General features: G+C 43.2%; 59 protein-coding genes and 2 riboswitches (1 of these 61 only partly in view). Of the genes, 17 read left to right on the forward strand and 42 right to left on the reverse strand.

Going from position 1 to position 56907, the window contains the following annotated elements; all coding sequences use genetic code 11:
* Positions 1 to 211: 211 nt before the first annotated feature.
* Positions 212 to 1114 carry a DMT family transporter gene (locus DP120_RS14525; RefSeq protein WP_112224395.1) on the reverse strand — a complete coding sequence of 301 codons (903 nt, stop codon included), beginning with the start codon at positions 1112 to 1114 and terminating at the stop codon, positions 212 to 214.
* 106 nt (positions 1115 to 1220) lie between these two features.
* Here DP120_RS14525 and DP120_RS14530 point away from each other — a divergent pair, with 106 nt between their 5' ends.
* Positions 1221 to 1958: an MgtC/SapB family protein gene (locus DP120_RS14530; protein ID WP_112224396.1), complete on the forward strand. Its 738-nt coding sequence runs from the start codon at positions 1221 to 1223 to the stop codon at positions 1956 to 1958.
* A gap of 39 nt (positions 1959 to 1997) precedes the next feature.
* Here DP120_RS14530 and DP120_RS14535 read toward each other — a convergent pair whose 3' ends face one another.
* From DP120_RS14535 to pruA, 4 genes are all read right to left on the reverse strand, one after another.
* Positions 1998 to 3161, reverse strand: a complete 1164-nt coding sequence (locus tag DP120_RS14535) for an iron-containing alcohol dehydrogenase (protein ID WP_112224397.1) — start codon at positions 3159 to 3161, stop codon at positions 1998 to 2000.
* A gap of 113 nt (positions 3162 to 3274) precedes the next feature.
* Positions 3275 to 4519 carry a Glu/Leu/Phe/Val family dehydrogenase gene (locus DP120_RS14540; RefSeq protein WP_112224398.1) on the reverse strand — a complete coding sequence of 415 codons (1245 nt, stop codon included), beginning with the start codon at positions 4517 to 4519 and terminating at the stop codon, positions 3275 to 3277.
* An 82-nt stretch (positions 4520 to 4601) separates the two neighbouring features.
* Positions 4602 to 5795, reverse strand: coding sequence for an ornithine--oxo-acid transaminase (locus DP120_RS14545; RefSeq protein ID WP_112224399.1), 1194 nt, complete (start codon positions 5793 to 5795; stop codon positions 4602 to 4604).
* 79 nt (positions 5796 to 5874) lie between these two features.
* Positions 5875 to 7419 carry an L-glutamate gamma-semialdehyde dehydrogenase gene (gene pruA / locus DP120_RS14550; protein WP_112224400.1) on the reverse strand — a complete coding sequence of 515 codons (1545 nt, stop codon included), beginning with the start codon at positions 7417 to 7419 and terminating at the stop codon, positions 5875 to 5877.
* 141 nt (positions 7420 to 7560) lie between these two features.
* On the opposite strand from pruA, the gene DP120_RS14555 reads away from it, so the two are divergent.
* Positions 7561 to 8877 (forward strand): AAA-type ATPase lid domain-containing protein, encoded by a 1317-nt coding sequence (locus DP120_RS14555; RefSeq protein WP_112224401.1) that lies wholly within the window; start codon positions 7561 to 7563, stop codon positions 8875 to 8877.
* A gap of 154 nt (positions 8878 to 9031) precedes the next feature.
* Here the strand turns inward: DP120_RS14555 and yugI are convergent, their stop codons facing one another.
* Entirely contained in the window at positions 9032 to 9406 is a 375-nt protein-coding gene (yugI, locus tag DP120_RS14560) for a S1 domain-containing post-transcriptional regulator GSP13 (RefSeq protein WP_112224402.1), read from the reverse strand.
* Positions 9407 to 9494: 88 nt separating this feature from the next.
* Complete coding sequence (locus tag DP120_RS14565) at positions 9495 to 12119, reverse strand: sigma-70 RNA polymerase sigma factor region 4 domain-containing protein (RefSeq protein ID WP_112224403.1); 2625 nt, start codon at positions 12117 to 12119, stop codon at positions 9495 to 9497.
* A gap of 151 nt (positions 12120 to 12270) precedes the next feature.
* On the opposite strand from DP120_RS14565, the gene DP120_RS14570 reads away from it, so the two are divergent.
* Together DP120_RS14570 and DP120_RS14575 are read left to right on the forward strand one after the other, a co-directional pair.
* Positions 12271 to 13605, forward strand: coding sequence for a sodium-dependent transporter (locus DP120_RS14570; protein ID WP_112224404.1), 1335 nt, complete (start codon positions 12271 to 12273; stop codon positions 13603 to 13605).
* A 100-nt stretch (positions 13606 to 13705) separates the two neighbouring features.
* Entirely contained in the window at positions 13706 to 13924 is a 219-nt protein-coding gene (locus tag DP120_RS14575; RefSeq protein WP_084242470.1) for a helix-turn-helix domain-containing protein, read from the forward strand.
* A gap of 43 nt (positions 13925 to 13967) precedes the next feature.
* On the opposite strand, the gene DP120_RS14580 is transcribed toward DP120_RS14575, so the two are convergent.
* A complete protein-coding gene (locus DP120_RS14580; RefSeq protein ID WP_112224405.1) occupies positions 13968 to 14228 on the reverse strand; it encodes a DUF1871 family protein in 261 nt (86 codons plus the stop codon).
* A gap of 75 nt (positions 14229 to 14303) precedes the next feature.
* Between DP120_RS14580 and DP120_RS14585 the strand changes: the two genes are divergently transcribed.
* Positions 14304 to 15473, forward strand: coding sequence for a MalY/PatB family protein (locus tag DP120_RS14585; protein ID WP_112224406.1), 1170 nt, complete (start codon positions 14304 to 14306; stop codon positions 15471 to 15473).
* Positions 15474 to 15527: 54 nt separating this feature from the next.
* Here DP120_RS14585 and DP120_RS14590 read toward each other — a convergent pair whose 3' ends face one another.
* A complete protein-coding gene (locus DP120_RS14590; RefSeq protein WP_112224407.1) occupies positions 15528 to 16241 on the reverse strand; it encodes a peptidylprolyl isomerase in 714 nt (237 codons plus the stop codon).
* 130 nt (positions 16242 to 16371) lie between these two features.
* On the opposite strand from DP120_RS14590, the gene DP120_RS14595 reads away from it, so the two are divergent.
* The 8 genes from DP120_RS14595 (at position 16372) to mnhG (ending at position 23631) form a co-directional block, all read left to right on the forward strand.
* Complete coding sequence (locus tag DP120_RS14595; RefSeq protein ID WP_112224408.1) at positions 16372 to 17604, forward strand: MFS transporter; 1233 nt, start codon at positions 16372 to 16374, stop codon at positions 17602 to 17604.
* Between the two features lie 258 nt (positions 17605 to 17862).
* Complete coding sequence (locus DP120_RS14600; protein WP_112224409.1) at positions 17863 to 20274, forward strand: Na+/H+ antiporter subunit A; 2412 nt, start codon at positions 17863 to 17865, stop codon at positions 20272 to 20274.
* On the forward strand, positions 20261 to 20683 hold the full coding sequence (locus DP120_RS14605) for a Na(+)/H(+) antiporter subunit B (RefSeq protein WP_112224410.1): 423 nt from the start codon (positions 20261 to 20263) through the stop codon (positions 20681 to 20683). The genes DP120_RS14600 and DP120_RS14605 overlap by 14 nt, the downstream gene beginning before the upstream one ends.
* Entirely contained in the window at positions 20683 to 21030 is a 348-nt protein-coding gene (locus DP120_RS14610) for a Na(+)/H(+) antiporter subunit C (protein ID WP_112224411.1), read from the forward strand. The genes DP120_RS14605 and DP120_RS14610 overlap by 1 nt, the downstream gene beginning before the upstream one ends.
* Positions 21023 to 22504: a Na+/H+ antiporter subunit D gene (locus tag DP120_RS14615; protein WP_112224412.1), complete on the forward strand. Its 1482-nt coding sequence runs from the start codon at positions 21023 to 21025 to the stop codon at positions 22502 to 22504. The genes DP120_RS14610 and DP120_RS14615 overlap by 8 nt, the downstream gene beginning before the upstream one ends.
* A gap of 5 nt (positions 22505 to 22509) precedes the next feature.
* On the forward strand, positions 22510 to 22989 hold the full coding sequence (locus DP120_RS14620) for a Na+/H+ antiporter subunit E (RefSeq protein WP_112224413.1): 480 nt from the start codon (positions 22510 to 22512) through the stop codon (positions 22987 to 22989).
* On the forward strand, positions 22986 to 23267 hold the full coding sequence (locus DP120_RS14625) for a Na(+)/H(+) antiporter subunit F1 (protein WP_112224414.1): 282 nt from the start codon (positions 22986 to 22988) through the stop codon (positions 23265 to 23267). Before DP120_RS14620 ends, DP120_RS14625 begins: the two co-directional genes overlap by 4 nt.
* On the forward strand, positions 23251 to 23631 hold the full coding sequence (gene mnhG, locus DP120_RS14630; protein ID WP_112224415.1) for a monovalent cation/H(+) antiporter subunit G: 381 nt from the start codon (positions 23251 to 23253) through the stop codon (positions 23629 to 23631). Before DP120_RS14625 ends, mnhG begins: the two co-directional genes overlap by 17 nt.
* Before the next feature lie 41 nt (positions 23632 to 23672).
* Here the strand turns inward: mnhG and DP120_RS14635 are convergent, their stop codons facing one another.
* Complete coding sequence (locus tag DP120_RS14635) at positions 23673 to 25166, reverse strand: leucyl aminopeptidase (protein ID WP_112224416.1); 1494 nt, start codon at positions 25164 to 25166, stop codon at positions 23673 to 23675.
* 149 nt (positions 25167 to 25315) lie between these two features.
* Here DP120_RS14635 and DP120_RS14640 point away from each other — a divergent pair, with 149 nt between their 5' ends.
* Positions 25316 to 25792: a divergent PAP2 family protein gene (locus DP120_RS14640; protein ID WP_112224417.1), complete on the forward strand. Its 477-nt coding sequence runs from the start codon at positions 25316 to 25318 to the stop codon at positions 25790 to 25792.
* 38 nt (positions 25793 to 25830) lie between these two features.
* On the opposite strand, the gene DP120_RS14645 is transcribed toward DP120_RS14640, so the two are convergent.
* The 5 genes from DP120_RS14645 to DP120_RS14660 form a co-directional block, all read right to left on the reverse strand.
* Positions 25831 to 26160, reverse strand: coding sequence for a YuiB family protein (locus tag DP120_RS14645; protein ID WP_112224418.1), 330 nt, complete (start codon positions 26158 to 26160; stop codon positions 25831 to 25833).
* 171 nt (positions 26161 to 26331) lie between these two features.
* Positions 26332 to 26457 (reverse strand): YuiA family protein, encoded by a 126-nt coding sequence (locus tag DP120_RS18520; protein ID WP_158593273.1) that lies wholly within the window; start codon positions 26455 to 26457, stop codon positions 26332 to 26334.
* A 213-nt stretch (positions 26458 to 26670) separates the two neighbouring features.
* Positions 26671 to 27885, reverse strand: coding sequence for an NAD(P)/FAD-dependent oxidoreductase (locus DP120_RS14650; RefSeq protein ID WP_112224419.1), 1215 nt, complete (start codon positions 27883 to 27885; stop codon positions 26671 to 26673).
* A gap of 233 nt (positions 27886 to 28118) precedes the next feature.
* Positions 28119 to 28481: a HesB/IscA family protein gene (locus tag DP120_RS14655; RefSeq protein WP_112224420.1), complete on the reverse strand. Its 363-nt coding sequence runs from the start codon at positions 28479 to 28481 to the stop codon at positions 28119 to 28121.
* A gap of 119 nt (positions 28482 to 28600) precedes the next feature.
* The gene (locus DP120_RS14660) at positions 28601 to 28837 is read right to left on the reverse strand and encodes a NifU family protein (protein ID WP_112224421.1); all 237 of its coding nucleotides are present in this window, start codon (positions 28835 to 28837) and stop codon (positions 28601 to 28603) included.
* A gap of 83 nt (positions 28838 to 28920) precedes the next feature.
* Between DP120_RS14660 and DP120_RS14665 the strand changes: the two genes are divergently transcribed.
* Positions 28921 to 29244, forward strand: coding sequence for a YuzD family protein (locus DP120_RS14665; protein ID WP_112224422.1), 324 nt, complete (start codon positions 28921 to 28923; stop codon positions 29242 to 29244).
* Positions 29245 to 29285: 41 nt separating this feature from the next.
* On the opposite strand, the gene DP120_RS14670 is transcribed toward DP120_RS14665, so the two are convergent.
* The 6 genes from DP120_RS14670 to DP120_RS14695 form a co-directional block, all read right to left on the reverse strand.
* Positions 29286 to 30200, reverse strand: a complete 915-nt coding sequence (locus DP120_RS14670) for a hypothetical protein (protein ID WP_112224423.1) — start codon at positions 30198 to 30200, stop codon at positions 29286 to 29288.
* 66 nt (positions 30201 to 30266) lie between these two features.
* Positions 30267 to 30977, reverse strand: coding sequence for a hypothetical protein (locus DP120_RS14675; protein ID WP_112224424.1), 711 nt, complete (start codon positions 30975 to 30977; stop codon positions 30267 to 30269).
* 154 nt (positions 30978 to 31131) lie between these two features.
* A complete protein-coding gene (locus DP120_RS14680; protein ID WP_165843813.1) occupies positions 31132 to 32817 on the reverse strand; it encodes a polysaccharide deacetylase family protein in 1686 nt (561 codons plus the stop codon).
* A 16-nt stretch (positions 32818 to 32833) separates the two neighbouring features.
* Positions 32834 to 33817, reverse strand: coding sequence for a hypothetical protein (locus DP120_RS14685; protein WP_112224426.1), 984 nt, complete (start codon positions 33815 to 33817; stop codon positions 32834 to 32836).
* Complete coding sequence (locus tag DP120_RS14690; protein ID WP_112224427.1) at positions 33814 to 35046, reverse strand: glycosyltransferase family 2 protein; 1233 nt, start codon at positions 35044 to 35046, stop codon at positions 33814 to 33816. The genes DP120_RS14685 and DP120_RS14690 overlap by 4 nt, the downstream gene beginning before the upstream one ends.
* On the reverse strand, positions 35043 to 35804 hold the full coding sequence (locus tag DP120_RS14695; RefSeq protein ID WP_112224428.1) for a hypothetical protein: 762 nt from the start codon (positions 35802 to 35804) through the stop codon (positions 35043 to 35045). Before DP120_RS14695 ends, DP120_RS14690 begins: the two co-directional genes overlap by 4 nt.
* 206 nt (positions 35805 to 36010) lie before the next feature.
* On the opposite strand from DP120_RS14695, the gene DP120_RS18285 reads away from it, so the two are divergent.
* Positions 36011 to 36229, forward strand: coding sequence for a hypothetical protein (locus tag DP120_RS18285; protein ID WP_133257404.1), 219 nt, complete (start codon positions 36011 to 36013; stop codon positions 36227 to 36229).
* A gap of 152 nt (positions 36230 to 36381) precedes the next feature.
* On the opposite strand, the gene DP120_RS14700 is transcribed toward DP120_RS18285, so the two are convergent.
* Positions 36382 to 37449, reverse strand: a complete 1068-nt coding sequence (locus DP120_RS14700; protein WP_112224429.1) for an NAD(P)/FAD-dependent oxidoreductase — start codon at positions 37447 to 37449, stop codon at positions 36382 to 36384.
* 150 nt (positions 37450 to 37599) lie between these two features.
* Here DP120_RS14700 and DP120_RS14705 point away from each other — a divergent pair, with 150 nt between their 5' ends.
* Positions 37600 to 37836: a YuzB family protein gene (locus DP120_RS14705; protein WP_112224430.1), complete on the forward strand. Its 237-nt coding sequence runs from the start codon at positions 37600 to 37602 to the stop codon at positions 37834 to 37836.
* 21 nt (positions 37837 to 37857) lie between these two features.
* On the opposite strand, the gene DP120_RS14710 is transcribed toward DP120_RS14705, so the two are convergent.
* The 20 genes from DP120_RS14710 to DP120_RS14800 all read right to left on the reverse strand — a co-directional run.
* Complete coding sequence (locus DP120_RS14710) at positions 37858 to 38622, reverse strand: TIGR01457 family HAD-type hydrolase (protein ID WP_112224431.1); 765 nt, start codon at positions 38620 to 38622, stop codon at positions 37858 to 37860.
* Complete coding sequence (locus tag DP120_RS14715; RefSeq protein WP_112224432.1) at positions 38609 to 39067, reverse strand: DUF86 domain-containing protein; 459 nt, start codon at positions 39065 to 39067, stop codon at positions 38609 to 38611. Before DP120_RS14715 ends, DP120_RS14710 begins: the two co-directional genes overlap by 14 nt.
* 84 nt (positions 39068 to 39151) lie before the next feature.
* The gene (locus tag DP120_RS14720) at positions 39152 to 39514 is read right to left on the reverse strand and encodes a YutD family protein (protein ID WP_112224559.1); all 363 of its coding nucleotides are present in this window, start codon (positions 39512 to 39514) and stop codon (positions 39152 to 39154) included.
* A gap of 209 nt (positions 39515 to 39723) precedes the next feature.
* Positions 39724 to 39846, reverse strand: coding sequence for a MetS family NSS transporter small subunit (locus tag DP120_RS14725; protein ID WP_112224433.1), 123 nt, complete (start codon positions 39844 to 39846; stop codon positions 39724 to 39726).
* A gap of 13 nt (positions 39847 to 39859) precedes the next feature.
* Positions 39860 to 41380 carry a sodium-dependent transporter gene (locus DP120_RS14730; RefSeq protein WP_112224434.1) on the reverse strand — a complete coding sequence of 507 codons (1521 nt, stop codon included), beginning with the start codon at positions 41378 to 41380 and terminating at the stop codon, positions 39860 to 39862.
* Between the two features lie 195 nt (positions 41381 to 41575).
* Positions 41576 to 43153, reverse strand: a complete 1578-nt coding sequence (locus tag DP120_RS14735) for a Na+/H+ antiporter NhaC family protein (RefSeq protein WP_112224435.1) — start codon at positions 43151 to 43153, stop codon at positions 41576 to 41578.
* A 109-nt stretch (positions 43154 to 43262) separates the two neighbouring features.
* A riboswitch (Lysine riboswitch) is annotated at positions 43263 to 43444 on the reverse strand.
* 71 nt (positions 43445 to 43515) lie between these two features.
* Entirely contained in the window at positions 43516 to 44859 is a 1344-nt protein-coding gene (locus DP120_RS14740) for a bifunctional metallophosphatase/5'-nucleotidase (RefSeq protein ID WP_112224436.1), read from the reverse strand.
* Positions 44860 to 44886: 27 nt separating this feature from the next.
* Positions 44887 to 45747: a DUF72 domain-containing protein gene (locus tag DP120_RS14745; protein ID WP_112224437.1), complete on the reverse strand. Its 861-nt coding sequence runs from the start codon at positions 45745 to 45747 to the stop codon at positions 44887 to 44889.
* 133 nt (positions 45748 to 45880) lie between these two features.
* Positions 45881 to 47278 carry a Fe-S cluster assembly protein SufB gene (gene sufB, locus DP120_RS14750; RefSeq protein WP_112224438.1) on the reverse strand — a complete coding sequence of 466 codons (1398 nt, stop codon included), beginning with the start codon at positions 47276 to 47278 and terminating at the stop codon, positions 45881 to 45883.
* Between the two features lie 21 nt (positions 47279 to 47299).
* Positions 47300 to 47740 carry a Fe-S cluster assembly sulfur transfer protein SufU gene (gene sufU / locus DP120_RS14755; RefSeq protein WP_112224439.1) on the reverse strand — a complete coding sequence of 147 codons (441 nt, stop codon included), beginning with the start codon at positions 47738 to 47740 and terminating at the stop codon, positions 47300 to 47302.
* Positions 47730 to 48959, reverse strand: coding sequence for a cysteine desulfurase (locus tag DP120_RS14760; protein WP_112224440.1), 1230 nt, complete (start codon positions 48957 to 48959; stop codon positions 47730 to 47732). The genes sufU and DP120_RS14760 overlap by 11 nt, the downstream gene beginning before the upstream one ends.
* The gene (gene sufD, locus DP120_RS14765) at positions 48959 to 50263 is read right to left on the reverse strand and encodes a Fe-S cluster assembly protein SufD (protein ID WP_112224441.1); all 1305 of its coding nucleotides are present in this window, start codon (positions 50261 to 50263) and stop codon (positions 48959 to 48961) included. The genes DP120_RS14760 and sufD overlap by 1 nt, the downstream gene beginning before the upstream one ends.
* A gap of 18 nt (positions 50264 to 50281) precedes the next feature.
* Positions 50282 to 51064 carry a Fe-S cluster assembly ATPase SufC gene (gene sufC, locus DP120_RS14770; protein ID WP_338066474.1) on the reverse strand — a complete coding sequence of 261 codons (783 nt, stop codon included), beginning with the start codon at positions 51062 to 51064 and terminating at the stop codon, positions 50282 to 50284.
* Between the two features lie 354 nt (positions 51065 to 51418).
* Positions 51419 to 51577 (reverse strand): YuzK family famiily protein, encoded by a 159-nt coding sequence (locus tag DP120_RS18850; RefSeq protein WP_165843814.1) that lies wholly within the window; start codon positions 51575 to 51577, stop codon positions 51419 to 51421.
* Between the two features lie 205 nt (positions 51578 to 51782).
* Complete coding sequence (locus DP120_RS14775; RefSeq protein WP_112224443.1) at positions 51783 to 52307, reverse strand: hypothetical protein; 525 nt, start codon at positions 52305 to 52307, stop codon at positions 51783 to 51785.
* 103 nt (positions 52308 to 52410) lie between these two features.
* Entirely contained in the window at positions 52411 to 53577 is a 1167-nt protein-coding gene (locus DP120_RS14780) for a dicarboxylate/amino acid:cation symporter (RefSeq protein WP_112224444.1), read from the reverse strand.
* A 374-nt stretch (positions 53578 to 53951) separates the two neighbouring features.
* A complete protein-coding gene (locus DP120_RS14785; protein WP_112224445.1) occupies positions 53952 to 54797 on the reverse strand; it encodes a MetQ/NlpA family ABC transporter substrate-binding protein in 846 nt (281 codons plus the stop codon).
* Between the two features lie 57 nt (positions 54798 to 54854).
* Positions 54855 to 55523 carry a methionine ABC transporter permease gene (locus tag DP120_RS14790; protein WP_112224446.1) on the reverse strand — a complete coding sequence of 223 codons (669 nt, stop codon included), beginning with the start codon at positions 55521 to 55523 and terminating at the stop codon, positions 54855 to 54857.
* Positions 55516 to 56541, reverse strand: coding sequence for a methionine ABC transporter ATP-binding protein (locus tag DP120_RS14795; protein ID WP_112224447.1), 1026 nt, complete (start codon positions 56539 to 56541; stop codon positions 55516 to 55518). Before DP120_RS14795 ends, DP120_RS14790 begins: the two co-directional genes overlap by 8 nt.
* An 87-nt stretch (positions 56542 to 56628) precedes the next feature.
* Positions 56629 to 56733, reverse strand: a riboswitch (SAM riboswitch).
* A 49-nt stretch (positions 56734 to 56782) separates the two neighbouring features.
* Positions 56783 to 56907, reverse strand: partial view of a thioredoxin family protein gene (locus tag DP120_RS14800; RefSeq protein WP_112224448.1) — the end only. Its footprint extends 187 nt past the window's final position; the window shows 125 of its 312 coding nt (coding positions 188-312); the start codon falls outside the window, past its right edge; the stop codon is at positions 56783 to 56785.

A 56907-nucleotide genomic window follows, 5' to 3' on the forward strand; every position in this document is an offset into this window, starting at 1 on the left:
ATCGCAAAAGCCGTTCTCGCGCCGAGGCGCTCGTGACGTCTTTCGTTGACGTTTTGCTGTTCAGTTTTCAAGGTTCAAATTTATAACGCCGCGCTCATTGGCGACTTTATTAATATATCCTATTTCAACTTCGAAGTCAATACTATTTTAAAATATTTTTTCGAGGTGTTTTTAAGGACATGTATTAATATAAACCCCTGACGGAAAAAAATCAAGGGAAAACCTTAAAAAAGATTTTTTTAATTTTTACATAGTCAACTATGAAAAAGAGAATGCCTGTGATCACAATTGTACCCCCGATGATCTGACTGGCGCTCAACAGCTCTCCGAGTATAAAATACGCTAATATTGCTGCGCCAACCGGCTCAAAAAGTATAGCTATTGAAATGACATTAGTACTTACCCACTTTAACGCCCAATTAAATAATGTGTGCCCAAACAAGTTAGGTATCAAAGCTAAAAGAACAAACCACAACCATTCCTGAGCTGGGTACGGTCCAAAAGATTCGCCTTTAATAATTATATAGAAGAATAATGTTATTGTACTAACGCCATAGACAACAAATGTATATGTCATTAATGATAGCCGTTTGCGGACATCCTGGCCGAATAATAAATAAGCTGTTATCAGCGCACATGCTATCAATGCCAAAATATCGCCAAATAAAGCCTGCCCGCTTATCTGGAAATCTCCGTAAGCAATAAGTACACTGCCTCCTATTGCTATGAGTGCCGAAACAATTGTTTTGATCGACAGGCTTTCTTTAAAGAAAAAGTATGTTCCGGCAAACGCAAATAGCGGCTGTAAAGTCACCAAGACTGTAGAACTCGCCACAGAAGTGTAGTTCAACGACTCAAACCATAAAATAAAATGGAAAGCCAGGAAGATTCCCGCTATTGTCGTGAAGCCCCAATCTCTTTTGCTTAGTTTCTTTAATTCGTGGGTATATTTTAAAAAGAATACCGGACTCATTATAACAATGGAAAATAGCATCCTGTAGAAAGCTGTAACACCAGAGTCTGCCGTTGTCATTTTCACGAAGATAGCGGACATCGCAACTGAAATAACTCCAATTATAATTGGTATATATGGATGGATTGCAGGTTTTTCCATGGTTGCACCTCGAATTTTTATCTATGTATAATTAAATCATTACTGATTAGTTTGCCATTTCATAGTAATAGAAGCAATCACGAAATAAAAAATCGGGGGTTTTTATATGGAATTTTTCAGTGCTTTACAGATTTCTTCGTTAGAAACTTTTCTTAAACTCCTGATTGCAGCCGCACTCAGTTTGGTTATCGGGTTGGAAAGAGAGTTAAAAAGAAAACCAGTAGGCTTGAAAACCAGTGTGGTAATTTCAACATTCAGCTGCCTGCTGACAATCATCTCGATTGAGTCTGCGTATATTGCCCAAGGCAGCGAATATGAAAATGTAAATATAACGATGGATCCTTTGCGTTTGGCAGCACAAATTGTTTCTGGTATCGGTTTCCTTGGTGCTGGCGTGATTCTTAAGAGAGGCAATGATTCGATTTCCGGTTTGACTACTGCTGCAATGATTTGGGGAGCCGGCGGCATCGGCATAGCTGTAGCTGCCGGGTTCTATCTGGAAGCCGCTCTTGCTGTCCTTATAGTTTTATTGTCAATTGAGTTATTGCCTCCTTTGATGACGAAGCTTGGTCCTTCCCGTCTTCGGATGGCTGAGGCAACGGTTAGAATTTTCATATTGGAAAGGCAGTATATTAAACCGGTCATTGAAGAACTGAAAAAATCCGGGATTACCATCGAAGGCATTTCAATCACCCATCCTAATAATGAAGCAAGTACAGGATCAGGTTATCATGAACTTTTTATCCGTGTATCATATCTTCAGGATAAAGATACTTTGGATTTATATCAGGATCTCTATTCAATTAATAACGTGGAACAAGTGGATATTGAAATTACAAATTAAAAAAACTGCTTGAGCTGGTTAGCTCAAGCAGTTTTAATTTTATACAGACGCCTGAAGAATTTCACGTACGTCTTTGTCATTCAGTTTATTGAAGTTACCAAATTCTCCGTACACCAACGTTTTTTCGATAATGGATTCGAAACTAGAGTCATCAATCTTGTAATCTTCAAGTTTCGATGGAGCTCCCAACGATGTCCAGAATGCAGACAGGCGATCGATGCCTTCAAGGGCAGTTTCTTCGTCCGACTTCCCTTCAGCATCTACCCCAAATACTCGAACTGCTAATTGCGCAAATCTTGCCGGGTCTACTTTGACATTATGGCGCATCCAATGCGGGAAAAGGATTGCCAATCCGCCGGCGTGTGGAATATCGTAAACAGCTGAAACTGCATGTTCGATGTTATGTGTTGCCCAGTCGCCGTTGTAACCCATCTGTAGGAAATTATTCAATCCCATTGTTCCTGCAAAGAGAATGGTTTCTCTGTGTTCATAGCTCTGCAGATCTTCCATCAACTTAGGAGCCGTTTCAATAACTGCTCGCAATACACCTTCGATCATTTGATCTTGTACTGGCGTATTTTTTGCATTATGGAAATATTGCTCGAACATATGGGACATCATATCAACGATTCCATAAATTGTTTGGTCTTCTGGAACCGTCATAGTATATGTAGGGTCCAAAATTGAGAATTTAGGGAATGATAAAGGACTCCCCCAACCATACTTTTCTTGTGTTTCTTCATTAGTAATAACCGAACCTGCATTCATTTCTGAACCTGTCGCAGCAAGCGTCAGAACCGTTCCAAACGGTAAAGCTTCTTTTGGTTGAGCTTTACGGGATACAAAATCCCAAGCATCGCCATCATATTTAGCACCTGAAGCAATGAGTTTTGTACAGTCGATAACGGAACCGCCACCAACAGCCAATAGGACATCGATATCTTCGTTTTTGCAAATTTCGATCCCCTTTTTCGCTGTAGATAAGCGAGGGTTAGGCTCCACCCCGGATAGTTCAAATACTTCCATATTAGCAGATGTTAAAGTTTCCATAACTTCATCATACAGGCCGTTCTTCTTAATGCTTCCCCCGCCGTAAACAACTAGTACTTTTTTACCATATTTTGGCAATTCTGTTTTGACAGCCTCTAACTGGCCTTTACCGAAAATAAGTTTTACTGGATTGTAAAATGTGAATTTATTCAATATTATTCAGCCTCCTCTTCCTCATTTATTATGTAGCTTATTTTTTTCAATTGCAAAAGATTGGATTAGAAAAACCGCCTGGATATAATATCCAGGCGGCTCTTTCATGAAGTTTATACCCACCCGCGGAAACGTGCAGCTTCCGCTGTTCTGCGGGCTCCCACCATATAAGCGGCGAGGCGCATATCAATATTTCGTGTAGTAGCAACATTGTAGATGTTTTCGAAAGCATCAACTAATTTCTTGTTTAGTCTTTCGTCCACTTCTTCCTGTGTCCAGTAATAACCTTGGTTGTTCTGTACCCATTCAAAGTAGGATACAGTAACGCCTCCGGAACTTGCCAGAACGTCAGGAACCAGCAGTACTCCACGGTCAGTCAGCATTTTTGTAGCTTCTGCTGTTGTTGGGCCGTTCGCTGCTTCCACTACGATTGAAGCTTTTATGTCATTGGCATTCTCTGCTGTGATCTGGTTGGAAATTGCAGCAGGCACAAGAATGTCACAATCAAGCTCAAACAACTCTTTGTTGGAAATTGTATTGTCAAACAAGTTTGTCACCGTACCGAAGCTATCCCGGCGATCAAGAAGATAATCGATATCCAAGCCGTTCGGATCATGCAACGCGCCGTACGCGTCAGAAATACCGACTACTTTAGCTCCAGCATCGTGAAGGAATTTCGCGAGGAAACTTCCTGCGTTGCCGAATCCTTGAATAACCACACGGGCTCCTTGCATATCAAGGCCCCGTTTTTTGGCTGCTTCATTGATAACAATTGTAACACCCTGGGCAGTCGCTTTATCGCGTCCCTGTGAACCTCCAAGTACAATCGGCTTACCTGTAATGAAACCAGGAGAGTTAAATTCATCAATTTTGCTGTACTCATCGAACATCCAGGCCATAATTTGTGAATTCGTAAAGACGTCCGGTGCAGGAATATCTTTGTTCGGTCCAACTATCTGACTGATGGCACGGACATAGCCGCGGCTCAACTTTTCAATTTCATGCATAGACATTTCACGGGGGTCGCAGATGATTCCGCCTTTACCGCCGCCGTAAGGAAGATCGACGATACCACATTTCAACGTCATCCACATGGACAGGGCCATAACTTCCTCACGGTTGACATCCGGGTGGAAACGCACGCCTCCCTTAGTAGGTCCTACCGCGTCGTTATGCTGTGCACGAAATCCAGTAAAGACCTTCGTTTTTCCATCATCCATACGAACAGGAATACGGACTTCCAGGATTCGCATAGGTTCTTTCAGCAGTTCGTACATCGATTCTTCGTATCCGAGCTTTTCCAATGCAGTTCTGATTACGTTCTGCGTTGACGTCAACAAGTTCAAGTTTTCAGCCATTTTATTAGTTCGCCTCTTTGTATTTTAGTAATTACTCCGCATACAGTGTAACACAGTTCAATAATGCTTTGCTATACAGATATTATTTAGCGAATACTTTCCGGATTCGCTCCAAAGCCCAGTCCAAATCTTCTTTACTGATGATTAACGGTGGAGCGAAACGGATCACTGTATCGTGGGTTTCCTTACACAGTAAACCGAGTTCCTTCAATTCTTCACAATACGGGCGCGCAGCTTCATTTAACTCCATTCCGATAAACAAACCGCGTCCACGCACTTCTTTAATAGAAGGATGTGAAATTTCTTTTAACTGGTCCATAAAGTATTCACCGAGTTCCTGCGAACGTTCAGCCAGCTTTTCGTCCTGGAGAACTTCGATTGAAGCGATGGATACTGCACATGCCAGCGGATTTCCGCCGAATGTTGAACCGTGTGATCCCGGGTTGAAAACGCCAAGGATTTCATCATCAGCAACTACACAGGAAATCGGGAATACGCCGCCTCCTAATGCTTTACCGAGAATATACATATCCGGGTTAACGTCTTCCCATTCGCAAGCGAACATTTTACCGGTACGGCCAAGCCCTGCCTGGATTTCATCTGCAATGAAGAGGACATTGTTTTCGCGGCAAAGTTCTCTGGCAGCTTTCAGGAATCCTGGCGGTGGAATGATGATTCCAGCTTCGCCTTGAATTGGTTCAATCAGAAATGCAGCTGTATTTGGCGTAATTGCATTTTTTAAAGCGTCCAAATCACCGAAAGGAACAATATTGATGCCAGGAAGCATTGGTCCAAAGCCTTTACGGTATTCAGGGTCCGATGACAATGAAACAGCAGTCATTGTGCGGCCATGGAAGTTTCCTTCACAAGCGATGATTTCCGCTTTATTTTCTTCTACACCTTTTACGTTATATGCCCAGCGGCGAGCTGCTTTCACAGCCGTTTCCACTGCTTCTGCACCAGTATTCATCGGCAAAGCCATTTCTTTACCGGAAACTTTGCAGATCATTTCATACCAAGGTGCCAGCATATCGTTATGGAAAGCACGGGAAGTCAAAGTCACACGGTCAGCCTGGTCTTTCAGAGCCTGGATGATTTTCGGGTGTCTGTGCCCCTGGTTGACTGCGGAATATGCAGACAGCATATCCATGAATTTATTGCCTTCCGGGTCTTTTACCCATACACCTTCTGCTTCCGCAATAACGATTGGCAGCGGATGATAGTTTGGTGCACCGTATTGTTCAGTTTGCTTAATAATTTCCTGTGTTTTTGTCATTAATAATTCCTCCTTTTGAAAAAGGCAGACTCACTGTCTGCCTTCCCATTCAATATTTTCTTACCCTAATTCACATTGATTAGAACATTTCAGAAGTAATTTTTGCTTGCATATGAAGAGGAAGATAATCAGGTCCGCCCGCTTTTGAATCCGTACCGGACATGTTGAATCCGCCGAATGATTGATAGCCGACGATTGCGCCTGTGCATCCACGGTTGAAGTATAGGTTACCAACATGGAATTCTTCACGTGCATATTCAAGGTGTTCGCGGTTGTTTGTTACAACTCCGCCAGTCAATCCATATTCCGTGTTATTGGCGATGTCGATGGCTTCCTTGAAATCTTTTGCTTTCATCAAGCCGACAACCGGCCCGAAGATTTCTTCCTGCATGATGCGCGCTTTCGGATCAAGGTCAGCGAAAACTGTCGGGTTTACGAAGAAGCCTTTTGAATCGTCTCCATCTCCACCTGCAACCAGGCGTCCTTCGCCTTTGCCGATTTCGATATAATCCATGATTTTTTTATAAGAGTTGCTGTCAATGACAGGGCCCATATAATTGTTTTGCTCAACCGGATCACCGATCGTCAATTCTTTTGTCAATTCGATAACACGTTCAAGCACTTCATCGTAAGCGTCTTCGACGATTACCGCACGGGATCCTGCAGAACATTTCTGTCCGCTGAAACCGAAGGCCGATTTTACAATCGACTGTGCTGCAAGCTCAAGATCTGCATCTTTATCGATGACCATCGTGTTTTTACCGCCCATTTCAGCAATCAGGCGTTTCATCCAGATTTGGCCTTCGTTCACTTTGGAAGAACGTTCGGCAATACGAAGCCCGACTTCTTTAGAACCTGTGAATGAAATAAAGCGTGTGTTCGGGTGGTCTACAAGATAGTCGCCTACTTCAGAACCTGGTCCTGGAATGTAGTTTACGACACCAGCAGGCATGCCCGCTTCTTCAAGAACTTCGATGAATTTATATGCTACCACCGGAGTTGTTGAAGCCGGTTTCAACAGAACTGTATTTCCTGCAACCATTGCTGCAACTGTCGTACCTGCCATAATGGCAAATGCAAAGTTCCAAGGTGAAATGACAACGCCTACTCCGAGAGGAATATAAGAATAGCGGTTATCTTCGCCTGGACGGCTTTCGACATGCATGCCGTCTTTAAGGCGCAGCATTTGGCGGCCGTAATATTCAAGGAAATCAATTGCTTCTGCAGTATCTGCATCCGCTTCATTCCATGGCTTTCCTGCTTCTTTCGTTAAAAGAGCGGAGAATTCATGCTTGCGGCGGCGAATGATTGCTGCTGCTTTAAACAATACATCCGCGCGTACTTCAGGTTTTACTTTTTTCCAAGTTTTAAAGGCTTCATCAGCACTTTGCATCGCTTTTTCAGCCAAGTCTTTGTTTGATTTTGATACACGGCCAACAATTTCTTCTTTATTTGCCGGATTGAATGAAACAATTTTATCATCAGTCGTTACTCGTTCTCCACCGATGATCAATGGATAGTCCTGGCCAAGGTAAGCCTCGACAGTTTTCAAGCCTTCCAAATAATCGTTACGGTTTTTGTCGATCGAGAAATCTGTGAATGGTTCGTGTTTGTAGGGAATCATTGATAAATCCTCCTTGAATATGGTTTAAGCGCAAAAAAAATTTGCACTTATAAAGCGTTTCCACTTATAATAATGCAAAAGATCTCTGCATAATTCAAGTATTTTCGTTTGAAATATTAAAAAAATTTTGAGGTGGCTGACATGAAGCAAGTAAAAGTGGATCTTAACCCATTTTATAAATTCGCTTCAGAGCATGTGGGAGTAGGTGTCCATGCTGTTGATCCGAAAGGGAAAACGATTTTATACAATAAAAAGATGAAAGATATCGAAGGATTTGATTTCGAAGAATTGGCGGACCGGTCGCTGTTGGAAATGTTCCGTTTTGATCAGGCAGAAAGCACATTGCTGAAAGTTCTGCAAAGCGGGTCTCCGGTTTTAAATTCGAAACAGACTTATTGGAACCGCAAGGGCCAGGAAATCACAACGATCAATGATACTTATCCTGTTTTTGAAAATGGGCAAATGATTGGAGCCATCGAATTGGCGCGGGATGTTACAACATTAGAAAAGGTCGTTTATCAGCCTTTGAAGAAATACGAAGAACCGATTACCTTCAATAGCATCACAGCAGTTTCGGCAAGCATGAAAAAAGTGATTGCAACTGCAGAAAAAGCGGCGTTGGCCAAACTTCCCGTATTGCTGGTTGGTGAATCTGGCACAGGCAAAGAATTGATTGCCGAAGCGATCCACCGGGCACATTATGACGGTTCTGAGGAAATGTCGGTTCTTTTTTCACACGGCACCACAGTTGAGTCGATTGCTCAATTGTCTGAGGAAATGAAGAAAAAGACAGGCGGCACCGTATATTGCGAGAGAATTGATATGCTGACGATTCCGATGCAGCTGAAGCTTCTTGAAATGGTCAAAGAACATTCGGGGAGCGATACTTATTTCATCGCGAGTGTCGGGGAAGATCCTGTCGAATTGATTTCGGGGAAAAAATTATTGAAAGAACTTTATTATTTCTTTTCGGCAATGGCGATTCCAATTCAACCGCTTCGGAGAAGAAAAGAAGACATCATGCCGTTTGTATCGGATTATTTCTCCCGGCACCGGATGAAGTTCGGTTCCATGGTCCGTCAGGTTGATGGTCAGGTTGAAAAGTTGCTGCTGTCCTATGACTGGCCGGGCAATCTGAAAGAACTGGAATTACTGCTGGATGAAATCACTTCCATGCTGACGACTGAAGAAACGGTCGGTGTGGAATTGCTCCCCTACCATTTCAAGTTGAAAACGGAAAAGAAGGGAACTCTCCAACCCGAGGATTTCATTGTGCAATCCCATAAAGAACTGCTTCCACTGGAGGAATATTTGTTCGAAGCTGAAATCTATTACCTGCAAAAAGCGATGGATCTGCATAACGGCAATGTCACGAAAGCAGCGGCGGCTCTGGGTATGAGCCGTCAGAATCTGCAATACCGCTTACGGAAAATAAAAAAAAATGAAGGGCAGACCTGAGTCTGCCCTTCATTTTTGTTTTGCTTACTGTCCAGACTCCGGCGGTCCAGCTCTTCGGGTCATAAGCCGACCTAGCTATGCGGCTGAAAAGATGCCGCTTCGCTACTCCGTCTTATGCCTTTCAGAGCTTAACGGGCGCCGTCGCTTTTCTTACTTACTGTCCAGAACGCTTGATCCACTCTTGCATTTTGTCTTTCAACGAGTTGAATCCTTCAGAATCATTTTCGTTTACATGTGACTGAAGTGACTGTTTAGGTTTTTCTGTGCGCTGAGCTGCTGGTGGCTGCTCCTGCAATGCACGGATTGAAAGGCTGATTTTTTTCGATTTTTCATCAACTTCCAAAACTTTAACATCAACTTCCTGTCCCACTGACAAATACTCACTTACTTCTTTCACGTAACCATGAGTGATTTCTGAGATGTGGACCAAACCTTGAGTCTGTTCGTCAAGTGCTACGAAAGCTCCGTATGGCTGGATTCCTGTTACTTTACCTGATACTGTGTCACCTGTTTGATATGTTTTTGTCATGTTCTACCCGCTCCTAGTCTTATCTATATTATCCTATACACCTATTGGCATCTGTATATTATAGCACAGATAGATGAGCTTCGTAAAATTAATAGCCAAACATGTCACCAATCATCCAGGAATCCCCCACTTTTTCCATGTGCATGTAGCGGCTGTCTTCCATTGTTTCAGACTTCATCCTGATATCCACGCCACCGCGTATCCCGGAAAAACCTATATTAAAGGTATCCGCAATAAAGGAAATCCCCGTCATTTTCGAATAAGCAGTCAGATGGCCATTCAGCCACCTTTCCTTGAATTCTTCATCACTGATGGAGTCATCCATTTCGTGCACCATCAAACGCATCGTTTCAATGTCTTCTTTCTCAAGCGCCAAAAGGAATACGCCTGCTATTTCTGCTGGTGTAGCCAACTGAATCGCATCCAAACTTACACTTTCCGTTATGTCCTTATAGTATTTCTGGACACTTGTGTCAAAGGGTTCGAAATTTTCATCCTTGGTATAATGCTCATCTATTTGATGCTGCATCAGCCAGATTTGGTCTCTTTCACTGACGAGTGTAAAGTTATTTGTTGTTATGCGATAATCGTCGCTGGCTTCGATATTTTGGCCAAATGCCATAAGATAAACTTTTCTTCCCTGGCGGTGCAGGTTTTCACTGTAAATTTCAATGTTCCGCATGGTTTCTGCAATTTCCGGACGCTTTCTCCATTCTTTAGTGTATTGCTCAAGTGAAGGTTTGAGTTCATCTTCAGCTGTCAGATGCCACATTGTTTCGACGTCCTCAATTTTATTGGCGTAATGATACATTTTGATGATTTCCATCGGTTCAACTCCAGACAAGAGTTGAAGATCGTAAGTCGCTGCAAATTTCTCGTACAGGGGTTGGATATCGCTGTAATCGTAATCCTCCACTTCAAAATTGACAGTTTCTATCTTCAAGTCCCCATTAGGCAATTTTTCGGCCAGCTCACCGTTTTTTTCGAGATCAATTGCATAAAGTATATCCGGGTATGCCATCTGCTCATAATGTGCGGATTCCTTCCATCCGCTTTCTTCAAACTCCTCCAGAATCGGCAGCATCATGAAAGTGACCGGATTGCTGTTGTGCTGGAGTAAACTTTCCCATGCCAATTGAAATTCCTCTTTGACTATTCCCTTTTTATCAAATATTTCGGTATGTTCGTCACCTTTAAGCAAGGTATGGAATGCATGAATCAATTGAGGCTCGACTATTCCTTGCAACACTGGATCTGCCATTGGATCGCTTAAGAATGACGACATTGTAATGATGGATTGCGGTAAGTGTTCAATCGGCCACAGCATGCCCGTTTCATCAAAGACCGGCGTGGCCCAAAGAACATCCAGGTATTGCATGCTCATCATATCCGAATTGAATGGATGAATCTCATAAAATTTAGTGATGTCTCTCATTATCCGGAAACGTTCTTCATTGGGATGAACCGAATATTGAAAAGTATACTCCCTCAAGGAAGAGGTCAGATTTTCAATTTCCTCAGGATAATCTTCACGGCTATGCATGAGTTTTTCAGGTGACAACTGTCCGTTCACTTCTGCCTTTGTAAGTTCATCTTTATATTTTTTCAGCAAACCATCGGCTATCGCCATCAACTGCTCTGTTTTTTCTGTATAAATGACCAGGAATTTGCTGGTTTCTGAAGATAAAAGCCTATAATCGTCTACCGAATCAAGCATCCCTTTCGGTGTATGGATATTCAGCATCAGGACATCTACCTGCTCCTGCATCCGCTTTGGATCGTCCTGCAGCTGTTTGACGTTCTGGCGGCTGAAGGTACGCTCTTTTAAGGCATCAGCTTTTTTGACATATTCCAGCTGTTCGAATGTTTCCTCAGATAATCCGAGGCTGTCCGGAGCAGCTGCGCGAATTTCTTCATATTCCGCTTCCCATTTTTTGACCATCGCCTTGGTGACGGTCGTCGGATTCTCTTCTTCTGCCGCTGTCTGCTGCGTTTCTGCAGGCTGATCGTTGAACAGGAATGATGCGCCGATTACTGCTGACAGGAACAGACTTGCGCCTGCCAGTGTAGCTAAAGTTTTCTTATTTACAGGTGCTTTTCCTTCTTTTCTCACCTCGGCAGCCGGTTCTTCTGAGGGGGACACCTCTTCAGGCACAATATCGTTCTCTTCGGTAAATTCGACCCTGTTGTAGGACTTCGCTAATAAATCCAGGCGCTTCTGAACATCGCCCTTCCCTTCAACAACGAGGTTTTTCTCCAGATCCCTGATTGCAGCTTCAAGTGCAGAATCAACAGAGGCTTCGAAATTGCCCATGATGGCAGAAACATCTTCCTGATTCTTGCCGTGAAACTGAAACAGAATTAGAGCCAGTTTTTCTGTCTGTGGGAGTTTTTGGATTGCTTGATGTGTTTCTTCGTCTTCTTCAAATTTAAATGAAGCCTCATCGTTTTTATTGATGGAATCAGTTTTCCCGTTCTTCAATAACCGGACGGCCGATTCGATTATTTTATTCTCCGTGTTGTGGCCTTCGATTGTTTCCAGGTTGCTGCCGATATCCTTAATTACTTCAAGCTGAAATCCACGTATTTCCTCTTTTGGTATGCCCGCCTGGTAGGCGAACCTGGCAATCAATGGCGTAAAGTTCCTGCTCCAGGCAATCAGCGACTGATTGTCACCCTCTTTTGCTTTATTCAATAAATCATCAGTTTGCATTCAAAGAACCCCTTTTAAAATCGAAATATTCAATCTCTTCCTTTATATGTTTATTATACGATACGAAATCAGTGAAGTTTCAAATTTATCTATTTTTTTGCAGGTTGCTCGTGTAGAATGAAAAAATCTAATTGAAATAGGAGTGAAGATAATGGAGAAACGTGAGCAATGGGCATCAAAACTCGGATTCATCCTGGCAGCTGCCGGCAGTGCCATCGGACTGGGTGCAATCTGGAAATTCCCTTATGAAACAGGTGCCAACGGAGGCAGTGTTTTTATATTATTATTCATCATCAGTACCATATTCATCGGACTGCCGATTTTGCTCGCAGAATTTGTCATCGGACGCCGGGGACAGGCTGATGCCGTCACCGGACTTAAGAAACAGGCTCCGGGTAAACCTTGGTTTCTGATCGGCTGGTCAGGATTCATCTTCGCATTCCTGATATTGTCTTTCTATAGTGTAGTCGGTGGATGGATCCTATCGTATCTGGTAAGGGCAATATTATTCCAGCTATCCGATTACAGTGACAGCGGATTCGGCGAGCTATTCACAAATATCATCGCAAACCCTCTGGAAGTACTGATTGCGCAAGCAGCATTCATGTTCTTGACGATTTTCATCGTACAGGGAGGCATCAAATCAGGAATTGAACGCGCCAGCAAGATCATGATGCCGGCGTTGCTGATTTTCTTCGTCATCCTGATGATCAGGTCGTTGACGCTGGATGGCGCAATGGAAGGCGTACGCTTCATGTTCGTGCCGGACTGGTCTTTCTTCAACTTTGAAACAGCATTGACTGCTCTTGGGCAGGCGTTCTTTTCACTCAGTGTCGGCGTGGCTGGGATGATCACTTATGCATCTTATTTGCCGAAGACAGAAAATCTTGGCCGCTCTGCAGTCAGTGTTGTAACTTTGAATATCGTTATCTCGATTATGGCGGGACTCATCATATTCCCTGCCGTATTCGCATTGGATTACTTGCCGGATCAAGGTCCCGGGCTCGTCTTCATCATTTTACCGGCCATTTTTAATGAGTTATTCATGGGGCAATTTTTGATCATCTTATTCTTCATCCTGCTTCTTTTCGCAACATTGACTTCATCCATTTCAATGCTTGAAATCACTGTCTCGATTGCAGTTAAAGATAAATATGATAAACGCGGTAAAATTTCATGGCTTGCGGGACTCGCGATATTCATTGTCGGAATTCCAAGCGCATTATCATACGGTGTTTTTTCAGATCCTATATTCTTCGGCTATACATTCTTCGATTTCATGGATATTTTGACGAGCCGAATCGGATTGCCGCTTGGCGCTTTATTTATATCCTTGTTCGCCGGCTATGTGCTGACCAAGAAAGATGCGCATGCGGAAATGCATGAACAGCACCTGTTGGTTGATGTTTGGCGCGTGCTGTTGAGATACATCGCCCCGATTGCAATCATTGTAGTATTTATACGGGGAATCATCGATATCTTCTGAAAATTGTTCATAAAATGACATAATTTCGCAAAACGAAACGGTTGCTTTATGTTATGCTTTATTTAGAAGAAAGTACCATTTTAAAAAGGAGTGTATGAATATGCGTAAAGATTTACACGCCCAGCTTAAGTTCCTGCGGGAAGAGCGCAATTTGTCCCTCGACGATCTTGCTTTAAAAACAAGAGTCGGAGTGGCAAGACTTCACTCATATGAAACAGGAGAGGAAATCCCTTCTGTTCAGACCATCATGAAGCTTTCAAATGCGCTTGAAGTTCCCGCTTCCAATCTGCTTGACGGAATGGAACCAGTAGAACAATAAACAAAAAAGAGTTTCCGGTTAAGACTGACCGGAAACTCTTTTTTTATATTATACTTTTTGCTTCAAATTTCAACGCCAGCAGTTTATAGGAGACAGCCACACATTTCTCCAGCGGGATCCATACCCCGTAAGCTATTTGATAGATGCTTTGGATATTTTTCGCCAGGCTGCTGGGGTCGTTAAGCAGCTGCAATTGAGCAAGAACCCCTGTTATTTGCTCGCTGTACTTGTCGCCGCCGATAGAGAAAGGATCCCATTCCTCCATTACTTTACCAGCCCGCAGATTCATTTCATTGATTCCCATAAGTTTTCCACCTAACATTCTGTTGTGCTAAAAGCTATAATATCATAGAAACCTTATAGAAAAGAGGAGATTGTGTTGAGTTTATTCGAAGAAGTGCATGAACGAAGAAAAACCCGCTCAGTCAAATGGGATCTGATGGAAATGATCTACGAAGTGGAAGATGCGTCAGAAATCCTGCCGCTCTGGGTCGCGGATATGGATTTCCCTGCTCCTCCGCCGGTTACAGAAGCCTTGAAAAAGAGGCTGGAACACCCGATTCTCGGTTATACGTACATGGATGATGATATTAAAAGTGCAGTAGCTGCCTGGCAATCAAGACGCAATGACTGGCAAATCAAAGAAGAGGAAATCATGTTCCAGTCCGGGGTGATTCCCGCGATCGCCGCAATTCTCCAAGTGTTTACCAATCCGGGCGACGCTGTGGTTGTGACACCGCCGGTCTACCCTCCCTTCTTCTCAATTCCTGAAAATCAGGGAAGAAAAGTGCTCTACAGCGAATTAATGCAGAAAGACGGCGAATTCAGTTTCGATTTTGCTGATTTGGAAGAAAAGTTTTCGAAAGCTTCTTTCTTCATCTTCTGCCATCCGCATAATCCAGGGGGCAAAGTCTGGAAAGAAGAAGAAATGAAAGAAGTTCTTCGACTGGCCGAAAAACATGATGTATTGATCATTTCAGACGAAATCCATTCGGATTTGGTCCTGAAGCCACATCAGCATATTCCTTTGGCTAAAATCGCAGGCGATCAGGCACATCGCATCTTCACTTGCATAGCGCCGACTAAAACATTCAATCTTGCAGGCATACAAGCTTCAATGCTGGTCGTTACAGACCCTAAAAAACGGCTGCGTCTGGAAAATCATGCCGCTGCCAATGGCACAGGCATGATGAACGCATTTGCACCGGTTGCTTTAAAAGCTGCCTACGAAGAAGGAGATGCGTGGCTGGATGAGTTATTGGAAGTTCTTTCTTCCAATATGGATACTGTGATCCAGAAGCTCGGTGAATCCATTCCTTCCATAAAAGTGATGAAACCGGAGTCCACTTATCTGATGTGGCTGGATTGCCGTGAGCTCGGGATCGAAGAATCGGAAATTATGGACAAGCTTCTGAATATCGGTAAAGTTGCCTTGGAACCGGGTTCTAAGTACGGCGAATCCGGCACCGGATTCCTGCGTTTAAATGTGGCTTGTCCACCGTCTGTCCTCGAAGATGGAGTCAACCGCATTATTAAAGCGCTTGGATGAAAGTACTCCTATAAGCAATAAAAAAGGAAGATCCTCTGTGGATCTTCCTTTTTCTTATTCCTGGATGATGTCGATGGATTCGATAACTATATCTTCTGCAGGACGGTCTCCGTGGATCGTTTCGACTTCAGCGATGGCATCGACGATATCCATGCCTTCGACAACATGGCCGAATACGGTGTGTTTGCCATCAAGCCATGGCGTCCCGCCATTTGCTGCATATTCTTCTCTTACTTCTTCCGGATAATCAGCCGGCGGCAGTCCTTCTTCCGGCAATTCAGGAAGCTGGACAATGAAGAACTGGCTGCCGTTCGTTCCAGGACCGGCGTTTGCCATGGATAGAGCCCCCCGGAAGTTATAGAGGCGATCAGAAATTTCATCTTCAAAGCCTTTTCCGTAGATGCTTTCTCCGCCTCTGCCTGTTCCTTCAGGATCTCCTCCCTGAATCATAAAATCCTTGATGACCCGATGGAAGATTACGCCATCGTAATAACCATCTTTTGCATGAGTCAGGAAATTCTCCACCGTTTTTGGAGCAAGTTCGGGAAATAATTTTATCTTAATCGTTCCCATGGATGTATTCATATCCACTAAAGCTTCGTTTTCGGCAACTTCATCTGTCAATTGTGGAAAATCTCCACTGGATTCAACAGTCGAAGCTGTTTGTTGTTCCGTTGGTTCTTTGTCTGATTCTTTATCTGCTTCCTGCGTTCCGCATGCGGTCAGCAAGGCTGTTGCCATTAAAATAGGCATCAGTAATTTTTTCATTTTGCATTCACCCCGCTTTATTCTAGCACAATAAATTTCGGAATTCACTGGTAATTTATCTTTCTTTTTTCGAGTAGCGAAATAATATATAATAGAAGCAAATGCACGTTTCAGAAAGAAGGTATCCGTTATGGATGTGCAAAAAAGAAATTTCATTATCATCATGGTCACGAACTTTCTGGTAGCAGGAAGCACGACGATGATTATGCCTTTTTTATCCCTTTATATAGAGTCGCTCGGAGATTTTTCGGATGAATACGTTCAGCGCTGGGCCGGGCTGGTGTTCGGTGTAACATTTGTCGCTGCATTATTCATGTCACCCATATGGGGGCGAATCGCAGACCGCTACGGCTATAAACCGATATTGATCATCAATGGTTTCGGTATTGCAATCAGTATTTATCTGATGGGAGCTGCAGATTCCGTCCATGAATTATTCATGATCCGTTTGTTCATGGGCGTTGTGACAGGATTCATCCCGACTTCACTGGCATTTGTCAGCACACAGACACCGAAGGAAATTGCCGGAAAAACACTTGGTACATTACAGATGGGCAGTGTTTCCGGGACTTTGTTCGGACCGGTAATCGGAGGTCTCATGGCCGATTCTTTCGGTTTTGACTATACTTTCATTATTACAGCCGTTGTCATCGGGATTGCTGCATCGCTTGTTGCCTTGGGAATCAAAGAAGTTAAAAAAGTTGCCAATAAAGACGCCCATGTCTATGCACGCAAAACGATCATCCAAGGGATTCTGCACCACCGGCTGCTGATCAATGTGATGATCATCACTTCATTGATCCAAGTCGGGAATTTCAGCATCCAGCCATTATTATCGCTTTATGTGGCAGAACTCACAGTCGACAGTTCACAGGTTGCTTTCCTGGCCGGTGTAACTTTCAGTGCTGCCGGTGTCGGCAATCTGCTGTTTGCACGCCGCTGGGGCCGGCTCGGAGATTCAATCGGTTATGAAAAAGTACTGGGCTTTCTCCTGTTGTTGTCGTTCACCTTCATTGTGCCGCAGGCTTTTGTTACAGAGCTCTGGCAATTGATGGTGCTGCGTCTGCTGTTTGGAGTTGCAGTCGGCGGTATGATTCCAACAACCACTGCGTTGATGCGGCGGGAAGCACCTGTCGAGATACAAGGCGAAATTATGGGCTATAACACAAGTTTCCGTTTTCTAGGAAATATAATTGGACCGGTATTCGGCGGAATCGTCAGTGGTTTTATCGGAATCTCTTCTGTGTTCATCGTTACCGGGGTATTGTTCGTTTTGGCTTTTGCCTTTTTGAAATATACTTTGGCAAAACCCGAGCAGGATTTCGAAGACGTGCTGCTCGAGCAGGAAATGAAATCGATGTAGCCCTAACAATTTAATATTCTGTTTAGAACCACTTCCCGGAAGACGGATTTCGAAAAGAAATCCGTCTTTTCTATGCGATAAAAATGATTTTCACCGAAAAAATTTTCGTTTTTTCGAGTGAGTTTCTTCCTATCTTTATAATCCTTTGAAAATGTGTCGTTTTCCTTTCAAATAAACGCCCAACAATGCAAAGCGGATGGATTTACGTTATAATTTTTTTAGCAACTCATCATGTATATGCTCGAAAGGAGGATTCTTTTGTCACTCGTATTATTAATTTTTCTGCCCATTATTGCGGCTCTGTTTATTCCGCTGCTGTTCAAAAAAGTCGGACAGATCCATACGGGCTGGTTTGTATTGCTGGTCCCTGCAGCATTATTCATCTATTACTCCACTTTGCTTCCCTCAATTGCAGAAGGCGGCAATCGTGTGTCCGAACTGCAATGGATTCCTTCGCTTGATATCGCATTTATCGCCTATATCGACGGATTGAGTTTATTGTTTTCATTGCTTATCACGGGCATTGGAGCTCTAGTCGTACTCTATTCCATATTCTATCTGGATAAGTACCGCGAACAACTACATAATTTCTATGTTTATCTCCTGATGTTCATGACAGCGATGCTCGGGGTTGTTCAGTCTGACCACTTGATCTCGCTGTACCTGTTCTGGGAATTGACCTCCATTTCATCTTTCCTGCTCATCGGCTATTGGTATACACGCGACCGTTCAAGATTCGGTGCGCTGAAGTCAATGATAATTACCGTATTTGGCGGATTGATGATGCTTGGGGGCTTTGTGCTGCTCGGAATTATGGGCAACACTTATTCAATCCGCGAGCTGATTTCCCAGGCTCCGGAATTGGTAGGCCATGACTTTTTCGTCTGGGCGCTCGTGCTGATTCTTCTCGGAGCGTTTACGAAATCCGCACAGTTCCCGTTCTACATCTGGTTGCCGGATGCCATGGAAGCGCCGACTCCGGTCAGTGCTTATCTGCATTCTGCAACAATGGTAAAAGCAGGACTATACCTGGTTGCCCGCTTCACACCTATATTTGCCGCATCCGGCACGTGGGTTTGGCTGGTGACGGGTATCGGGTTGTTCACCATGCTTTGGGGTTCTTTCTTCGCCTTGAAGCAAAAAGACCTAAAAGGCATTCTGGCGTTCTCCACTGTTTCCCAGCTTGGTTTGATCATGTCACTGCTCGGCGTATCAGCTGCTGGATTCCATGTTGAAAACGCCACAGAAATCGCTTTGAACTACGCAGGCTTTGCGGCGATCTTCCACTTGATCAACCATGCTGTCTTTAAAGGCAGCCTGTTCATGATCGCCGGAATTGTAGACCATGAAACAGGAACACGCGATATCCGGAAACTCGGCGGTTTGATGAGTTTGATGCCGATCAGTTTCACGGTAGCTATGATCGGTGCATTTTCGATGGCCGGTTTGCCGCCGTTTGGTGGTTTCCTGAGTAAGGAAATGTTCCTGACCGGTATGGTCGCTTTAACCGAATTTGATTTATTCTCAATGGATGTATGGGGAATCCTGTTCCCGGTAATCGCCTGGATCGGTTCCGTTTTCACATTCATCTACAGTTTCTATTTTGTATTCCATACATTTGCAGGAAAACACAAACCGGAAGAATTGCCGAAACCGGCACATGAAGCACCAAAAGGCATGCTGATTTCACCGGTCTTCCTGGCTATTTTGGCAGTCGTCATCTTCTTTATCCCGAATATTGTCGGCGAATGGCTCGTTAAACCAGCCGTAGCTGCTATTCAGCCCTTTATGTATGATTCACCATCCGATGTCCATGTCCATGTCGCTGCCTGGCACGGTTACATTACACCGGAGCTGTGGATGACCATCGGAATTTTTGCAGTCGGCGGTTTGATGTTCTGGACGCTGCGCAAATGGCAGCATCAATATGAACGCTTCCCGAATACTTTGAACAGCCTGTACGATAAAGGGATGTTCCTGAGCGATACAGGAGCCAACCGTTTCTCAAGACTTTATATGACCGGTTTTATCCGTTCGTATCTAGTTTACATGTTCAGTTTCCTCATTATTATCGTTCTTGGCACATTTGTTTTAAATGACGCTTTCGCGATTGATATGAATAACTTGGCTCCGGTCGGTTTGTATGAAATCGTCATTATGCTGGCACTGCTCGGTTCAACAGTGACGATCCTATTTTCGAAATCCCGTCTTACTGCGATCATCGCACTCGGGGCAGTCGGTTATTCGGTGGCCTTGTTCTTCGTCATTTTCCGAGCTCCGGATCTTGCGTTGACCCAATTAGTCATTGAAACGATATCTGTAGCATTGTTCCTGCTCGCTTTCTATCATCTGCCGCAGATCAGCAGAAAAGAAGAGCGGATGCGTTTCCGTTTCGGTAACGCTGTGATTGCTGTCGGCGTGGGTGTTACGATGACACTTGTCGCTTTGGCGGCACATTCCGGTAAAGCCCTTCCTTCCATTTCCGAGTTCTATAAGGAAACTGTTTATACGGAAGCGGGCGGCGGAAACATCGTTAACGTAATTCTTGTCGATTACCGTGGATTTGATACTTTGTTTGAGATCGGTGTTCTTGGAATCGCCGGTATCGGCATCATTACTCTGATCAAGCTGCGACTTACGAAAAAGGAGGGTCAGCATGAAAACAAATGATGTCATGCTTCAAACGGTTACGAAAGTCGTAACCTTCATCATTCTGATGTTCGCTGTCCATATCTTTTTCGCAGGCCATTACACGCCCGGCGGCGGATTTGTCGGCGGTTTGCTGACAGCGAGCGCAATTGTTCTGTTGATGCTTGCTTTCGGAATCCGGACGGTTAAAAAAATCATTCCCGTCAATTATGTCGTCATGACTTCGGTTGGACTGCTTGTGGCGATTGGTACAGCTGCTGCATCTATACTGTTTGACGTTCCATTCTTTACACACGCATATGATTATTTTGAATTGCCGCTGTTCGGCGAAACATCCCTGCATTCAGCTTTGCTTTTTGATGTAGGAGTCTATTTGGTTGTTGTTGGAGTTACGATGACCATTATTCAAACGATTGGAGAGGATGAATAATGGAAATTATCATGTCGGTTGTCATAGGCTTTATGTTCATGGCAGCTGTTTACCTAATGCTTTCGAAAAGCCTGATCCGCATTATTATCGGTACCGGCCTCCTCAGCCATGGCGCCCATTTGCTTCTATTGACAATGGGCGGCCTTGGCGGAGAAGCACCGCCGGTTGTCGCGTACGGTGTGTCTGTTTCTGATTATGCAGATCCTCTGCCGCAGGCTCTAATATTGACAGCAATCGTAATTTCGTTTGCTGTTACATCTTTCTTTCTAGTTGTTGCTTACCGGGCTTATCAGGAGCTTGGTACTGACAATATGGAATTGCTGAAAGGAACTGAAGACCATGAGTAATCTATTATTGTTCCCGATCATCATTCCATTGATAATGGCTACAATCCTGATGCTGTTTCCGAATAAAATCAAAATGCAGCGTTTGGTCGCACTTCTTAGTGCTCTAGTCACTCTTATTGCTTCCTTATTCCTGCTATTCAAAGTATATAACGATGGAATACAAGTAGTGACACTGGGAAGCTGGCCGGCACCATTCGGCATCTCGATGGTGTCGGACCTCTTCTCCGCACTGCTGGTCGTCACGACATCGCTTATTGTGTTGTTTGTCGTACTTTACAGCTTCCCGACGATCGGGATAAAACGTGAGCAATCGTTCTACTACCCGGCAGTCCTGTTCCTGTTGACAGGTGTCAATGGAGCTTTTACGACCGGCGATATATTCAACTTATTCGTTTTTGTCGAAGTTCTGTTGATGGCATCATATACATTGATTGTCCACGGCGGTGAACGCCAGCAGCTTCGTGAATCAATCAAGTATTTGCTGGTCAATATCATTTCGTCCGCATTATTTGTAGCCGCTGTCGCGCTTCTCTACTCAGTGACAGGGACTTTGAATATGGCGGATCTGGCCGTCAAGATACCACAAATTGAAAATACCGGTATTCTGACAGTTATAGCTGTGTTGTTCCTGGTGGTTTTCGGCTTCAAGGCCGCAATCTTCCCATTGTACTTCTGGCTGCCAGCTTCTTACCATGCACCTCCAATGCCGATTCTTGCATTATTCGGAGCGCTGCTGACAAAAGTTGGTGTCTACGCCATCATGCGTACATACACGCTGTTCTTTACAATGAATGTCGGATTTACCCATGAATTATTGGCCATCATCGCCATCCTGACCATATTGGCCGGATGTGTCGGTGCTCTAGCCTATTTCGATGTAAAGAAGATTATCATCTACAACATCATCATTGCAGTCGGAGTCATCCTGTTCGGAGTATCTCAGCTGAATGAAGCTGGTGTCCAAGGTTCGATTCTTTATCTGATTCATGACATGATGATTAAAGCGGCGTTATTTTTCCTTGTCGGAATTGTAGCTGTCATATTCGGGACTTCAAACCTGCGCAAAATGGGCGGATTGATGAAAACCTACCCAGTGCTCGGCTGGACTTATCTGGTTGCAGCATTCGGGCTTGCGGGAATACCTCCACTTAGCGGTTTCCCCGGTAAGCTGCTGATTGTCCAAGGCGGATTTGAAGGTCCGCAGTTCTGGGGAAGCATTGTCATTCTCGCTACAAGCCTCATCGTGCTGTTAAGTGCGGTTCGCATATTTATTTATGCATTCTGGGGTGAACCTGTAGAAACTGAACCTTTAAAAAAATCAGCTTATCACGCTATGCTGATCCCTTCGATGTTACTGGTTGCCATAACAGTGTTCTTCGGAGTCGGTGCGGAACTCTTCATGCCACTCGTTTCTGGTGCGGCTGAAGTGCTGCTGAATCCATCGCTTTATATTGAAGCGGTATTTAAGGAGTAGATGATATGTCTTCACAAATCCTATTGAACTTCTTTCTGGCAATCGTTTGGATGTTCATCTCGGTGTCCTTTACTCCTTCCGGATTCGCCATCGGCTTTTTGGTCGGCTTAGGAATCATTATCCTGATGCGCCGATTCTTTAAAGGGAGATTGTATTTGACCCGCGTATGGGCAGTACTTTCTTTATTCATCCTTTTCCTGAAAGAATTGACGTTATCAAGCCTGCAGGTTTTGCGCATCGTTCTGCGCCCAAAAATGAATATCAGGCCTGCCATTTTTGAAATGGAAACGGAATTACAAAAAGATTGGGAAGTAACATTGCTATCAGCATTGATTACACTGACTCCCGGAACCCTTGTTGTTGGAATATCCGATGACCAGAAAAGGCTTTATATCCATGCGCTCGACTTTGAAGATATCGATGAAGCCGTATCTTCCATTAAGAATACTTTTGAGCGTGCCATACTGGAGGTGAGCCGCCCATGATGATGTTTTATTGGGTTTCGCTGGCTGTCGTCAGCATCGCTTTTGCGGGTCTCCTATTCCGTTTGGTCAAAGGGCCAACAGTCGCTGACCGGGTTGTGGCACTTGATGCAATCGGAATCAGCCTGGTTTCCATCGTGGCCCTCCTGTCTCTGATTATCGAAACGGAATTCTTCCTGGAGATTATCCTGTTGCTGAGCATCTTGTCATTTATCGGCACAGCAGCATTCGCTAAATTCATCGAGAGAGGAGAGATTTTCGATCGTGACAACAATCGCTAACATCCTCATCATAATTTTGATCAGCGCAGGTGTCCTTTTCAGCGTTGTAACAGCTCTTGGGCTTGTACGTTTGCCGGATGTCTACACACGCACGCATGCTGCCTCCAAGAGTTCTACACTGGGGGTATTGGCCATCCTGTCGGGTACATTTATCCACTTTTGGCTGATAGAAGGTATTTTCAACACACAGATGATCATTGCCATCGCCTTTCTGTTCATAACGGCTCCGGTTGGAGGCCATTTAATCGGACGTGCTGCCTATATATCAGGCACTAAAGTGGCAGAGCAGACAGTACGGGACGATTTGGGGCCTGCTGTGGAGCGCAAGAAAAAAAGATTTGCATTGAAAAAAGAATCAAATTGAAAAAACCTGCAGACAATTGAGTCTGCAGGTTTTTCTTTTGGTTATTTTTCTTCAGCCAAACTTTCGACCATCATCGCCAACGTTCTGACCATCGCTCCTGTACCGCCTTTAGGTCCCAGATCATGAGCAGCTGCTGTAAATGATGTTCCCGCTATATCCAAATGGATCCACGGTGTGTCTTCAACAAATTCCCCGACAAACCCGCCGCCGAAAATCATATGGCCATCGCGTCCCGGTGAGTTATTCAAATCAGCCACGTCGCTTTTACGCAGACGTTTTTTGTCATTTTCGGTTAATGGCAGACGCCATACAAATTCCCCTGTTTCATTGGATGCTTCCAGGAATTCCTCGAAAAATGCTTCGTCATTCGTGAGTGCCCCTGTTTTGTCCATACCAAGAGCAACGATAACGCCGCCTGTAAGCGTAGCAACATCAATGATGCGGGTTGCACCCAATTGCTTGGCGTATGTAACGGAATCGGCCAGCACTAATCGCCCTTCAGCATCTGTATTAAGAATTTCAATCGTTTTCCCGCTTAACGAAGTGATGACATCATCCGGTTTGAATGCATTGCCTGATACCATATTGTCAGTGGATGCGATGACCGCTACAACGTTCTTGGCCGGTTTTAATTCCCCAATGATTTTCATGGCTCCAAGTACTGCTGCAGCTCCGCCCATATCGCCTTTCATACCGACAATACCGTCTTTCGGTTTCAATGAATAGCCGCCTGTATCAAATGTGATCCCTTTGCCGACAAGCGCAAGCGGATCTTCAAATGACTCTGTTGCTTTATATTTCATCACAATCAAGCGGGGTTCTTCTACAGAACCCTGGTTGACGGCCAAAATGGCCCCCATGCCCAATTCTTCCATCTGTGCTTTGTCGAGGATGTCCATCTCAAAGCCGTATTGCTCACCGAGTTCCTGTGCATAGTCAGCGAGTGCTGTAGCAGTTAGAATATTCCCAGGCATATTGACCAGTGTGCGCGCTTCGTTAACCGACTCGCCGAATACCTGGCCGATTCGCGCCGCAGCCTCTACGTCTTCAGAACTTTCCTCTGACAGGATTGTTAAGTCCTCAAGCTCTATTTCCGTTTCATTTGAAGAAGTTTTATAGTCAGCAAAGCTGTACATGCCCATACTGATTCCTTCCGCAGCAAGGTAAGCTGCATCTTCCGCACCGACTTCGTCATTTTGGAATGAATCGAGATAGATGGCCGCATGTTTGATTTTTTTCTTGACCAGCTCTTTGCCTGCCAAGCCGAAAGCTGCACGGATATCATCTTCATCCAATTTTTTTCGGTCGTCCAAGCCGATGAACATAACCCGTGGGATGCTGCCGGACAAGGATGGATATGTAATAATATTATTCTTATCGAAAGAAAGTTCGTTTTTCACCCAATCCTGCAGCTTTCCATCGAATCTCTCTGAGAACTGGTTCCAGCCTTTTGTGTTCTCCGGATGGCGTGTAAGGCCAACGATCAAAATCTCTGCTTCATTGTGCTGCTCAGTGCTGTGTACTGAAATATTCATAAGTCTCCTCCTCTTTATCTGTTCCATATAAGTTTAGCATGGAATTCAAGAGCTTAGTAGTTCGAGCTTCGAAATTGTTTTGGAGTTTGGAGAGAATGGATTATGTTATACTGAATCAATAAATTTTATTTTGAAAGGTTGATTATTGGATGGAATTATTCACGAATACACCATTAATGATTGCACTTTTTGCAATCATCTTTGCCCAGTTCATAAAAATTCCCATTCAATACGCCGTTACTCGGGAATTAGATTGGAAACTCTTTACTTCAACTGGGGGAATGCCCAGTTCACACTCTGCCGCTGTCACTTCCCTGACTACTGCAGTTGCCTATGAGCACGGAGTTGGTTCAACGATTTTCGCAGTTTCGACCATGTTTGCGGTCATCACGATGTATGATGCCACCGGCGTCAGATTCCAGGCAGGCCAGCAGGCATTAACGATCAATAAGATGCGGACGGATCTCCAGCTGTTCATGAATGAAACGAGGAATTGGCCCAAGAAAAAAGAAGAAGAGAAAATTGAGGAATTAAAAACATTGCTTGGCCATAAACCCAGCGAAGTCTTTATGGGTGCTTTGACGGGGATTGCGATTTCTGCCATTGTCTATAGTTTAATTCTATAAAAAAACCGTGCAGCCCAATTGGCTCGCACGGTTTTTCATTAGAACATCTGGTATCCCATTTTGCGCAAAACTTTCATGACGAACCCGGCAGTAATTGCGCCGGCAAAGCCTGATAGCAGAACAGCGATATCCGTTCCCGTCAGAGATGTGATGGTATCACCCAGCATTGAGAAGGACTGGCCAGGATCCGTAAAATAGTCAAAGAAGCCAACATCGTCAATAACAAGCAGGATGACGACCGGATAGACGATTGCCATAAGCCACGTCATACGCAACAGCATATTCAGGAGAAAGCCGATGCCGAAAAACATTACATAAAATAAAAGCATTGAAATGATTAATTGAACAATAGTGAATGAACTATTCATATATAATCTAACCTCCGATATTCCTCTAACCAGTTTAACTGAAATAACGGGGCCTTTCAATCCAGGAACGCAGAGTTCATCACATTGACACAACGCATCGGAATTTTCTCCTCAAAAAAGAACCCGCATTTGGAAATGCGGGTTCTGCAGCCATCATCAAATTTTAAATTCTTATTTCTTTCCAGATCCCGAGCAGCAAGAGCACGTTTCCGATCCGCCCAAACGCAATTGGAAATAACCTTGGCCTGCGCAATATGGGCATTGGTTTGTTGGTTTTACTTGTTTGAAATTCTTCATCCGAAACACCTCCTCCTGCTATTGTTTATAATATTCTGATAATATATCACGGCGCTATAAAACAAGCAAGAGAAAGAAATGAATGTAAGCGGATACATTTAAATTATTTTTCTATTATCATAAAATGGACACATTATTCACAATTATTAACTAATTTTTAAGGAAATGCATAAAAATAAAGAAGCCTCCGTGACGGAGGCTTCTGCTCTAATATTACAGTACGTTGAATTTACCTTTTTTTATGACCAATTTTGGTCCACCCACCATATAAAGTGCACGGTTGTCGATCATTTTTTTCATGAATGAGGCTCTCTTGCCAGTGACTTTCTTACCGAACACAACTCCGATTGCATCGTCATCACCAAGTGAACAAACAGTACCTTTAAGGTCCGGAATAAATTCCTGAGTTGTCTGGCCCTGGATCAATGCTTTAATATTCGCTGCAGCTGCTTCTGCTTGCTGCATAGCAATCTGTGCCGTCGGTGGATATGGACGGTTTGTTTCTTCATTGATCATCAATGCACAATCGCCAATGATGAATACATCAGGGAAAGCTGGTGCACGAAGATCTTTCTCAACTTTTACGCGAGCACGCATATTTTCGATTGGGGTAGTTTCAATCAATCTGTTGCCGCGGACTCCGGCAGCCCAAACGACTGTGCCGGCTTTGATGAATTCAAACTCATCATCGCTCTTTTTAATGTTGACGCCTTCAGGAGTCGCTTCCACAACCGGAGTACCGATTGAGAATTCAATTCCTTTAGATTCCAGATGGCCCACTGCATAGTTGACCAATTCAGGATCAAATCCAGGCAATACCATTGGAGCAGCCTCAACGCAAATTACGCGGACTTTTTCACGCGGCACATCAAACTCTTTGCAGAGTTCAGGTACGCGGTTAGCCAGTTCGCCAAGGAATTCGATGCCTGTAAATCCGGCACCGCCGACAACTATATTCAAGCGGCTGTCATCTTTGACTTCTTCTGCAGACCAAGTGGCAAATTGGAATTCAATGTGTTCACGGATGTAACGCGCCGCTTTCACATTAGCAATTGATAATGCGTATTTATCAAGTCCTTCAATTCCGAAAGTCTCCCCTTCGAATCCAAGAGCAATGACGATATAATCGTATGTAAATTCGCCATTATCTGTAAGGACTTTCTTGCCGGCAACATCGATTGCTTCCACTGTTGCCTGAACGAATCTAACTTTAACAGGATCGATTACTTCTTTGATATCGTAACGCACCTGTTCTGGAGTCATTGTTCCAGCGGCAGCTTCGTGAAGCCATGTGCTTTCATAATGGTATTCGTTTTTGTTGATCAACGTGATATCGACTTCGTCTGTTCCCATGATTTTTTGCAGATTCACTACAGTAGTCAATCCACCGTAGCCTGCTCCTAATACTAAAATTGACGGTCTTTTCAATCTAATCGCAACCACCTTCGAGTCATTTTTTAAATCGGAAAACCAGTATAATTAATAAAGTTATTGTTTCCAATTTACTCCTACACTCTATATTAGCCTTTTTAACTAGTGATTTCAACTGGATAGCACCAGATATTAGGGCGATACAAGTAAACAGATTATTCCCCATTATACAGAAAAAAACCTCCTGCGCAACTTGTTGTAAGCAGAAGGTTTATCTCAATTGTTGCATGTCAGCAGCTTTCAGGTGTTCCCGCTTTTTTAGCAGTACGGAAAGAAGTGCCGCATCCGCATGAAGCAATGGCATTAGGGTTTTCTATAGTGAAGCCCCCGCCCATCAGCGATTGTTTATAATCGACTACTGTGCCTTTAAGAATCGGTGCATCGTCTTTCGCAACCAGGATTGGAATCCCGAACTGTTCATAGAGGTCATCTTCTGCACCTTGCTCTTTTTCAAATCCCATGCCGTACGTCAAACCGCTGCAGCCTCCGCCTTTTACGGCTACACGCAGGAAAGAATCTTCCTCTTCATTATGTCGCATCATTTCTTTTACCTGAAAAGAAGCGGCTTCTGTAATTTCAACTACCTGTTCCATTACCTGTCACCCTTTCCTTTCGAATATCATATCAATAAATCCTGGCTCAGTTCAAGAAAGCTGACTTTCTTGAACTGCTATATAAACAGAAAAAGGGACCTGCAACAGGTCCCTTGGCTTTAAAATACTTGTTCTACTTCAACTATGCCAGGAACTTCCTCCGTTAATGCGCGTTCAATTCCAGCTTTCAATGTAATTGTCGAACTCGGGCAGCTTCCGCATGCTCCAAGCAGACGAAGTTTCACGATGCCATCTTCTATGTCGACGAGTTCACAGTCTCCTCCGTCACGTAAAAGGAATGGACGTAATTTATCTAAGACTTCCATTACTTGATCTTCCAGCAAAGCTTCAGTCATTTATATCGACTCCTTTCATTATAATCATTATAATGTGATTAGAGAGAAAAAGCCACTATTGAATTTCCAGGAGGTCCAAATTTATGACGAAAAATATAGCCATCGAAGTTTACGGAGCAGAAGTAATCTGCGCCAGTTGTGTAAATGCTCCTTCCTCGATCGATACATTCGAGTGGCTGCAGGCTGCCATACCAAGAAAATATAAAGATCAGCCATTTTCAATTACTTATATCGATATTGAGAAAGAACCGGAAAACGATCGCCAAAAAGATTATATTCAGCGTATACAAAATGATGAATTTTTTTATCCTTTAATCCTTGTTGAAGACGAAGTCGCAGCAGAAGGGTATGTTCAATTAAAACCGATCTATAAAGAACTTGAAAGGCACGGTTTTAAGGCAGAATAAAAGAGCAAAAAGGGATATGTCCCTTTTTGCTCTTTTTGAATTTATTGGAAATTATGCCGTTCGCTCCTCATTATTTGAAAATGAATGAAGTCGAAAAAGTGCAGCTTCTCTGCCCCTTCTTCCTCTGCCAACGATTGAGCCCGCAAGAATGCTGCTTCTGCAAATTCACCCTGTCCAATTCGCTTGAAATACTGCCATAAATAATAATAAACAGCAAGAGACTCATAATCGACAGCAGGTTTCCCAGTCTTCCGAATGTAACGGCCATAAACTTTTTGTTGAGTGGTCCATATCTCAATTAACCAGTTTTCGAACGGAGTTGTCTGTATGCCTTGATCTAAGCGATTAATGGCAATCAAAAACTGATCGATCATATGAACTTCCTTACTTTCGATAAATTGCTTTTTATAGAAATCATAGTATTCAGGTGAAAAAAGCTGTTCTTTCCCGGTCTCCAGCATTTCGAACGACTGTCTGTGAACACTCAACTCGGCAATCAAGTAACTAAGTGTCAGACGGTTCCCTACAAGTTTATAGGACCAATCGTAATAATCGGTGACAATTCCTTGCCGATGCTGAAGGCCTTCTATGGCGGAGAGTATTTGATCGGAGATTTTCTGGTACACGGGTTCGCTGAAACTAACTGCAGCATTTCTCAAAACAGCTGCAATTCTCACATCATCAATCATTGCATTAACGTTCGCTTTTTTATACAAACGCCAAGGAATAAAAAAATGTCCTTCCTTTTCAATCAGAAAATGATCTTTTAATATGGTAACTTGCTTCTTAAAGTTTTCTTCATCACTCACTTGTAGTAAGTATTGCATATACAGTCCGATACTTTCTGATAAACACTCGGATGACCAGTCTTTCGGATAGGCATGGATGGTACCTTCGTCATTTATATAGTGGGCATTAACTGTTTCTAGAACCGTTTCTTCTTGTCTGTTCGGCATCATGTATCCCCCAATCGATTAAATCAGGTTTATTTAATAATGTAGACAAGAACTCCCCTAACAGACTCAACTAAGTAAACTGTCCATTTCGCAAACTTTTGTAATGATTGTCTTTTTGATTTCGTAGCCAGCAGACTGATTTTTTTGGTCTATTGCTTTATCCAGATGTTTTAATAAGGAGTGTATAGATTCCTGTTCAGTTTCTTTAACTAGTAAATAGACTGTCCCGTGCTTACTCGTCACCAAATCACGCTCCTTGGCGATGGAACCCAGTACCGCTTGTTCCATTCTCCCTCTTTCTGCCAGGCTATTGATTGCTGGTACGACTTCCATAAGCCAGATACGCTCTTTTCGGCTACTCATTCTTAACAGCCAAAACGCCTGTTCAATAAATTCCTGCAAGCTCAGTACTTTTATTTCTCCATCACTTTGCAACAATTCCTGACGCTGTACTTTTAGACGGTTCATATCTTCCAACAGCTGCTGGATATAGTCTGCAATCGACCATATTGATAATTGGAAAATTAAAAATAAGAAATAAGTAACGAACGTCTCAAGCAGATTGTCCAGTTCCTGTAAAGCAAATACCATTAAAACAAGCAAAGCGCCAAACATAAATATCGGTATTTTCCTGCTGGTAAGAAACAGAAGGATTGGAACTGAAGCAATAGCCACGATCAATGCCTGGGTGGCAAACGGCCATGGCAAATAAAACAATGCTGCCCCAGCCATGAGAGCAGGAATCATATAGAGTGGTACTAATTTAAATTTATTCATTAAACTCTCTTCCTTACTCGATAGTCAGCACGAATTGTAAAATGACTTCTAAATTCGTCACCAAAATCATCTTACCTTAGCAAAGCAGAAAAAACTATGGTTCACTGAAATTCACTGTTGCTTTTTTGATGATTTAGTAAGTTTAACCGATTTATCACTTCAACCAAAAATCCTTTTCAGTTTTCCGTCCACGAATTTTCGGTAAAATTGAAGCGAGGGCAATAATGATGAAGATTACGATTGGTACAGCTACCCACCAGTAATTCTTCATCGTTTCTGACATACGCATATTAATCGGACGAGATACATCAATCTCTCCTGCTGCTGTTTCTACTACAATGCCATTCACTTCGGTTTTATGATCCCTCTCTTTCAAATCAACCCACTCATATTGGTCAAACTTCTGCATTTTCTCCATAACTTTCTCGAAGGTCTCAATACCAAGATACGGATGGTAAAAAAAAGACAGATAGCTGTCGCTGAATTGCTCGACATAATCTGCTTCTTCAATCAATTCCTCGACAGCATTTGGATTTTCTGGGTTAATGTAACCCAATGTTTCCGGAATCACTTTCATTCCATGAAGACCCGCCGGTTCTGATTCATAGACAGGACTGTATGTCCCATTATATGTGCGATCGGATATTTGGATTTGACCGACATATGTTGTAAAATACATTGACAATTCTTTATACCCCGTTTGTGACATCGAATAATGGGGCGCTTCAAAAGCAATTGGATATAGCCCCTCTGCTGTCATTTCTTTGACCCCGTTAACAATTGAGCTATAAATATAATCCTGCTCATATGACACTCCAACATTTCGAACGAAGTCCCGGTATTCTTCATCAGAAGCGAAATCTTCGCGTAATTTCACTTTAGCATCATGAGATTGATAAATCGGGCGGTCATTATCAACGTCCCAATATTCAAAGCCTTCCCCGGTTTCATCTTTGCGGTATTGATGAAGATAGCCGTGCTGAATAAGACTAGCTCCATTTTCCTGCATTTCCTTCAATACATCCACCAGTTCCATTGCTTGCGATAAATGGATCCTATCGCCGGTTTCTGGATTCGTATAAACCGGGATAACGGTCACCGCATATGGTATATCCCGCTCCGCCAAATAGTCCCCTACTTGCTTGAGGAGTTTCGGATCGCTCCGCGGATGGATGTCTTCCAGACGGATCAGTTTTTGGGGTGGGAATTTGTCCGCCTCAAAAAAATCGAAAAGAGATTCTCCTACTGCATCGCTTAGCCTTCCCGTAATCGAGTTTGCAGCAACATAGTAAACATCCCCATTTTTAAAAATGAGAGGATAATCACCGTCTGATGCTACGCCTTCGTATAGAACTTCCATAGTGTCAACACTATTCACCAGCATCATATCTTTTTCTTCTTTTAATTGGATCATTATTCCATCTCCACTAACCGCTTCGATTTTTCGATAATCCCTGATACTTAGGTTCTGCGCGTCCTTAAAATACTCAAAAAAGTTTCCTATGAACATTTTTTTGATATCTTCATACTGATCTACGATAAATAATTCTTCCTCTGTCAAACTCCTTTTCGCCAGACCAAAATAAATCACATGTGTGTAATCGCCTTTATCATATTCGGCCGCAGCTTCTTCAATTGACTGAATTGTAATTTTCGAACTGAAATGGCCGACCAACAAATCCAATATCGTCAATTCCTCTTTTTGGGTTTGCTCTTCCGCATGATACAGAATCAATACTTTCGGTTCACTGCTTGACATTTCCTCATCTGCTGCAGCATTTTGCCAAGGAATGAGAGCGAGGAAGACACCTAATAACACGAAAGGTAAAATTTTTCTCATCGAAAAAGCCCCTTTCTTACTTAGTGTCATCTTCCATCATGAGATGATAATGGATAAAATCGAAGAAATGTGTTTCTGCTGTTCCATTCGTTTCTATAATTGCCGTCGCACGCTCTTTCACTTCCTCTGCTTTTTCATCTTCCCCAATGACCAAAAAATATTCATTCATATAAAAATACATTGCAAGTGATTCGTACATGACCCTCGGTTCATGGGTTTCCCGGTCATATCTGCCGAACAGCCTGCCTTCTTCTTCCCACTCAGTAATCAGCCATTCTTCAAATAATCCTGAAGAAAGTCCTATTCGCTCCTTGTTGATTGCTATCAGCAGTTGATCAATCATATGGACAACTTCATTTTTCACATAGACTTCTTCCAAAACATCGAAATACTCTGGAAAGAAAACAGCATCTGCGTCTACATTCTCAAGCAAGCGATCTGCATTCAAATTCTCTGGAACATCTGATATCAAATAGCTTAAAGTAACGCGCTGGGCAGGAGACTCGATTTCCCAGTCGTAATAATCCACCGTATAATTATTGTTCGTCTGAATACGGGAAATCGTTCCGATTATTTTATCTGCAGTTTTGGAATATTCAGGTTGGTCAAACAATTTATCGGCTTCCCTCAACGCTGCAGCAATTCGGATATCATCAATCAATGCATTTACTGTTGCATCTTCAAAAATTAGCCAATTGACGAAAAGATTTTCTTCTCCTTCTTCAGTTATAAATTCGTTTAAAAGGTTGTCGTACTGCTCAGCAAATTTTTCTTCGTCTTCCATCAACACTAAATACTCCATATACAAACCGATACTTTCAGACAAATACTGAGAATCCTTAGCATTAGGATAGGCGTGAATATACTTTTCTTCATTAAAATAACTTTCAGCAAAATCTTGTGGAACCACTTTTTTTTCAGGCGCCGACACGCTGCCGCTATTATCACAAGCACTAAGTGCCAATATGAGTAAGGTGAACGGCAAAAACAATCTCCTCATGAATGCACTCTCCCCTTGAAACGCTGCGTCTTATCCCAAGCAATCGTTTTATTGCGCAATTTACTCCAAGTATATTTCGTCAGGCTCAGAGCCAACAAGAGGATGAATATTTGAGCATACGTAAAGTACATAATCAACACATACAGTACATTCGCAGGTGAAACGTTCCGATCAATTACAATCGCACTTAGAAGCTGAGCAGTATAGACAATATATGTCATAAACCAAAGTATCATGAGCGGGGCAGTAATGATTGGCATATCCACTCCTGAAATGCTCAAGATAAAAAATAAATCTGAAATCAGAAGCATCAGCACAAATATAAAATATGTTAAGAGATGCTGCATACTTAGGATGAATGTTCTGCCGCGCCAATGCGACCAGTCTTTAAGGGATTTCTCCAGCAAATATAAATTTCCTGTTAGCCATCTTGTCCGCTGTTTGATAAACGCTTTTAGCGTTTCCGGTTCTTGTTCCCATGTACGTGAAGTTGGAACTACAGGCAGCTTATAGCCCGCAGCAGTCAGGCGAACGGTCAATTCTGCGTCTTCAGCCAGTGCAAAGACATCATAACCACCGAGTTCCTCGATGACGGAACGGCGCAACAACATATTTGTCCCCGCAAGAGATCCTAGTCCGAAAAGTGCCCAGCGTCCACATTGCATCAATAATTGAAACACCTGGAATTCCAATGCGATCATCCGGGTTAAAACATTTTTATCGACATTTTTAGTTTTAACATAGCCGACTGCCCCGGCTGCATTCTGTACGATCTCTGCTGCCTGAACCAATTTCTCAAGAGCTCTCGGTTCAGGTTCATTATCAGCATCGTAGACAACAAAATAATCCGAATCCGTAATGCTCAGCCCATAATTTAAAACACGGGATTTGCCTTTGGGATTTCCCTGTGGAACTGGAATATAATGAATCCTGGAAAAAACTTCTGCAAACTCCTGGACAATATTGGCGGTTCCGTCTTTTGAACTGTCATCTAAAACATAAATATCAAGTTGCCCCTCATACTTCAATCTGGCCATAGCACGTAATGTATTTTCAATAACAATTTCTTCATTATGAGCAGGAATCAGCAATGCTACGCTCGGATAATGGCTGATTTTTGGCGGGTTCTGAAACCTGAGGCGATACCAGACACCGCTTATTGTCACCGCTGAATAGAATAACAGCAGAATCCAAAACAAAACGACAGTGGCAGTAATGAGTATATTCATATAGCCTTACCCAAGGCACGCGACAATTCATTCAGATTTGACACCTGCTCCTTTCTCACAGTATATGGTGAATCAAGCAGGTTCAATTCCTGTTTCACTTTATCGCGGTATTGCTCGAGCATCAGGCGAACTCCATCTTCATCGATATCTTTCAATAGAAGATATATCGAGTGCCTTGTCGAAGTTGCAAGGTCAAACTTTGGGCGTATTGTAGAAAGTGTTGCGCGCTCGAGTGATTCCTTAATATTCTGCTCTGTTCGTTTGTTTTTCGAATTAATCATTATTTCTACGAACCAGGCTTCTTCCTGGCGCCGTTCAGTCGTCTTCAGTACCCATTGTGCTTGCTCCGAGAATTCATTCTCTGTCAGAATATCAGTTTCACCGTGATACTTCTGAAGCAATTGCACTTGCCGGCTCAGTTCACTAGCTTCATAGCCGATCTGCTTAATCTGGTTCAGCAAGAGCCAGAAGGATAGTATGAATCCGGTAAACAACAAATGACTATATACATACATCAGTTCCAAATCGGGGCGCTGTGTGAAGAAAAAAGCATAAATGGTCAAAAACGCACCATAACTCAAAATGATACTGATACCGTATAAAAATACATATCGTTCATGGATTATTGTCATAAATAGGATTGAAATTCCTGCCACAATCAACACTTCTGTAGAAAAAGGCAGAACCCGTGAAAATAAAGCCCAACCAAATCCAAGGACCAACAGAATCAAAATGCCGAGCTTCAAATTATTCTTCATCCTTAACACCCCACTGTATAGGTAAAAACACCTTATATTTATTACAATTTTCTAAAAACTTAAATATCATAAACACATACTACTACAATAAATATCAAAAAACTAGCATAAAATTGTTAAAATTAATAATTAACTGTTTATTTAACAAGCTTTTTAAGATTAATTCTACTTTACTCTTACGTTTTAAAAATGGTATTTTCATTTTAATGAAGTCAAGAAAGCCTTATACAGAGGTAATGAAAGCGGATACAATAAGTGGCATTATTGCCCTGTTTTTCGGGGACAATCGAGTAATCATTGATACTACAAAAGAAACAACCAATGGCCGGTGCGGCAGTAAACTCAAAATTTCCTACGATGGCAATACTCATTTTGGATACCATGACATAAGAAAAATCGCCGCCCGGCTGTGTTCGGTTTATTGATATGCTAAAAAACAATGTAGGGCTGACGGTTCAAGTATCAATCTGTATAAAAAGCAAAAATAAAAGGCAAGGCTGACTCATTCGAGTCTCCTTGCCTTCTTTTCAATTGGTGAGCGGTAAGTACAGTTGCGCTTTTTGTTCTGAATCTGCCATCATCCATTATGCCATTTATACATCCACAGCACACCGGACTTCATGAGGCGTGCAATGCGGCCTGTTACTGTACGGTCTGCGAGATAAGCGAAGCCTTGTTTCTTGCCTAGAGAACCCAGGAATCCTTTCAGCTTGATCTCAGGCATCGTTTCAGGAAGTTCTTCACCTTTCCAGCGCATCTTAAGAACTTTGACTATCTGTTCCGCCTGCTCTTCAGCAAGCTGCGCAGAAGGCGCCATCGGCAAAGCTGCACAATCTCCTACGACATAGATATTCTCATTGGCAGGCAATTGGTGGTATTGGTTAATAACTACGCGCCCGATTGAATCACTCTCAAGCCCCAGTTCCCGAACCGGTTTAACCGGTTGGATACCCGCCGTCCAAACAACTGCATCAACAGGGATCGTCTCTTCATGGTTATATAGAAGATTCGGCTCCACTTTTGTGATATTGGAGTTTGAAACAACATCAACGTTATGGCTGTCAAACCACTTTTTCACGAAATTGCTCAAGCGTTCCGGGAAATCGCGCAAAATACGTGGACTGCGGTCAAATAACTTGATCTGCAAATCTTCACGGCTTTCACGAAGTTCACTCGCCAGTTCGATTCCACTTAGTCCCGCTCCAACTATTCCAACAACAGCATTTGCCGGCAAGCCTAAAAGGGCCTGATAAGTCTGCCTTGACTGTCCGATTGTCTGTATACTGTATGTGTATTGATCTGCACCGGGAACGCTATGGTATTTATCTTCACAACCCAGTCCAATAACCAAATCGTCAAAGTCGATTCGTTGGCCGTTTTCCATGAATATGCATTTTTCATCAATGCCGATTTCAAGAATTTCGCCATTGACGATTTTTAAGCGCTCATGCTCCGGAAAATCAACCCGAACATCCTGATCAGATTCTGTACCGGCAGCCAAAGCGTAAAATTCTGTTTTCATGCTGTGGAATGGCGTACGGTCGATTAATGTGATTTCGACATCCTGTGGCAAACTGCTGGGCAATAAACGAAGCAATATTCTCATATTGCCGTAACCGCCGCCTAATAAGACTAGTTTTCGCATAAAAATCTCCTTTAACTTTCATCTGTCTACTACTATCTCATTTAGCATTATATCGGATTGTGATAAGTTTCACAATAACTCCAGAAGAAATCAAATAATTGACTTTCCCCCTGAAAAAAGGTAGGATTTCGAAGTAGCGAGGTGACCTAAATGAATCCGATTGTTGAATTTTGCGTCAGCAATATCGTAAACGGGGCCCAGGAAGCTTTTGAAAAACTCGATCGGGATCCAAATCTCGATGTGTTGGAATATGGCTGCCTGAGTTATTGTACTAAATGCGCCGAAACCCTGTATGCCTTAGTGAACGGCGAAATCGTCGAAGCAGATACACCCGAAGAACTGACACGCAAAGTGTATGAGTTTATAGAAGAAAACCCATTGTTTTAAGCCATCATTCCGATGGCTTTTTTATATTTCCCAAAAACTGAGGTTTTCAATTGCATAGGTAGGAGAAACTTCTTTTTTAATAGCCTCTTCCATTGGTGTTACGCCAGTATTGACATGAATTGTATCTATCCCGAAGCGGATTCCTGCCTGAATATCGGTATCGTAGTTATCCCCGACCATTACCATTCCCTCTTTATCGCAACCATTTTCATATTGTATCGCTTCGAGCATATGCATTTCCGGTTTGCCGATGAATACAGGTTCTACCCCTGTTGACGAAGAAACCACTTTCGTAAAAGCGCCGTTGCCAGGCATAAAGCCCCTTTCAGATGGAAAGGCCAAATCCCGGTTTGTCGATAGAAAGACCGCCCCTTTACGGACTTCCAGGCAGGCGGTCGCCAGTTTCTGAAAGTTGATGTTCCGGTCAATACCCATTAGGACGATATCCGCATCTTCATAAACCCTTTCAATTCCTTCACTCTTAAGCGCTTCTTCCACGCCGTCTGTGCCGATCATAAAAACTTTCTTTCCCGGATACCATCTTTTGATGTATTTTGCTGCTGCAATTGCTGAAGTCATAATATGGTCAGCAGGTGACACGATACCAAACGACTCCAGCTTTTCTGCAAATTGCTGCTGAGTCATGGATGCATTATTCGTTACATAATAAGGTTCCATGCCCTTCTTTTGAAGGCGGTGAATAAAATCGGCAGTTTCAGGTATCAATTCACTGCCTCTAAATACCGTACCATCCAAATCAAGGCAATAAACATTATAGTCCTTCATTTTTTGCCTCAGGGATAAATGCTGATACCGGTCCAAGCTCATGGACTAGATAATGCTCCACTTTGGGGCCGAACGATTCCAATTCAGTAATAGCACCGTTCAGAACTTCAATAATTTTTGCATGATCCATCTTCATAAAATCACGCACCAACGATTTCCGTAAACCGATCACCCTTTTCAAAGGCGCATCCATTTCAGGCGAAATCACTCCTTCATCAGTTAAAATATCTATGATGTCATCATAACTGCCGGGATCTCTCATGATGAATCCATCAATCATGCTATTGCCGACATCTATGATGGATTCGACGATGTTATGCGTAAGCCGCTCCAATGCCAATTGGTCTTCGAGGCTGTTCCATTCCGATTTGGTTTTATATAACTCCAATAAGGAATTCATATAAGCGATTGTTTCTGTAATTTTGCTGCGGTCAATAAAATACATGTGTAACCCTCCAACAGGTATAGTTTCTATCTATATATTATCATTACCTATAATAGCATATTGGCATAAAAAAACCCCGCTGCATCATGCTTCCGCAACGGGATTTTCCTGTGTTGACTGATCGGTTTGTTCTTCTTCTGTTTGATCTGCGGCTTCCTGTTCAGGCTCAGGCGCTTTGCCGACTTTCTTGATGACGAAATAAGCACAGCCGAAATTGCAGTATTCATATAAATAATCCTGCAAAGTGCTGATTTTGGTGTCATAGCTGGCTTTATGGTTGGTGTCTTCAAAGAAGCCCTTCAACCGCAGCTGGCCATAGCCCCAATCTCCAAGTATGTAATCATACTTGCCTAAAATCTCACTATACCGGTTATTTATGGCTTCTTCCTGAAATCCTTCACGGTAATCGATGACAATTTCATAATTCCACTGGTCTATCGTAATCAAAATATTCACCATCCATTTACTTTAGCCTTCAGGCAAAGGCTTGTTTTTCACTGGCGCATTGCAAACAATCTCCTTTTGAAAACCTGGAAGCCTGTCAACCATTCTCTTTCCCAAATGTACCATAAAGCCGCTAGCCTAACAAGGAACAGTCCTGCCAAAACAAAAACCCTGGAAACATGAAGTTTCCAGGGTTTTTATTATTCTTTACATCAAGCTGCGTTATCTGCCTTATTCTTTTTACCGCTTCGTACTGCATTAAAAATACTGGCAGCCAAACCGCCCCATAAAAGCACCATACCGATAATCATAACTACGATTGCGCTTACTTCCATAGCGTTAACCCCCTTATTTTTCTTCTTCGAATTGCGCATGGCTCTTATGCCATTTGCCGAGTGAGAACAAGATTCCTAAGATTAAAGCACCAGCTGCTACAGCGACGCCTCCGAATAATGTAAACATATCGGAATAGCCTTCATAGTTACCTGTTTCTGTTTCAAATCCTTTAAGGATATTAAGTCTCAGCAATCCGAACATCATATAACCCAACACGATTGGAGTTATGACCCCAAGGCTGAATTTCCACCAGCCACCAAGCTGGATGTCAGAAATTGCATTTGCATGATTTTTAAGGTTATCTGCTTTACGCAGAACCCATACAACCATGACAACTTCAATAAGACCGACTGCTGCAACACCAAATTGGTTGATGTAGTAATCTGCAAGGTCAAGGAAGTAAAGACCGCCTTGAGTAGCGAACAGAATGGAAATTAATGCAGCCAATCCGCCACCGAAAGCAACCGCTTTGCGGCGTGAAGTTCCGAATTTCTCAGAAATTGCTGCTACATACGTTTCTGTGATTGACATCAAGGAAGTTAATCCTGCAAGAGTCAATGACAGGAAGAACAGGACACCGAAGAGTCCATTCAATCCTGGGAACTGGTTGATGATTTGCGGGAATACCACAAATGCCAAACCGACTCCGCCAGCTGCTACGTCAGCTACTTCTACACCGGATTGCGCCGCCATGAAGCCGAGTGCAGCGAATACCCCAATCCCTGCAAGCAACTCAAAGCTTGAGTTGGCAAATCCGGTAATGAAAGCGTTATTTGTGATATCCGATTTTTTCGGAAGATAACTTGAATAAGTTATCATTATGGCAAAGGCTACGGATAAACTGAAGAAAATATGTCCGTAAGCAGCAACCCAAACCGACGGATCCATGATGGCATCAAAATTCGGTTCGAAGAATGCGTTTAGACCCATCATCGCACCATCCAAAGTAACAGCGCGGATAACAATAATAAGGAAGATGACCACCAATGTCGGAATGAAAATCCGGTTGGCAGCTTCAATCCCTTTCTTGACTCCAGCTAAAAGAATTCCAAGAGTGATAGCCCATACCAGCGCTAGCGGGATAAAAATACCCCAGACGATATCGCCGGTTTGTCCCGGGACGTCTCCAAGCTGCAGAAAATCTGCAAACAAGAATGTTTCTGTGTCAGTGCCCCATGCCTGGTTAATTGCAAAAATCGTATATCGCATTGCCCAGGCGATGATGACTGCATAATAAACGGATATGACGAATGATACGATTACTGCCCACCAGCCCAGCCATTCCGCTTTCTTGCCGCTCATGCGGAAGAATGATAATGGCGCTGATCCACGGTATCTGTGCCCGATGGTGAATTCTAAGATTAGAATCGGTATCCCTGCAGTTAACAGAGCGAATAAGTACGGTATAAAGAATGCTCCTCCACCATTTTCATAGGCCACATACGGAAAGCGCCAAATGTTTCCCAAACCGATTGCCGAGCCGACTGCCGCCATGATAAAACCGGCGCGTGTCCCCCATTGCGAACGTTCCATAATTTCTCCCCCTCTTTACGAACTTCCAATTCTCTTACAGAAAAATGGGAAGTTTGTATATTTTCAGATTATTATTTAATCTAAAAATAGTATACCGAGCGGGTAGTTCAAAGTAAAGACGATTTCATATATTTTTTTAAAAAAACTATTCCTATAATAATAAAAAAACGGAGAGGAATTCTCTCCGCTTTCTATTTACTGAGCATTTCTGGCTCTTTCAAGTGTAGTTGTTCTTTGTGACCAAACCACAAATAGTATTGTAAGGATAATAACAACAGCCAATAAAGACCATAAAAGCGAACCAGTAAGACCTATGACCAAATACCCTACTGCCGCGATTGCCGCAGCTGTCAATGCATAAGGAAGCTGTGTAGCGACGTGGTCCATATGATTACTTCCTGCGCCAGTCGAGGACAAGATTGTCGTGTCTGAAATCGGTGAACAATGGTCACCGAAAACCGCACCTGCAAGAACTGCTGACAAAGATGCCAATAATAATTCCGGTGCAGCTTCAATCATGATGGTTCCGGCAATCGGCAACAGGATACCGAATGACCCCCACGATGTACCGGTTGAAAACGCCATTACTCCCGCCAGAAGGAATAGCATGACCGGAAGAACTGAAACTGGAATATTACCATCACTCACAATTCCCGCAAGATAAGTGCCTGTCTCAAGTGCGCCGATAAGGTAAGTCAGAGACCAGGCGAAAATCAGAATCAGGACAGCTCCCATCATCGATTTGATCCCTGCCCAGATTCCTTTGCCGATCCATCCGGCATTGGCAGTTTCGTTTTTGTTCATTTGCAGCAAATACAGAACGATGGATGTAATTGTTCCTAAAAGTCCACCAACCAGCAATGATAGAGGAACATCGGTGTTTTCAAATATCAGCCAGATATCCAGCTGCTGACCGGCATTTTGATAACCCGTCCACAGCATTGCGGCGATTGTTCCTGCAACCAACACGAGGATTGGAAGCAGTAGATCAAGTACACGCCCATGGGAATGGGACGGGAATTCTTCTTTCATTTCTCCTGGAATCGATTTCTCAGGATCATAAAGCTGTCCGTTCTCGATAGCATTCACTTCGTGCTTTTTCATTTCACCGAAATCTACATCACGGTAAGCTACGAAAAATACGATGGCGAGTGCCGCGATAACATAAAAGTTCATCGGCGCCATCCATAGGAATGCTTCCAAAGCCGAATATTCCACGAATGTTTGACCTGCGAGAATCGTTGCGATGATCCCAATGATTGCTGCGCCCCAACTTGAAACCGGTGAAACCACGCAGACAGGAGCTGCAGTGGAATCGATGAAATAAGCGAGTTTCGCACGTGACACCTTGTAGCGGTCGGTTATTGGGCGAGCAACCTGTCCGACTGCCAGTGCATTGAAATAATCATCGATGAAGATAAGAATACCAAGCGCTACCGTAAGCATTTTTGCCCCGCGGCGGGATTTGACCCGTTTTGAAGCCCAGTCGGCAAAAGCGTGGCTTCCTCCGGACAAACTGACGAATGCAGTAATTATACCCAGCAATAGCAAGAATAGAAGAATAAAGACATTATATGCGTTAAAGCCTTCATCCCAGAAAATTACCTGAAATGATGTAAATAATTCCTGCAGTGTACCAACTGGGGCAAATGATGTTAAAATGAGCGCCGCCGAAATGATACCTACACCCAGTGATAAAAGTACCCGCCGTGTCAGCAACACCATTACGATTGCGATAATCGGCGGCAGGATCGAGAAGATCGTGTTTTCCATGAATAGTTTCCTCCTATTTTTTGATGGAATAGAATGGAGAAAAAAAGCCGGCTCTATCCTAAGGGATAAGTCGGCTTTCTACAATTCGTCTGTGCGGTAAAACATCAAACAACCCTGTAGCTCTCCATTTATGCAAGCATAAATGACAGTGGCATCCCTATTAAGGATGCCCCCAGCCTCACTTCCCGGTGACAACGGAAAATGGACTTCGGCAAAACCGCCTTTCAAATATGATCATCGCTGTCACGCTCACATATTTTACTGATCGGTTTTGCAGCCTCTACCCATCGATATACAATTCTTTGTTAGCATATACTAAAATTGTCTTAAAATCAAGGTCAATTTCAGACCGGACAGTCCACTTACTGCACTGTATTGCGCGAGAAATAATCGCTGAAGACGTCCCGGATAAACTCCGGCATGAAATAGGTTTTCGGAGAACGCTTGAATTCCGGAAAGAAATAACCGAAAGTAAACATGTCCAACGTGATGAGCCTATACACTCTGTTACTGTCTGCAAGCTTATTATTGATATATAACTGATGATTGTCCATATCCATTCCTGTACGGATCATCTTCCCAAAAACAGCACCTCTGAAGCCCAGGCCTTTCAATTCAAGCTGCGGCCATTCGGAGTTCATCGACTGGAGATAAATTTCCTTCAATTCCGCGCCGGTCAGTTCGATCATACACGGATTGATGGGATGCGGCAGCATCCGGTGGAAATCGTAACGGGTGATTTCGCCAAGCGGCATATCTTCCATAAACAAGCCGGCATTGAATAGCGCACAATCCGCTCCCGAAAATTCAATCATGGCCTTTCCGAATAACTGAGCCATCTCCGACTCCTTAAACCATTCGGCTTTGAGGGCTGCATCGTTATAGAATACAGCATCCCTCATCAAATCTTTTCCATTCTCCCGCAGCTTTTGGTCATAGCTTTCATCCGGATTATCCAATTTCTCTGTTTCAATTAAATACGCTTTTTTCTTTTTTAAATCTTCATCTATAATAACGTGGCCAAGATAAGCTCCAAACTTACCTGCAGCTCCGAGCAGCACATTGCCGATCATTTTACCATCATGAAAAATATGATGGGTATGCGCACCTAATATCAAATCAATTTCCGGACAGCTCTCAGCAAGTAGTTCGTCTTCCCTTATCCCAAGATGTGATAAACAGACGATAAAGTCCGTATCTGCTTTAATCTGTTCTACCGATTGAAGTATGGATTCCCTTGCAGCAGTCACTTTCCAGCCTAATCTTTCATAAAAAGGAGTGAATTCAGCAGTGGCACCGACAAGACCGATCCGTTTTCCTTCAGATGTCCGAATAATTTTATGCGGCTTCGCCCAATCCGGCCGATCACCGTTTTCAGCTAAGAGATTGGATAGGATAATATCAAAATTCGCATCCTTATATAAATCATCCAATTCCTCTTTTGACAAAGTAATGCCTTCATTATTGCCTATCGTTACTGCATCATAACCAGCTTCATTCAACAATTCCACATTCCCTTTTCCTGCTGTCCCTTCTGTATAAGGGTGAGAACGGTCCACATGATCTCCGATATCCAAAATAAGACAGAAATCACCCATTTCTTCGTGCCAGCGCTTCCGTTCAGCCAAAAAAGCATGGATACTGGGCCAATTGCCAAAATGGCTGTGCAGATCATTTGTGTGATATATATGAATAGTTTCAGCCATTTTAAAACACCTCTTTATTGCCTCTCGTTAAAATTCCTCTTCAAAAAGATCCATTTGTTTCGGTGCAAGATCTTCGAAGGTCAAGTCATTCATTTGCCGGAATTGTTTTGCATCTCCTGCAGCATGGCCGCCGGAGTTGTTATTAAAAATGACATACACATTGTCAGCCTGTTCCGCCAGCTTATTTGCTGCCTTGCTGATTTCCGTTAATTCTTCGTCGTTGTAATCGTATAAATAGCGGACTTCCCGCCAGTTCTTTGAGTTCCCCACGTTCTGCCATCCGTGAACATTGCGACCATGGAGACGGAACAAGACTTTATCTTTTCTTGTTGAAACAGGCACCAGTGGAATTGATCCATCGCCCGCCTGCGGTTCATCACAAACAGAATGGATCAAATTATGTTCCCGAAGAAATTCAAAGGTTTTTTCCCGGAATCCCTCAGCGTACCAAGATTGATGGCGAAATTCGATCGCCAAATCAAATTCACTTAACTTGTTCGTTATCCGCCTTATCTCGTCCACGTTTTCTTTGACACAATCAAACCAAGGCGGAAATTGCAGCAAGACCATCGCTAGCTTGCCGGCTTCCTTCAGCGGCCTGATGGATTTTATATAGGCTTCATACATTTCCTCTTCTGTATCAAAAGGGTTTTCTCCGCGTAAATGTCCGGTCATCGCCTGATATGCTTTAACAATAAACTGAAAAGAATCAGGTGTCTCGGCAATCCATTTTCTTATATTTCTTTCGGGTTGCACGGCATAAAAAGAAGAATCCAATTCCACGATTGGAAAATGCCCTGTGTAATCAGTCAATCTGTCTTTTTGCTTAGATCCCGGACTGTAAACATCCGGATGATCTCCCCAACCCGTTAATCCAGCGTAAATCATTCCGCCACCTCCGAGATACTGTTAGTTAAATGATAGCATAGAAAAAATAGAACGTCCTATCCCAGCTTTACCCGTATATGGCAGAAAAAAATCCCCATTGCTTTTTAGCAATGGGGATTTGTTAAAGAATTTATTAACCGATTGAACCTTCCATTTCGAACTTGATCAAACGGTTCATTTCAACCGCATATTCCATTGGAAGTTCTTTTGTGAATGGCTCGATGAAGCCCATAACGATCATTTCAGTAGCTTCCTGTTCAGAAACGCCACGGCTCATCAAGTAGAACAATTGCTCTTCGGATACTTTTGAAACTTTCGCTTCATGTTCCAAAGATACATTGTCGTTCAGGATTTCATTGTATGGGATCGTATCAGATGTGGACAGGTTGTCCATGATCAACGTATCACATTCAATGTTCGAACGGGCTCCGTCAGCTTTACGGCCGAAGCGGACAATCCCGCGGTACGAAACTTTACCGCCCTGTTTCGAAATTGATTTCGAAACGATGGAAGATGAAGTATTCGGTGCCATGTGGATCATTTTAGCGCCCGCATCCTGGTGCTGGCCTTTGCCTGCGATTGCAATTGATAATGTCATACCGCGTGCGCCTTCACCGCGAAGGTAAACTGCAGGGTATTTCATCGTCAATTTAGAACCGATATTCCCATCGATCCATTCCATTGTGCCATTGGCATCAACAAACGCACGTTTTGTAACAAGGTTATAGACGTTGTTTGCCCAGTTCTGGATTGTTGTGTAACGGCAATAAGCGTCTTTTTTAACGATGATTTCAACTACAGCAGAGTGCAGTGAATTCGTCGTATAAACCGGTGCTGTACAGCCTTCTACGTAATGAACGCTCGCGCCTTCATCCACGATGATCATCGTACGCTCGAACTGCCCCATGTTTTCCGAGTTGATACGGAAATAAGCTTGCAGCGGAGATTCAACTTTAACATTTGGCGGAACATAAATGAATGAGCCGCCTGACCAAACAGCTGTGTTTAGAGCCGCGAATTTATTGTCGGCAGCCGGAATGACTGTCTGGAAGTATTCGCGGAACAAGTCTTCGTTTTCACGAAGTGCAGCATCTGTATCTTTAAAGATGATGCCCATGTCTTCAAGTTCAACTTTCATGTTGTGGTAGACAACTTCTGATTCATACTGTGCAGAAACACCTGCAAGGTATTTTTGTTCCGCTTCCGGGATACCTAATTTATCAAAAGTCTGTTTGATTTCATCCGGTACTTCATCCCATGAAGTTTGGCTGGCTTCCGATGGTTTAACGTAATAAGTGATTTCGTCAAAATTCAACGGTGCCAGATCGCCACCCCATTGTGGCATTGGCATAGAATAAAACAATTTAAGAGCTTTCAAACGAGATTCAAGCATCCATTCAGGCTCGCTCTTGATATTAGAAATTTCTCTGACGATATCTTCAGTCAATCCGCGTTTTGAGCGGAAAATCGAGACGTCTTTGTCATGGAACCCGTATTTATAATCACCGATTTCAGGCATTTTTTTAGCCATTATCGTTCCTCCGTTCTTGTGTTACGATTTTTCTTGCTCGTGCACACCTTTTTCCATGGCTTTCCAGGCTAGAGTAGCACATTTGATGCGTGCCGGGAATTGTGAAACTCCTTGCAGCGCTTCAATATCGCCCAGATCCTCAGACTCATCATACTCTTTACCGAGCATCATGTCAGAAAAAGTTTTAGAAAGCCCAAGAGCCGTTTCCACATCTTTTCCTTTGACTGCCTGTGTCATCATTGACGCAGAGGCCATGGAAATCGAACAGCCTTCACCATCGAATTTTGCATCTTTCACGATGCCGTCTTCAACCTGCAAAGTCAGATGAATACGGTCTCCGCATGTCGGGTTGTTCATTTCGATGTTAATGCTGTCGTTTTCAATGGTGCCTTTATTCCGTGGCGTTTTATAATGGTCCATAATTACAGACCGATACAATTGATCTAAGTTTTTAAAAGACATCGTTGAAATACTCCTTTGCAGAGCGTAATCCTTCTACAAGACGGTCGATATCCGATTCGTCATTATAGACGTAGAAGCTTGCACGGGCTGTAGCGGTAACTTTCAGCCATTTCATCAATGGCTGCGCACAATGATGGCCTGCACGGACAGCAATGCCGCTCATATCCAGCACCGTCGCCACATCATGCGGATGGACATCATTCAAATTGAATGTGACGATGCCTGCGCGCTTAGTTGGATCTTTTGGCCCGTATATTTCAAGGCCCTCGATTCCGCTCATTTTTTCCATGGCATACGCTGCCATTTTATGTTCATGCTTTTCGATTTCGTTCAAACCGATTTCATTAAGAAAATCGATTGCGGCTCCAAGTCCCACTGCACCGGCTATTATAGGCGTGCCACCTTCGAATTTCCATGGAAGCTCTTTCCAAGTCGAATCGTAAAGGCCAACAAAATCAATCATTTCGCCACCGAACTCGACCGGCTCCATTTCGTTCAATAAAGCTTTCTTTCCATATAATACACCTATTCCAGTCGGGCCTACCATTTTATGGCCCGAAAAAGCAAAGAAATCACAGTCCAATTGCTGGACATCAATTTTCAGGTGAGGAGCAGCCTGTGCCCCGTCAACCACCATTACAGCACCATTGTCATGGGCGATGCGTGCAACTTCCTTTACCGGATTCATCGTTCCGAGAACATTTGAAACATATACCATCGAAACAATCTTAGTCCGTTCAGTAACAGCCGCTTGCACTTGTTCCAAAGAAATGGTTCCATCTTCTTCAAGTTCAATATATTTGAGAATCGCTCCACGCTCTTTTGCCAACTGCTGCCACGGGATAATATTTGAGTGATGTTCCATATAAGTGATGACAATTTCATCGCCTTCATTGACATTGGCACGTCCGTAGCTTTGTGCTACAAGATTTATGGCCGTTGTCGTCCCACGAAGAAAGACGATTTCTTCCGTGGAACTGGCATTGATGAATTTTTGCACCTTTTCACGGGCGCCTTCATATTTTTCCGTGGCACGGTTGCCAAGAGTATGGACGCCGCGATGCACATTTGAATTATCGAATTTATAATAATTCTCCAGCGCTTCAATTACCTGCACTGGTTTCTGTGATGTTGCAGCGCTGTCCAGATAGACAAGCGGGTTGCCGTTGATTTCTTGGTTCAATATAGGAAAATAGCTTTTTATCTCTTTACTGATCATTAGCGGACTTTCCTTTCGATAACCTCCGTCAATTGCTTTTTAACGCCTTCGATTGGCAGCACATTAACAACTGGCGCCAAGAAACCGTGAATAACAAGACGTTCAGCTTCTTGTTTAGTAATGCCTCGGCTCATCAGATAATAGAGTTGAAGCGGATCTACACGGCCAACAGATGCTGCGTGGCCTGCTGTAACATCATCTTCGTCGATCAACAGAATCGGGTTTGCGTCGCCGCGAGCATTTGGGCTAAGCATCAATACACGCGATTCCTGTTCCGCATTCGATCTTGTTGCACCATGTTCAATCTTACCGATACCATTGAAAATAGCCGAAGAAGAATCTTTCATAACACCATGCTTCAAAATTTGCCCATCGGAATCTTTGCCCCAATGTACAACTTTTGTTGTAAAGTTCTGTTTTTGGCTTCCCCGTCCGACTACGACAGTTTTCGTATCGCCAATCGAGTTATCGCCTACTAGATGCGTAACATTTTCAGAGATAGTGTCGCTGTCATTCATCAGTCCAAGCGCCCACTCAAGTTTCGCATCACGCGCAACAACACCGCGGCGGTTCACATAAGTCGTGAACCCTTCTGCAAGAACATCAACTGCGCCATAAGTGATTTGTGCGTTATCTTCAGCAAATACTTCTGAAACGATATTCGCTAAACCATTTGATTTTGCAACAGTTGAGAAGTAGTTCTCAACATAGGTAACTTTACTGCTTGTATCCGCAACAACGATAACGTGGTTGAATAATGAAGCTTCTGCATCGTCATGATAGAACACGACTTGAACCGGTTCTTCAACTTCAACGTTTTTCGGAACGTAAAGGAATGCTCCACCGTTCATCAATGCAGCGTGCAAAGCAGTCAATTTATGCTCATCAGCTTTTACGCCGTTTGTCATGAAGTATTTTTTCACCAGGTCGCCATGTTCACGAAGTGCTGTGAAAATGTCTGTCAAGATTACACCTTTAGCAGCCAAGTCTTCTGAAATCCGCGAAAACGCCGGTGTATTATTGTGCTGGATATAAAGATTTTTTTGCTCAAGGTCTACAATCGTTTTGACATCTTCCGTCAAATCTTCAATAGAAGCAAATGTAGAGCTTTTTACTGTGTGAACCGGATAATCTGTAAAATTCCAGTTCAGGATTTTTGTTTTATCTGGTTTTGGAAGCGGCAATGTTTCCGCTTCTGCAAACGAGCGAAGGCGCAACTCGGTAAACCATGAAGGTTCACCATTCATCTCTGAAAAGGAGCGCAGCTCTTGCTCGGTCATTTTTAAATTTGTTTCAACCGTCATGCCAGTCTCTCCCTTCAATTATGCTTGTCCTACTGTCTCGTCTTCAATTCCAAGTTCTTGCTTGATCCAGTCATAGCCTTCAGCTTCCAATTTATGCGCAAGTTCTGCTCCGCCTGATTTAACAACGCGGCCCTGCATCATAACGTGGACATGGTCCGGCGTGATGTAATTCAATAGACGCTGATAGTGAGTAATGATCAGGCAGCCGAAATCTTCGCCTTTCATTTGGTTGATGCCGTCAGAAACGACTTTCAAAGCGTCAATATCCAAACCGGAGTCAATTTCATCCAAAACAGCGATTGTCGGTTTGATCATCATCATTTGAAGGATTTCATTGCGTTTCTTTTCTCCGCCTGAGAAGCCTTCATTCAAGTAACGCTGCGCCATGTCCTGATCCATATCAAGGACTTCCATTTTGCTGTCAAGTTCGCGGATGAATTTCATCAATGAAATCTCATCGCCTTCTTCGCGGCGTGCGTTCATGGCAGAGCGCATGAAGTCAGCATTTGTTACTCCAGAAATTTCGCTTGGGTATTGCATTGCAAGGAAAAGTCCAGCGCGTGCACGCTCGTCAACTTCCATATCCAAAACGTCTTCTCCGTCCAAAGTGATGGAACCAGACGTTACTTCATATTTCGGGTGGCCCATGATAGCAGAAGCCAATGTTGATTTACCTGTACCGTTCGGACCCATGATTGCATGAATCTCGCTTGTATTAATAGTTAAGTTTACACCTTTTAAAATCTCTTTACCTTCGATTTCAACGTGTAAATCCTTGATGACCAAAGTTGACATGTAAATACCTCCATATAGTTAATGTTGAACGGATAACCATTCTTAATTAGTATCATTCTAATCTTAACCGATATTGACTGCTCTGGCAAATCATTAAACCGGGTTTGCAAACCAGGCTGAAACAATTTAAAACTCTGTATTTTTAAAGTGCCGAACGATTATTTCAAAAAAAAAGTTAATTATTTTCATTTTCAATGAATGGGATTTAATTGAGAATGGCTTTCAGTAAGAAAATCCAGTAGACCTTGGCAACCAACCTGATTGTGCCAGCCTAATTTGAGTGAGTAAGCTTCCTTCGCAATTGAAAAAAGCCGATGCACAAGGCATCGGCTTTACTATCAGCTTTCAACTGAATTTATTTTATATATCACGGTGTACTTGACGCTCTAACTGAGAAACAATTCTTTGGCTGTCATTGTAATCCATATCTCTTCGTTGTTCCACTTCAATTATCTTTCCCGGATCGTTCTGATACTCATTGATTCCAAAACCATGTGCATTTCTAAATGCCTGTTCCATTTTCTCAGTATGCTCGATACCGTTTGACTCGATAATAAATCATTCCTTTCAAATTTTCTTACAGTAACCATTATACCCCAATGAAATTGCCATAAACGTAAAATGAACTAATTTGTCTGAAAATGGACCTATCGTCATAGTTTATGGAAAATATAAGAAAAAGCCTGACATCTGTATGTCAGGCTTTGTTTTTCTTCTGAATTTATTATTTTACTTCATTTTGAATACTGGAAGGAATCAATTCATGCTCTTCCAGGATAGAGTTGAAAATTTCATCTGCTTCTGCGAATTTTTCATTTGCAGCTTCAAGTGAGGTTTCTTCTTCAGCAAGGGCAGCAGCTTTCATATCGTATGATTCTGAAATCATGCCAAGTGCTGACTCGATGTCTTCTTTTTTATCATTTAATGCTTCTGGAATTTCAATTCCTTCAACCGCTTGGGAAGCTTCTTCAGCAGAACTTGCAGCCGCTTCTTTCACCGCTGTCAATTCATCGCCTTCAGGTAGAATCCCTTCTTCCTGCTGCTGTTCAAAAGTATTCAAATCGCCGTCCACTTCGTTGATCGTATTAGGCACAGCCATATAAAATCTCATCAATTCTTTTTTCACTTCAGCATTGTCTGTTGAAGCCGTTTCGCCAGCAGATGAATCTGTCGTTTCAGTCGTTTCTTCAGAACTGCAAGCACTTAAAAAAAGAAATGAAGATAAACCGATAACCAATAATTTTTTCATGGTGTTTCCTCCCTATTCTCAATACTTCGATATATTACCATAGCTTAATCGAAGAGTATAGAGAATAGAAAATAGCCGAAATCCATAGAATTCTGTCACTTTTCTAAACTTTCCGTCCGTTTGTCAACCGGTCGACAATATTGGTCAACGCGCCATCGCCGGTAACATTCGCGGCTGTTCCGAAACTGTCCTGAGCCATATAAAGTGCAATCATCAACGCCACCATCGTCGCATCGAAACCGAGCATGCTTTGAAGCAAGCCGATAGCCGCCATGACTGCGCCACCCGGTACTCCGGGAGCAGCTATCATCGTAACCCCAAGCATCAGGATAAACGGAAAGAAGGAGCCGAATTCAGGTGTTTGGCCAGTAAGCAGAACAACTCCGATCGCACAGGATACAAGTGTAATCGTACTGCCTGATAAATGGATTGTTGCAAAAAGAGGAACAGAGAAATCAGCAATTCGCTCATCTGCACCTGTTTTACGCGCCTGGCGAAGAGTAACCGGAATCGTCGCAGCAGATGACTGTGTACCAAGTGCTGTGAAATAAGCCGGCATCATCGTCTTAAGCAGTTTGAATGGATTCTTTTTCACCAAAGTACCAGCAGTAGTGTATTGAATGAGCAGCATCAGCCAATGCAAGATGATGATCATAACAAATACAATTCCGAATAACGATAGGATTTCCATTACCGCTCCGCCATATGCCATGTTGGCAAAAATGCCGAAAATATAGAAAGGCAATAGTGGAATGATGATAATCGAGATCGTTTTCTCAATAATTGCCTGGAATTCATCAAAGAAGGAAATCATTGTTTTACTGCCTGTTGAGGCCATTCCGATTCCAAGAAGAAATGCAAGGATCAAAGCGGACATTACACCAAACAACGGGGCCATTTCCAACTCGATAAACGTTTTAGCCAAGGCATGTTCAGGATCGTCCAGGCTTGTAAGTGCCCGTCCTTCCATAAAACCAGGAAGAATAAGCATAGCTGCGCCGAATGCAAAAACACCGGCAAGGACCGTCGAACTGTATGCAACCAGTGTTGAAACCCCCAGCAGCTTGCCGGACCCTTTACCCAATTTCGCAATTCCAGGTGCGATAAATCCGAGAATGATCAGCGGCACGATAAAGTTCAAGAAATTGCCGAAGATGGACGTGAAAGTAGCAAATAACCTGACAATATTTTCTGAAGCAATGGAACCAATTAAAACTCCCAATACAATTGCCACAATAATTCTTGGCAGTAAACCGAATTTAAACTTCATTGCATGTCCCCCCTATGTGTACAAATGCTTTTGTAATAGATATCAAACTACCACAGAAAGTGAAATAAGATAAGCCATTTGAAAATACACGGAATATTACATCATTTAACTATATCAAAATAATCATTATCCATAGTTTATCTTTCCTAATTAATTGCATACTTTTTACCAATCTCCCGATAACGTACAAAAAGCATCCCGAAGGATGCTTTTGTTTTTCTTTGTCCAGACTCCCACCGCCCAGCTATGAGGTCAAGACCACTCCGCTGGACTGCTTATAACTATGTTGCTCCTGCATCGCTGCGCTAGCTTCGTCGCAAAGAGATGGCCCAAATTCTATTTGGCCCATCTCTTCACAGTCGCTTTTCTGTAAATTAGTCAACCGGTACTACAGAGCCGCCCCATTCTTCCAAGATGAAATCCTGAATTTCCTGGGATTTAAGAGCTTCTACCAACGCTTGTACCTCTTCATTGTCTTCATCGCCTGAACGAACTGCGATAATATTTACATATGGTGAATCTGAATCTTCAAGTGCGATTGAATCTTCCTGCGGGTTAATGCCGGCGTCGATTGCGTAGTTGGAGTTGATCAGTACTGCATCTCCTTCACCCTGTTCATACATTTGTACCAATAGAGCCGCTTCGTAATCTGTTTCAAATTGCAGATCTTTCGGGTTTTCAGTAATATCACTTACTTCAGCTTTTGTTTTGTCGATGTCTTCAGCTAAAGTGATCAATCCCTGAGCTTCTAACATAGAAAGAATACGCCCGTGGTCAGCTACTGAACTGCTCATTAAAATAGTAGCGCCTTCTGGAAGCTCTTCTAAAGAATCATATTCCTGCGAGTAAACGCCGATTGGTTCGATGTGGATACCGCCGGCATTTGCAAAATCATAACCGTGCTCTTCCATTTGAGATTCGAAGTAAGGAATATGCTGGAAGTAGTTAGCGTCAATTTCGCCGGAATCCAAATCTTCATTCGGGAATATATAATCCTGATACGTTTCGATTTGCAGTTCGATCCCCTGCTCTTCCAGGATCGGCTGTACCTGTTCCAAAATCTCTGCGTGCGGCACATTTGAAGCCCCGACTTTAATCGTGCTTGTTTCGCTTTCTCCAGATCCGCCGTTGCTTGAGTCAGTTCCAGTTTCATTGCTGTCGCTGCCGCATCCTGCAAGTGCTAGTGTTGCCAATAAAGTTCCTGTTAAAAGTTTTTTCATAATGTGTAATCTCCCTTTTCTCTGTAGTTGTTTTTTATGTCAACGGAAATTCCGTCATCAACGTTTGTCTGCTTTTTTAGTTAACGCATCACCGATAAATTGGATGATGAATACGATGATCAAAATTAAAATAGTAGCCATTAATACAACGTCCGGGCGGCTGCGCTGGAATCCATCCAGGAATGCCAAAGTTCCAAGTCCGCCAGCACCAATGACCCCAGCCATTGCAGTATATCCAACCAATGCAATGGAAGTGACCGTAATCCCTGAAATCAAAGCGGGTTTTGATTCCGGCAATAAGACTTTCCGGATAATGGTCCCTGTTGTGGCTCCCATCGACCGAGCGGCTTCAATGACACCTTTGTCGATTTCCTGGAAAGCAATCAGAACCAGCCTCGCATAGAATGGAGCTGCCCCGATAATCAATGCCGGCAATGCGGCGTTCGGTCCCCGAATGGTTCCGATCAGGAAGCTTGTGAAAGGAATCAGCAAAATGATCAAAATGATAAACGGTATGGAACGGAAAACATTGACGAAAACTCCTGTCAGCCAATTGACGATTTTATTGGCCCATAATTGTTTTGGTGCAGTTAAGAATAAGATGATGCCAAGGACCAGGCCGATGATGAATGTGAATAGTGTGGACATTGCTGTCATATAGATGGTTTCGTATGTTGCTTCCCACATCTTATCCCAGTCGACATTCGGAAATAATGACTCAATCATTTGCCATCACCTCCGCCTGCACATTTTCCTGATTGAGAAACTCGAGCGCTTGCCGAATTTCTGCATCCGTGCCTTTTAACTGCAGGATCAATGTTCCATAGGCTCCCCGCTGTGTATGGGATACTTTCCCCTGAACAATATTGATTTCCACCGGATGCTTCCGGATCAGCTGAGTCAATATCGGCTGCTCCGCCTGTTCACCGACGAATACGAGCTTCACCAGTTCCCCTGTTGGATATAATTCCCGAAGGTGCTTAATGGTTTCGCTTGAATCCTCTGACTCGGTGACTTGCGCAACAAAGCGTTTGGTGATTTCCTGTTTCGGTGTTTGGAAAATCTCCAGCACATCTCCAAGTTCCACCACTTTACCGCCTTCCATTACAGCAACACGATGGCAGATTTTCCGGATTACATGCATTTCGTGTGTAATCAGAACAATTGTTAAACCGAGGCGTTTATTGATATCGACCAGCAAATCCAATATAGCGTCCGTTGTTTCAGGATCAAGTGCTGAAGTGGCTTCGTCACATAGGAGCACTTCCGGATCGTTTGCCAACGCGCGGGCTATACCGACCCGTTGTTTCTGTCCGCCTGACAGCTGGGACGGATAAGCATGCTCCCGGCCAGCCAGCCCCACCAATTCAACCAGTTCCTTTACTTTTTCGACTCTTTTCGCTTTTGGCACACCGGCAATCTCAAGTGGAAATTCAATATTTTCCTGCACTGTCCGGGACCAAAGAAGATTGAAATGCTGGAAAATCATACTTACCTTTTGGCGTGCCTTGCGCAACTCGGCACCTTTGATATCAGTAATTTTTTGTCCGTTTATATCCACTGTCCCGGAAGTTGGTTTTTCCAAACCGTTCAGTATGCGGATCAGCGTACTCTTGCCGGCACCGCTGTAGCCGATAATGCCGAAGATCTCTCCGTCTGCAATCGTCAGATTTACATCATCCACAGCTGTCAATGTGGTTTTGCCGACATCGAAGGTCTTCGTCAATTGCTTTAACTCAATCATTGATACACTCTCCTACTTCAAAATAAAAAGCCCTTCCGCTCAGAAATGAGCAGAAGGGCACGCGTAAAAATATATACGTTAACCGTTCTCTCATCTTCCAAAGCTTTCGCTTTGTGTGACTTGGCACCATTTCATTTTCATGACGGTTGCCGGGCTTCACAGGGCACTTCCCTCCACCACTCTTTATAAGAGTTACGTTATTAAGTTTGTAGTTCAGGATATTAATTTATCACGGCTCGTTTTATACGTCAACAGTTTTTAACTTTTCATAGATATAAGGAACAGAATGAAATGCATAAACTTTTTCTTTTAGCTTGCCGTTCTCTGTTATCAACAGGCACGGAACGCTTTCAATTTCATATAAAG

Origin of the sequence: Planococcus halotolerans, assembly GCF_003289955.1 — a bacterium.
GTDB lineage: Bacteria > Bacillota > Bacilli > Bacillales_A > Planococcaceae > Planococcus > Planococcus halotolerans.

Bases quoted from the DNA above. Each gene is read 5' to 3' on its own strand.
- DP120_RS14690 (WP_112224427.1), bottom strand. From the start codon at position 35,046: ATGAATATACTCATTACTGCCACTGTCGTTTTGTTTTGGATTCTGCTG.
- sufB (WP_112224438.1), bottom strand. From the start codon at position 47,278: ATGGCTAAAAAAATGCCTGAAATCGGTGATTATAAATACGGGTTCCAT.
- sufU (WP_112224439.1), bottom strand. From the start codon at position 47,740: ATGTCTTTTAAAAACTTAGATCAATTGTATCGGTCTGTAATTATGGAC.
- DP120_RS14705 (WP_112224430.1), top strand. From the start codon at position 37,600: ATGAATCCGATTGTTGAATTTTGCGTCAGCAATATCGTAAACGGGGCC.
- DP120_RS14640 (WP_112224417.1), top strand. From the start codon at position 25,316: ATGGAATTATTCACGAATACACCATTAATGATTGCACTTTTTGCAATC.
- DP120_RS14785 (WP_112224445.1), bottom strand. From the start codon at position 54,797: ATGAAAAAACTTTTAACAGGAACTTTATTGGCAACACTAGCACTTGCA.
- DP120_RS14580 (WP_112224405.1), bottom strand. From the start codon at position 14,228: ATGGGAATCAATGAAATGAATCTGCGGGCTGGTAAAGTAATGGAGGAA.
- DP120_RS14715 (WP_112224432.1), bottom strand. From the start codon at position 39,067: ATGTATTTTATTGACCGCAGCAAAATTACAGAAACAATCGCTTATATG.
- DP120_RS14725 (WP_112224433.1), bottom strand. From the start codon at position 39,846: ATGGAAGTAAGCGCAATCGTAGTTATGATTATCGGTATGGTGCTTTTA.
- DP120_RS14745 (WP_112224437.1), bottom strand. From the start codon at position 45,747: ATGATTTACGCTGGATTAACGGGTTGGGGAGATCATCCGGATGTTTAC.
- DP120_RS14605 (WP_112224410.1), top strand. From the start codon at position 20,261: ATGAAAACAAATGATGTCATGCTTCAAACGGTTACGAAAGTCGTAACC.
- DP120_RS14590 (WP_112224407.1), bottom strand. From the start codon at position 16,241: ATGAAAAAATTACTGATGCCTATTTTAATGGCAACAGCCTTGCTGACC.
- DP120_RS14615 (WP_112224412.1), top strand. From the start codon at position 21,023: ATGAGTAATCTATTATTGTTCCCGATCATCATTCCATTGATAATGGCT.
- DP120_RS14700 (WP_112224429.1), bottom strand. From the start codon at position 37,449: ATGCGAAAACTAGTCTTATTAGGCGGCGGTTACGGCAATATGAGAATA.
- DP120_RS14575 (WP_084242470.1), top strand. From the start codon at position 13,706: ATGCGTAAAGATTTACACGCCCAGCTTAAGTTCCTGCGGGAAGAGCGC.
- DP120_RS14775 (WP_112224443.1), bottom strand. From the start codon at position 52,307: ATGAAAAAATTATTGGTTATCGGTTTATCTTCATTTCTTTTTTTAAGT.
- DP120_RS14790 (WP_112224446.1), bottom strand. From the start codon at position 55,523: ATGATTGAGTCATTATTTCCGAATGTCGACTGGGATAAGATGTGGGAA.
- DP120_RS14555 (WP_112224401.1), top strand. From the start codon at position 7,561: ATGAAGCAAGTAAAAGTGGATCTTAACCCATTTTATAAATTCGCTTCA.
- DP120_RS14625 (WP_112224414.1), top strand. From the start codon at position 22,986: ATGATGATGTTTTATTGGGTTTCGCTGGCTGTCGTCAGCATCGCTTTT.
- DP120_RS14730 (WP_112224434.1), bottom strand. From the start codon at position 41,380: ATGGAACGTTCGCAATGGGGGACACGCGCCGGTTTTATCATGGCGGCA.
- DP120_RS14655 (WP_112224420.1), bottom strand. From the start codon at position 28,481: ATGGAACAGGTAGTTGAAATTACAGAAGCCGCTTCTTTTCAGGTAAAA.
- DP120_RS14620 (WP_112224413.1), top strand. From the start codon at position 22,510: ATGTCTTCACAAATCCTATTGAACTTCTTTCTGGCAATCGTTTGGATG.
- DP120_RS14610 (WP_112224411.1), top strand. From the start codon at position 20,683: ATGGAAATTATCATGTCGGTTGTCATAGGCTTTATGTTCATGGCAGCT.
- DP120_RS14795 (WP_112224447.1), bottom strand. From the start codon at position 56,541: ATGATTGAGTTAAAGCAATTGACGAAGACCTTCGATGTCGGCAAAACC.
- yugI (WP_112224402.1), bottom strand. From the start codon at position 9,406: ATGACAAAAACATATCAAACAGGTGACACAGTATCAGGTAAAGTAACA.
- DP120_RS14635 (WP_112224416.1), bottom strand. From the start codon at position 25,166: ATGAATATTTCAGTACACAGCACTGAGCAGCACAATGAAGCAGAGATT.
- DP120_RS14710 (WP_112224431.1), bottom strand. From the start codon at position 38,622: ATGAAGGACTATAATGTTTATTGCCTTGATTTGGATGGTACGGTATTT.
- DP120_RS14695 (WP_112224428.1), bottom strand. From the start codon at position 35,804: ATGAAGAATAATTTGAAGCTCGGCATTTTGATTCTGTTGGTCCTTGGA.
- DP120_RS14540 (WP_112224398.1), bottom strand. From the start codon at position 4,519: ATGGCTGAAAACTTGAACTTGTTGACGTCAACGCAGAACGTAATCAGA.
- DP120_RS14660 (WP_112224421.1), bottom strand. From the start codon at position 28,837: ATGACTGAAGCTTTGCTGGAAGATCAAGTAATGGAAGTCTTAGATAAA.
- DP120_RS14675 (WP_112224424.1), bottom strand. From the start codon at position 30,977: ATGAATAAATTTAAATTAGTACCACTCTATATGATTCCTGCTCTCATG.
- DP120_RS14760 (WP_112224440.1), bottom strand. From the start codon at position 48,959: ATGATCAGTAAAGAGATAAAAAGCTATTTTCCTATATTGAACCAAGAA.
- DP120_RS14545 (WP_112224399.1), bottom strand. From the start codon at position 5,795: ATGACAAAAACACAGGAAATTATTAAGCAAACTGAACAATACGGTGCA.
- DP120_RS14735 (WP_112224435.1), bottom strand. From the start codon at position 43,153: ATGGAAAACACGATCTTCTCGATCCTGCCGCCGATTATCGCAATCGTA.
- DP120_RS14645 (WP_112224418.1), bottom strand. From the start codon at position 26,160: ATGAATAGTTCATTCACTATTGTTCAATTAATCATTTCAATGCTTTTA.
- pruA (WP_112224400.1), bottom strand. From the start codon at position 7,419: ATGATTCCCTACAAACACGAACCATTCACAGATTTCTCGATCGACAAA.
- DP120_RS14680 (WP_165843813.1), bottom strand. From the start codon at position 32,817: ATGAGAAAAATTTTACCTTTCGTGTTATTAGGTGTCTTCCTCGCTCTC.
- DP120_RS18520 (WP_158593273.1), bottom strand. From the start codon at position 26,457: ATGAAGAATTTCAAACAAGTAAAACCAACAAACCAATGCCCATATTGC.
- DP120_RS14665 (WP_112224422.1), top strand. From the start codon at position 28,921: ATGACGAAAAATATAGCCATCGAAGTTTACGGAGCAGAAGTAATCTGC.
- DP120_RS18285 (WP_133257404.1), top strand. From the start codon at position 36,011: ATGAAGTCAAGAAAGCCTTATACAGAGGTAATGAAAGCGGATACAATA.
- DP120_RS14595 (WP_112224408.1), top strand. From the start codon at position 16,372: ATGGATGTGCAAAAAAGAAATTTCATTATCATCATGGTCACGAACTTT.
- sufD (WP_112224441.1), bottom strand. From the start codon at position 50,263: ATGACGGTTGAAACAAATTTAAAAATGACCGAGCAAGAGCTGCGCTCC.
- DP120_RS14570 (WP_112224404.1), top strand. From the start codon at position 12,271: ATGGAGAAACGTGAGCAATGGGCATCAAAACTCGGATTCATCCTGGCA.
- DP120_RS14670 (WP_112224423.1), bottom strand. From the start codon at position 30,200: ATGCCGAACAGACAAGAAGAAACGGTTCTAGAAACAGTTAATGCCCAC.
- DP120_RS14685 (WP_112224426.1), bottom strand. From the start codon at position 33,817: ATGAGGAGATTGTTTTTGCCGTTCACCTTACTCATATTGGCACTTAGT.
- DP120_RS14740 (WP_112224436.1), bottom strand. From the start codon at position 44,859: ATGGCTGAAACTATTCATATATATCACACAAATGATCTGCACAGCCAT.
- DP120_RS18850 (WP_165843814.1), bottom strand. From the start codon at position 51,577: ATGGAACAGGCATTTAGAAATGCACATGGTTTTGGAATCAATGAGTAT.
- DP120_RS14780 (WP_112224444.1), bottom strand. From the start codon at position 53,577: ATGAAGTTTAAATTCGGTTTACTGCCAAGAATTATTGTGGCAATTGTA.
- DP120_RS14565 (WP_112224403.1), bottom strand. From the start codon at position 12,119: ATGCAAACTGATGATTTATTGAATAAAGCAAAAGAGGGTGACAATCAG.
- DP120_RS14530 (WP_112224396.1), top strand. From the start codon at position 1,221: ATGGAATTTTTCAGTGCTTTACAGATTTCTTCGTTAGAAACTTTTCTT.
- DP120_RS14525 (WP_112224395.1), bottom strand. From the start codon at position 1,114: ATGGAAAAACCTGCAATCCATCCATATATACCAATTATAATTGGAGTT.